Below are 57671 nucleotides of genomic sequence, written 5' to 3'. Positions count from 1 at the left end.
GGACTGCACCTGCGTTATTACCATTGCAATTACAGGATTTACCGCTTGAAGAAGAAGTCGGTTTATTAGATGCTGCAAGTATGGCAATGACGTTGCTTTATGAAGCTTTAGTAACACCACTTTATGGATTCAAGATATTAGCTTTTATGCTGAGTACCATTTTATGGATTCTTGACCTGTTTATCTACCCTCTATTTTTAGCAGAACGTTTCTTTCTTTTAGGCATTATGCAAGCATTTTTCCCATTGGTTATAAGTTTAGCTGTATTTGAAAAATTCCGCTCTCTTGCCTACACATTTTTCAAACTCTATGCAGCAGTTTATATGTTAGTGCCAGCATTTTTTCTGGTCAATGTATTTGTCAATGCTATCTATACTGAAATAAACACCAACTTCTGGACCAACTTGTTTGGTACCGATTTTGGCCAGGGCTTTTTTGCACCTGTGGTACAATTAGGTTCGGTTGGCTTTATCGTATTCCTGAAGTTCAAGTTATATAAACGCGCTACATCTTTCACTCTTAGATTGTTTACCAGCTAATTCAACCCACAATGAAAACACCTTATAAAAACATATACAACGTTCTAAAATTGAATCGATTTATCGTTTTGGCAGTAGTCGTTTGTGCATTGCTATCTAGTACTTTTTCGGTTTGGATGGCATTTAATACAAATAAAAATGCGATGAATAGTGCTTTTGCCATTAATACAGATGGCAGTATCATTCCGCTGAAACTCGTTAACCAAAAAGAAAATTTTAAGGTTGAAGCTTTGGCACATTTAGAACTGTTTCACAACTACTTCTATAATATCGATGCAAGCAATTATGAAAAAAATCTTAAAAAGGCACTTTGGCTTGGTAATAGTTCAGTCGATAACTTATATCGTCAGAAAAAAGCTGATGGTGTCTATAATCGATTATTGCAATATTCCTTAGTACAAAAAGTACTGAGCATCGAGTCGCAGATAACAGAAAATAATGGCACGTATGGTTTTACTTCAACCACCATTTTTGAAATCAACAGAGGTTCAATAATCGACACATATGAATTGGTTTCCACCGGAAACCTAATTATGGTTGACCGAAACTTTCCCAATAATCCACACGGACTTTTAATTACAAATTATTTCGAAAACACTCTAAAAAAATTAAGCGATGAAAGTAGAAAAGAATAAAATCGTATTTATAGCAGTATTAGCTATTGTTTTCATATTCCTGATTTCCTATTCCGTGGTGGTAATGGGCGATGATGACAATGAGAATGGAAACCTAGAACAGACCTTGATACCAGATTTGGAAGAAAATCAAAAAGAGTATGATTCTAAGTTAGATGCTCTTAATGATTTAAAAGAAGTACGCGAAACCAATGCACCCAGCATCTATGATGAAAAATTAATTGATTCTATGGGTTATTACGATCCAGAACTTCCAGAACGTGAAAGAAAACGTATTGTAGATAGTATTTATGATGTAGGCAAAATTCAATATTCTGATAAAAAATATCAAAACTTCGGACAGAAGAAAGTCGAAAAGAAGCAACCTATAGAAATTGATTCTTCAGAAATACTTAGAGAACTTAAAATTCAAGCTAAAGAATTAGGCCTTGAGCATCAACTGTTTTTTGCAGCTGCACCAAAACCCAATGAGCTTTCAATTATCGGCAATACAGACGCAACCATTTACGTGGTTGTTGATGGCGACCAAATTGTAAAGGCTAATACTAGACTGAGAATGCGACTTACTAAAGCTGCAACAATAAATGGTAAACAAATGCCCAAGAACACCTTTTTATTCGGGTTCATAAGCTTTCAGCCTAATCGTGCTTTAATTGAAATTGAAAATATCAATCATCATCCCACAAAACTCAAGGCTTTCGACTTACAAGATGGTAGTGAAGGCATATATGTTGAAAACAACTTTAGAGCTGAAGCAACGAATGAAGTTCTAGACGATGTTATTGGCGATATCAATATCCCAACTGTTCCACAAGTAGGTGGTATTACTAAGGTACTAAGACGCAGTAATCGAAATGTAAAGGTTACCGTATTAAACAATTATAAACTTATTCTAAAACCAAAATTATGACCCATAATGGGTATTTAAAAACGCTCTCTTATGAAAAAGTATATCAACATTTTGACTCTAATTATTGTTTCCGCTTCTTTGAATGCGCAAACAACAAGTACTCTTGATACAATTTATGCAAATGACACTAAAAACGTAGCGCTCTTTTTTCCTGAGCCTATTCGTCAAGGCATAACTGGTTCAGAAAACTTTGTATTTACTTACAATCGAGAAAAAGAACAATATTTTGGTTTATTGCAAGCTAAACAAGGAAAAGAAAGTAATCTACTGGTAATCAACAGAAATGGCGCAATTTTTTCGTATATTGTAAGGTATAAAGCGCAGCTTTCAAAGCTCAATTATTTTATCCCGATGACAAGTAGTATTGGGAATGAAAAACCAAAAGTTAAAGACTCAATTCAAACTGAAACTTTTGAAAAAAAGATTGATAACAGTACGTATTATTATCAAAAATTCTGCTCTTATCTTCTCGATAGAAGACAATATCTAGGAAGATATACAAGGCGAAATAGCGGTGTTATCATGAGGCTTGAAAATATTGTTTTTGATAAAGAAGAACTCTACTTCGTTATTCAAATTAGGAATAATTCTACTTTGGATTATGATTTGAATTTCCTTAACCTTTCCGTTGAAACACGACAAAAAGGAAAAAAGAAATCTTTACAACGTTTGTACATAGAGCCTATTTTTAAACATCATCTGCCTTCTAAAATTGTGGTAAATGAAACGGTAAGGTTTATATATGTTATGCCTAAATTTTCGTTATCTAATGACAGAAGAGTAGTTTTAGAATTAAATGAGAAAGATGGCGAACGAAATATTGAAATGAAAGTATCACATAAATATATCAATAACCCAAATTAATAATATCATGAAAAAAATAACCGTTTACTCACTTGTAGCCTTATTTATTTCCTGTGCTGGAACAACTAATTCAGATCCTGCATCGGTAGCAGAAATCGTTGCAGAAAGCTTTTATCAAGGTAAAGAAGCCACGCTTAAAATGCATACAACACCAGAAGGTTTTTCCACATTTTCCAATCTTCAAAAAATGTTTGCTAAACCTAAAGGTTCAGAATCTAATTTTAAACTTATCGATGAAGTTACAGAAGGCGATGTTGCTTGGATAAAATACTCGACCTCTTATGACAAAACACCAGGCATTTTTAAATTGGTAAAGCAAGATGGTGTTTGGAAAGTTACGGTTAGAGATCCTAAGGAAAAAGCTCCTTTTTAGTATTTTAACTACTTCGTGACAATTTGTATTTATTTATAGCACTAAGATCTATTCTATTTACCACATCAGTCAGGTAATCTAATTTTTCAAATATTTTCTTAATAGCCATTCGGTGTTCAGAACCAATTGTAAATTCGCCTGTAAAAAACTGAAGAAACTTCTCATCCACTATGCCGTTTCGATGGGCGTATAAATGTCTAATCTGTAAGATTTTTTCAATTTTATCTTGCTCATCTTTATTCAAAACCTGCAAATCACTAATTTGTTTGGTGTCTTTTATGAAGCCTCTTACACTCCCTTTTTGAAGTTTACTTATTTTCTGTTTTGCCCAAAATTTCACAAAGTCCTGTAAGTCAGAACAATTAAGCACTTCTTCAATTGTAACAGTTTGTTGAGACTTCAAGGTTTCAGGATAGGCTAGAAAAATTTCATATAATAAATCTGAAAGATAGGTCTCAAAGTTATCTACAACTGAAGAAAACAAAATCCTGCTAAGAATTTTACCTTCTTGATTGGTTGTTGGGTTTTCAGGATTTTCAGGATATAAAATATCTCCTAAATCATCCACAATCTTTAAAATACTTTGATAGTGCTCTATAAAACTGATTTTAGCATATGTAGCATCGCTCTTGAGCTCTTCTAAATGAGAATTGATGAGCTTTATTTTTTCGTAACCACCCACATTAAAACTAACAGTAATAGGGTCTTCAAGGTTTGTTCTACTTCCTTTCCGGATGTAAACTTTGCCCTCAACTGAAATAATCGAATCAGATTTATCAACTTTTATAGCATATAATTTTTTGTCTTCGATGTTTACATATTGATATTCAATATTTGGTTTAGGGGTTAATAAATCTAAAGCTTTATGAGTAATTGTGTTGGCGTGAAAATCCTCGCTTAAACCATTAATCTTTGAATCATCCGTAACACCCAAAATTAGATACCCACCTTCTGTATTAGCAAAAGAACATAATATTTGCGCTACATTTCTAGAAGGCGGTAATACTGCCTTGTATTCTAAGGTCTGGCTCTCCGGTTGACCAACTATTTTTTTTATCTCTTCTTTCCAATCCATAATTAAACTGGGATTTTATTAATACCTGTTGTTTTAAGAATGGTACCCAAAGTTAAATGTCTTGGAATGTCCTTACCATTATCAATCCACAGCTCTGCATTTGCATAATCGAGGGTGTCTTTCTCTGAAGAATAAAAAACTATTACCTGTCCATTATCTGAGGGTCTCATTACAATATGAACATCAACGCCATTCTTTTTAATACCGCCTAAAACCGTTGTTGCCAATTCATCAATGTCTGTACAATCATAATCTGGGTGGCTTTTCAAATGCTCAATGATATTTTGTTTTGATCGTTCTATCAATTGTTGGGCATATAAAAACATATTGGCATTTGGTCTAGAGGTATGATTAAATAAAGCTGCTAGATCCTTATCCTTAAGCGCTTCTTCCAGTTCGTCCATAGAAGTTACACCTAATCCAGCTAAATCTTCTTGAGTAATTTCTGCCTTTGGATGGCTAGTATTAGAACTTTCTAAAACTATTTTTAGTTCTTCTAGGCTATTTACATTATAATCTCTTAAAAGAGTTGATAGTTGTTCTGCTTGATTGAATGTTTGCAATAAATTAGGGTCATCTTCCAAAGCCTTAGCTACTTTGGACAATTGCTCTAAATTCGTTTTGCTCCGCATTACTTTATAAAGACTCTCTTTATCTGAGATTGTATTCATAAAAAGTTGCGCCTTTTTTCGATACAATTCTGGCATAATTTCTTTAGCCTCTTTGTGATTTGTTTCGAACCATCCCGACAATAAGCTAATAGCTGAAATCACATTTTCATCTTTTAGTGATGGATTTTTCAGATAATCAGAAATCTCACTTGCTATATCTTTCTTTTCTTTAACTTGATAACTACCAAAACCGACTTTCGGATGCAAAAGTAGATTTTCCCAATCACTACCTAAAAGTTTTAAAATAGAAATCAACTCATCATCTTCAATCTTATCAATAAATACGTTCATTTTTAGTTTAAAAACCCCTTTCCTATTGGGTAGTATTTTTCTATTTTGAAAGTAAATGATATTGGTTTCTACCTCTAGCAAAAATTTGCATACTTCATTATACCATACAAAAGTTTCAGTTTCATCCCTGTCAAGGGTTTCGCTCAGTTTTTGAATGCTCTCTTGCTTTTCGATATCCTTTGCTAGTTCCTCATAGTCAATTTTATTCCAATCAGACCAATATATTTCAACCCAATCTTGTAAATGACTTTCTTTACAAACAGCTTCATCATATAAATCGTAGGTGTATTTCCACAAGTTTTTCTGTACTTCTTTAGAATAACTTCTTGATGGAAACCATACATCTTTAGGAAGCTTTTTTTCTTTAGAATTACTTTCGAGTTCTATGATTGGTTTTTGTAACAAAAATGTTCTTAAAGGGTCCTGAATATTTTCTGAATACCAATATTCATCAAAATATTTTTCGTTGGTTTCGGGCATTTTAGAATTTACCATATTAAATAGATGGTTGAAATTCTGAGATGATACCTTATCCATTAATGTTTTATAAAGGTCTAAAGCTTCCTTTAATAATGACTTGTTTTCCATTACCTCTGGATCTTCACTTCCTTTAAGCCAAATTCCATCTCTTTCTATTTGGGGATTGAAGTAAAAACTATTTACAATGACAGGAAAATGAAAGGACTCTGTACCTATTAGTGGAAAGTCACAAAATAATTTGGGAACATTCTTGTGGCTTTTTATGATGAAAACATCTTCCTTTTTTTCAACTTCTGCAGCAATAGTTACCTTCTCATTTGAGATATTTAAAATATAGATTTGAGAAATTGCTCCGTTACAATCCTTTTCTATTGTAAAAACAGATTCATCAATATTTGATTCCTGATTACTAAACGATAAGGTTTCATTTTCAACATTATCGATAATCTCAACTTTTTCAATATTTGGAATGAATGTTAGCACAAATGGAATCAGCAACATAAATTCTTCCGTTCCAGCTCGCGCAATTTTCTTTTGCTCTGGTGTATTTAAGTGATATTTGAATGATGTATTATAGCAATTCAGTTCGTAATTATCTTGAATTTGAGTAGTTGAATTGTGGAACTCTTGCCAAGCATTTTCAATTTTAGGAACTAATTGGGATATTGAACTTCCTTCCCTGTCGAGAGGAAACTGAAAACGATACAGTTCAAGGTCATTGGTTTCAACAATTCCTTCTATATCTATTACTTTAGATAATAAATGAGTGGTTAAAAATCCTGTACCAAAACGACCAGTTCTCGTAGTTTCCTCGCCTTCCTCAACTTCTTTAGACGATATTTGATTGATTAGCCCTCTAATATCTTTCTCAGTAAAATGAATACCATTATGTCTGAAGACAACTTGATTTTCATCAAGTTCTATTTGAACTGATATTTTTCTGTCTGGATAATCGGCAATGCTGTCTTTGGCATTTTGCAAGAGTTCCCAAGCCCATCTACCCTGATTATTCTCTACTGTTTTGTCTAGATTGTGTAGTCTCTTTTTTATTTTGTCGGCAATAGAACGATTACCGTCTTCTTTTCTGCCTTCTTCAATTGATTGTATCATTCCTTAAGTATATCTGCTTATAAATTTTATTTAGAGTTACTATATGATTGGGTCTGTATTAAAAGCATTAGACATTAATTCTATTTCCGATTTTTTTATACCGATTCTATTTGCAACTGTTTTCCAATCTTTGACAACTGTAATTACTTCTGATAATATTGTGTTCATTTCAGTTTCACTTAAACGAAAATATTGACCAACACTTTTAGCCAAATCAAAGTTTAAAGCATTATCATCCATATCGATATTTAGTGATAAACCATCTTTTTCTATGGATGGGTTCAAATCATAGGCAGGCGATAATATCCAACCCTTATCCGTTAAAATAAATCCGTGATTTCGCAAATGGTCATCAGTATTAGAAATTGCTATGTTAAATACGATACGACGCCATAGCTGATGCAAATTAGCCACTACATCTGCACCATAATTTTCTATAAATTCTACGACTTCGAGATAACTAGGTGCAGACTCTTTTATGATATCTTCAGTATTTCCGGTCATCGTCATAGCGGATGCAAAGTGAATGCGTTTTCCATTGTCCCTATCAAACCGTCTTGTTAAGAATGTGTGATACTGACCGCTAATCTTCTCTATTTTAGAATCTGCCATTTCTATACCCGCGGCAGTAGCTAAATGATAGGCTAAAAACTCCCAAGCAGCTTTGTCAACTGTATCTGTTTTTGACGGAAACTTGGCTATCCAAAGATTCTTTTTGGCATCAAAAATATTTGCCTTGGGTCTCGCACCGCCTAATGATGAACCAGGTGCAATCAATACCGCAATCCATTTTCTTATAGCTTCACTTTGGTCATCACTCTCCAATTGTTTAGCGGCTTCCTGTAAATCGCCCAATGACGACCAAGGTGGTGTTGGGGTTTGTGCATCATTATCCAAGAAAGGGCCGTCCAAGTCAGTTTTAAAACGCAAAGCACCCATTCTGCTTTCATCATAAACCCCAAGCAAATAATCTATTTCATAGAGTGTACTTGCCTTTTCATTATTTGCACGAGCATCTTGAGCTGCTCTACGCTTCATTAAAGTCTTACCCCAAGTGTCTGGCATACTATCTAAAAAGATTCCAAAATTCTCTTTGTTGGTTGAATATTGCGGACCAGAATAAAAATCGATGTCCGGGTCTAACAATCGTTGTGCATCCGTTTTTAACCAATCTTTATCATACTCAAAACTGAATGCTTTTTTTCCCTTGGCAAAATGTGCCGATAACATCCCTATTAGTTTTGGTTCTTTGAGACCTACCCAATCAGCAAAAACATATATGTCAAATTTTCCTTTTGCCATCTTTCTTATAATAAATCAAGGTCTTGAAGTTTTCTGCCAAATTCATCATCTACTGCCAGCTTTTTAAAATCATCTTCCAAGTTGAGCACTCTGAAAACATTAAAATAAGAACCTATGGCAACCGCTGGGTCGCCTTTTTCTATTCTGTATAATGTAGTTCGATTAATACCCGCGCGTTCGGAAACCTGCTCAGCCGTGAGCTTTCTTCGCTTTCGTGCTAGCTTTATATTCTCGCCCAAATGCTCAAATACTTTCTGATATTTTGGTAACAGAACTGTTTTCTTAGAATTCATTTTGTTGCATATTTACCACAAATTTAATATTTTTGTTGATAATATGCAACATATTATGTAATTTCAGGTTTATGCTGAATATTTTTAATCAAGACCACGACTTAGCTATACCGATGGGAATACCACATGTATTTCGATTCCGTCCACCAAACGAAAACACCATAAGCGAGCTTAAAGAACATTATATTTGGTTTTCAGATAGGGACTCGCTTAATGATGACTTAGATTCCAATCCAGAATTTGTACAACTTTCTACTGACCCTAAAGAACAAAAACTACTTTATAATACAATTGCAGAGCATATTCTTGACCCAAAAACTAAAGCTTATTTTGATAAGCATATGAATACAGAAAGACTTCAAGAATTTGCTTCAACTAAAATAAAACCTTTTGTATCAAGCTTTGGTATTGCTTGCTTTACAATGTACCCCATGAACGAGAAGTTATGGGACATCTATTCAGAAAACAACAAAGGTGTTTGTCTTCATTTTGATAGCAGTAATGACCCAAAATTCTTCCATAACATTCTTCCGATGTTTTATGTCTCTGAAATCAAGGAAAGAGAATATAGTGCCATTTCCCAACCTAATCATATCATTGACTTGTTTTATAAAAAAACGAAAAAATGGTCTTATGAAAAAGAACTTAGACTTCTAAAAGACAAAACAGGTAGAATTAGCTTTAAGCCTTCTTCTTTACGAAATGTACTTATAGGTTATGATGCGGAAAAAGGCTTTATTGAAGCTGTACTATATACTGTCAAAGACAACTACAAAAATGTGAAAGTTTTTCAAATAGTTAAGCCAGTTAGCATAGGGAAATTATCATATAAGCCGTTGTACATTCCTTAATACAAAGTCGTATTAACAGACTAACATTACACCACCTATTGCACCACCTATTGCACCACCTTTAATAGTTGTTCTAAAAATCTAACTTCTTATTAAAGATTTTTATTGCATCATCTATTACATCATTTACCGCATCATTTGAATATCGACTTTGCCTCTTTATAAACTCTATCAAAATTAGCTTGTAAATCAGCATCAGAATAGTTCTGCTGCTTTGTTGGTAGTCGCTTTTCAATTTTAGGCAATTTAAATTGTACTTTTCTGTCCTTTCCATCTGCGAACGTAATAAATTCGCCTTCTTTCAGTCTGAAAAACACATCAGCTCTAATTTTTGCAACCTCACGCTCTCCTGTTGTAATTCGTGTGTCAAAATTAAGATTATGACCTCTGTTTACGCTTGTGGTTTCTTTCTTTACAATTTCAAAAAAGCGTTCGTAATATTTAGCTGTGTCTGGATCGTTTACCTTTCCGAAGAATTGATATGATAAATTACTTAAAATTGCTTTACTCGCCTTATCTCCATACATCATATCATTCTGTATTTTGTCTTGCATTACATAAATCGTGGCAATATCATAACTACGCAATGTGGCTGGAATTCTGTGCATATTTAATAATCTGATTGTTGGTGCTTCTTCCATCAACAAAAATGAAGCATTTGAATTTCGCACGCTCATTTGCTTTGTAATGGTGTGAATAATAGTCGCAATGATTGGCGAATAAGCTGTTTCGTATTTTGGATTATTGACTACTGAAATCGCTAAAGGTTTGTCCTGGCTATTTATGTCGAGCGGAACATCATCTGCGGATAAAGCCATAAAAATACGTTGCGTACTTATTTTTTTGAGCGCATTGGCCAAAGTGCTTTTTACACCAGCCGTTTGTCTGTCTGAATCCTTACCACTAATAAAAGCGTCAGCCATCGCTCTCGATGTTGTATTCTTACTTAAAAATGCAATTAGACTTGAAGTGTTGAGATATTGGTAAACAGCTATTAAGTGAGGTAATGTACAATATTGTGGATGCGAGGTTCTTAACTTCCAAATCAATCCACTAATTAAGCCTTCAGCTGCATCATTAAAAAATTTTGTTGTTCCTATACTTCCGGATTCTCTTTGTTCTAATAGGTTTTCTATAAGCACTCTAGCGACCTCATTTACGCTTTCTTCATTGGTCATATATCTTGGTGCTATTGGATTCACTCGGTCATGAATGTTATCGAATGAAATTACTTTAAAATCAATCTCATTTTTTTCAAATAAAGGAAATGCCATTTCTGTGATTTCAAAGTTTTTATAATCGTGAATTACACCAGAAAATTTATGTTTGCTGAAATGCTGAAGGAAATTAAAAACCACGCTTTCAGTTTTTCCACTTCCTGCAGAACCAATAATTGAAGCGCCTCGTTTGATGTTATTAATTTTGAAACTCCCTCGTTTTACTTTGAAATGAACTTGGTGCTTATCATTAGAATCCAAAATGTCATTCTCCTTGTGAAGAAACACATATAATACTGTATTGATAAGCAAAAGCGGACAACCGATATAAAGAATCTGGATAACCCAATGCATTAAATACGGACTCAATTTAAAAAGCAACCCTAAACAAATAACAATCAAAATCAGGTTTACAAAAAAGGCGTATCTCGTCATTTTGAAAAGACTTGAAAACACCAAGCTCATTCCAAACAGTAATCCAATAGTAAACGTGATTCCTTGTATTTCCATATTATATACCTATTGAACCCGATTTAATTGCTATGTCCACACCACGTTTTAAATACTTTATGGTTTTAAGTGCTAACTGCACTTGATTGGTTGGAATACTCGCCATAGGGACTCCAGATTTTGCAAGCATTTTAAATGCTACTGCTTTCTCACTTGCTGGCAATCCTAATAATGTTGTGAAGTACAGTTTTGGATTTTTAATGAACTCTTTTTTCGATTTATAGGATTCTGCATAGTTGCGTTTGTAACCAAAAGTTTTATCAAAAGTGCTTTCGGCTTTTGTGAAAAACGCATCTCTATCAAAACCACGTTTTACAATTTTACCATGCATCTCAACTTCCGAACCTTTGTATTTAGATCCTGGTGATAGACTAACAGAATTTGAGGCATCTTTTCGACTCACGATAATATGAATATGACTTTGATTACCTGCTTTTTTCATGCCTTGAACAATCCGTTTACCATTTTGTCGATGTGGTGCGTCGGCTTCGAGTTTGCTAATTTGGGATTTCATTTTCTTTATATTCCCATCTAATTGACCTTGTTCAATTTTCCGAATATCAGTTTTTAGCTGAAGTATTTTAGTGGCAAAAGGTTGGTTTTCTTTAACCTGTTTATCTGTGCCTTTGAATGTTCTTTGATGCTCAATTTTTGCAAAATATTTTATGTCGTCAACAGTTATTGGTTTACCATTAATTTCTCGATTAAAGGACGTTGCATAATCGTTCATTATGACTCTAGTATATTTCTTTAAATCTTCAGAATTATTCTGTAATTTTCTTAATTCATATTTACTTGGACTAACTGTAATGGAATAAAATTTTGGTTCTTTCTTTTTGAGTTTTGCAGCATTGCCATCAATTTCTTTTACCACATCTTTGGCTTCAATTTCATCGCCATATTGATTGAAAAAATGTTCCACATCTTCTTGCTCCAAACCTTGATTTTCTTTCTCCAGATACTCAGCAAAATCCGCAGAACTTTGTGAATAATCTCCTCCTAATTTTTGAGCTGTGATTGTGATATACATAATATTATAATTGATTACTTGAATCATTTTTTTCTACAATTAACACTTCCTTCTCTTTGACCTCTTTTTCTAAAATCAACTTTTCTTGCTTTGGTTCAAACTCCATAAATAAAGATCGCAACATTGCAGTTGTGGGTTTATCATGGTTCTTTTCTATGTCCTTTATAATGGCAATTACAGCATTGATTCGCTTCTTAATTTTACTCTCCAATGTTTGCATATTTGGCCCTAAAGTTTCATTTGGTGAAATGCCATTGTCCTCAAAAAAGTCCAGCATCAGAAGCAAAGTCATCGATTGTGATTTAGATAATTTTTTACAAAACACTCGAAAACGCTCTGCTACTGAAGTTTTAATCCCGAGCTTCTCAAATCGCTCTTTTTCATATCCTTTATCCATTTTTCTGAAAAAATTTGTTGTTTTGATTGGGCTGCGAGGATTTTTTCTGAAAAAACCATGTTACACATTCAAATATCAAAACAATCAATCGCCGAAAGGTGTTGATTTTACTAGGGTTTTGAAAAACTGAAAATCGAAACATCGCGCTAGCGTGTTACCCTCTTGCTATTCCTTTTCGTCCAGCTCGCTGGACAAAAAAAATACCATTACATCCAAAAATGTAATGGCTTTTTCTGTAATACAAATTGAAATTAGATTTTTTAAGAGTGTTATTATTGAAGTTTAAAAGTATCTTTAACAAACCGCTCTTTTTGTTGCAGAATATAAAATATGGGCATAAAAAAAGACCTCTGAAATTTTCAAAGGTCTTACAATTTTTAAGAGCGTTTATATATTAAACACGTATGTGTAACTATACAAATTCCTTATTGCTTCTTCGTCTAGCATCTTGTCCAAATTTTGATTATTAGCAGATGCATATTCGATAATGTCCTTTCCATATTTATGCTTAACATCTTCTTTAGAATTGTTAAGCAAACGCTCTTGCGCTTCTTCACTCAAATCGGTAAAATTTATATAAATCATAGCTTTTCGTTTTATAAAATTCCGTTATCTGAAAAACTATAATAATCTCCATCAGGTGCAAAAATCAAATGGTCGAGAAGCTTAATATCAAATAATTTTGCAGCATTCTTAATCTTCTTCGTTAGGCTTTTATCAGCTTCACTAGGCATCAATTTTCCACTTGGATGATTGTGCGTTAAAATGATTGCTACCGATAGCGATTTTAAAATGACCGCAAATAAAATTCTTAAATCTACCAACGTTCCGACAATTCCACCTTGTGAAATTTGATATACGCCTTTTACCTTATTGCTATTATTTAGAAGTACAATTTTAAATACTTCGTGTAGTGCAATAGTATCTTTATCCCAATCCTCAAACAACAATTCGGCTGCATCTTGAGAACTGTTTATTTTTTGCCACATAGATGATTTTAAACCGCCTTTGTAGCTAATTTTTATTTCATTAACTTTGTTCTTCATTGTTTCTATTATTAGTTATAGTGAGAATGAAAAAGAGGGCGCATCTTTCCACAGGAACGCCCTCTTTTAATTTCAATTATTCAGTAGCGTTATCCTCGCCTTTAATTCCCAAAAGCAGAATTTCATCAATTACCACTTCGGTAACATATCTTTTTTCTCCCTCTTTGGTTTCATAAGAGCGTGAGGTCAATTTTCCCTCTAATGCTACTTCTTTTCCTTTGCCTACATATTTCTCAACGATTTCGGCAATCTTTCCCCATGCTACAATATTGTGCCATTGGGTGTTTGTCACTTTTTCTCCCTTAGAATCTTTATAAGATTCATTGGTTGCAATTGAAAATTTTGCAACTTTCTTTCCGCTTTCAAGATTTGTGATTTCTGGCTCGTTTCCTACGTTGCCAATTAACTGTACTTTGTTTCTTAGAGTACTCATAATAAAAAATTTAAAGATTAATATTGACCTATCTAAACTATTCAGAAAGGCTTTGTTATTGATTTACTTATTATATCCAGAGCGTTTTCCTTTTTTTGTTTTTTTAACTTTTCTTCTACTTCCTTTTTATTGATTTTGTAAGATTTCATAAGATTCATTTTAGATTTACTTCCCATAGAGCCGACGCTGTTACCTTCTTTTTGTTGCTTAGTGCTGTCCAATATTCAGCTTTGTATAGACATATAAAAAGTGCGAGGTACGAGCCTGGTTATGCTGTCGTTCAAAGCTGAATGTTGTTATTTTGCTGTCAAAAAAAGGTATGACGGTGTTGGATTACGGAAGTGAACCTAAATTCTTTGTGAAATACAAAATCATAGGAAGTGGAACAAAATGCAAATAATTTTTTCCTATTTAGCGGACTTAATTCGCACTTTTTACTTGAAAATGAAGTGTGCCTTTCCAGAGCAACGGAAAGGGTTAACGGAATGAAAAGTCAAAAGTGTGGATTATGTCCAAGACTTATTATAATGAAGCTCTTTTTCTGGAATGAAGTTTTTACGGAATGAAAGGAAATGTGCTGAATGACTTAGGTAAATAAAATGTTGTCAAATATTACTGTACTTTCTAGGTAAGAGTAATCTTTATTTTTAAATTAGGTGATTCACTTAAATTCAATTAAAATCGAGTCCGAAATATTAGACATAAATCAATTGTATGACCATCTTGTTCTTACTAAAGAAGAAGGTATGGTAATCTATATCTTAGATTCAAGGATTAAAGCAGGTAAAGTTTCTAAATACTTTACTTATCGTGATATTGAGAAGTGCATTAATGAAAGTGCTAAAATAGAAGTTGGCTCTATACCACAAACAGAAAAAATTGTTAGAAACTTACTTCATTTTTATATTGAAAGACCACCAAATGAAGAGTTGAAATTTGCGCTTACCAACTATGCGAAAAAATTTATCGATTTAATCCATAAAAAACTTCATAGTCCACTTAAACATTTTCCACTTAAGAAAACGTTTCAGAAATATGCAGATTTTAAATCTTCGGAAATTGAAACTATAGCTGATTTTGAATTATGGTACGATTTACAATTTCACAATAATAGTAAACAAACCATTATTGACCACCTTGAAGCTTTAAAGGATGTTGTCAATTCATCCATAAGCCGACTTAATGATTTATTGAAAAATGAATCAGAAGACCTTTTGACCATTACAAAAGAATTTACATTAATCTTTGATGAAATTGGTCTAAAGTCCGAGGAAATAAAATATACTCTTCGTTTAGGAAACACTCTAAATATTGAAATTGAAAAAGTCGTTGATTTTTTCTATAAAGAAATAGATGAGTTTAAGCATCCTGAAAATAGTACTGAACGAGAAAAATTTGAAAAACTAAACGATGACTACAAAAAGGCTTTGCATATAAAAACAGAAGTAACTGATTTTTTCTATGATGTAGATTATCGATTAAAGCAATTGATGGATAAGTCATTATATGCTAATAACCAATTAACAAATCTTCAAAATAGCTTTAGAAACCAATCAAGGATAAGAATAAATTTAAAGAAATTATTGAAATTCACATTAGAGCAAGCTTCGTATTCCAATAAACACATTATCACTTTACCTAAATCCTTTCCAATAAAATCAATACCTATTGAGAGATTTAAATTTATAGAAGTACCTTATTACCACACGTATGGAATTCAGAGAAACGAAATACTACCAGCTCATTACGACAATGAATATGCAAGGTCTGAAAGAGAAAAGGTAGAAAAAGACCTTTTTAGGCAAGAGAGTGCTGCAAAATTACTTAGAGAGTATAAAAGTATTCTCGAAGAGAAAAAAGAACTGAATTTCACAGAGCATTTCTATAAAATTCTAGAACGTGAAAATGATAGTGAAATAGCTTTAAGCGTTGGTTTTGACCTTTTCCAATTTGCAAACAGCAATCCCAGATATCAAATAGAAATTACAAAGGATTTGCCAGAGGCATATTCCGAACAAAAAATATTAGTATGGAACATGAAAATAAACCAAATTCTTTAGAACATCCTTTTAAGTTTTTAGAAAATAATGATGTTAAAGAAAAATTTGCAAACCTTAACATAGAACTTTTAAGTGGCAGACACATTCAAAAGGACTCAAATTATTACCTCTACCAGTTACTAAAAAAATATTTTGAAGAACTAAAGTTCTACTATGCCAACTTCTATGGTTTAGAGTTAGAAAGAGACTATAAAGATGACATCACATTTTATTTTCTTGATTTTACAGAAGATTCAAAGGGTGCTTTAAGCTCAACGAGAAGACATAAAGAATTATCCAGCTTACAGACCGTAATGGGCATAATGCTATTAAATATGTATTATGACAGGTACTTTGAAAATATTAAGGAAATAACATTTCCAGATATTAAAAAGGAAATTTTATCTGGTGAAAACAGTAAGCATTTCAAAAAATTATGGTTTAAAGAAATAAGAGATGAATATTCGCCCAACGAATGGAAGCGTGTGATTACCAATATTAAAAATACTATACGAGATTTTGAAAAATTAGGATGGGTAGAATCTATGGCTAAAGACGAGGGTGAAGACATCCACTTTAAGCTAAAAGAACCTATTTATCGTTTTCAAAAATTATATGAAAAAGAAATAACCCACATTGATGAATTTATAGAGAACTACTTATTACAGACAAATGATTAAATACCCACGAATATATTCTTTTTCTACAGTTGGAATCATAATGCATTTTAACCAAGATTATTTATTACACCCTATTAGGACAGATTTCACAGGAAAGAACGGAATAGGGAAATCACTTATTGCCGACCTTTTTCAAATTCTTTTTATCTCAGATAAGCAAAAAATAGCGTTTGGTACTGAAAGCTTCAAGAACAATACGCGATTACTTCACACACTTCCTTATAAAACTTCAGACGCTTATATTTTTATTAATATTGAAGTAGAAAAAGATAGCTTTATCACTTTAGGCGTTAACATACCCAATAAAAAAAGCAGACCACTCAAATCATTTTGGATTCTTAATAAAGCTCATGGTATAAATGATAATAATGAATTAAGTGATTTAAGCATTGCTAAAAACAACATACCATTTTTTAAGGATTTTATTCATGATAATAGTATCCCACCAATAGAGAAACTTGCCATTAAACTAAGGGATGAAAAACAAATATATCTTAGAAGCTTTTCAGATAAGAATCAAAAAAATGAACTTTACACTTTCCTATTTGAAAATAGAGTATTACCAATCGACCTTTCTATAGAATCTAATCTTGACGCTTTTGCGAAAGTCATACAGTCGTTCTCAAAAGCAAAAACGTTAGACACAGATAGTGACGATAGCTTAAAGAGCTTTCTTTTTGAAGATAAAACAGACAACCTTAAATCTGAATATGAAAAACATAAAGCAGACTTAGAAAAACTCATTAATGATTACAAAGACCTTGAAGAATTAATTGCAGATATAGAAAATAAACAAGAACGTCTTACCAATTTAAGTTCTTTAAACAGCCTCTACCTCAATTCATTTAAGGAACACCTTTTAGTAGAATTCACGCATACTGAAAATGAAATTTTAAAAAAGAATCAATCATTAAAAGATATAAACACACAACTATTAGAAGAAAATAAACTAATTAAATCATTACAAACTGATAACCCAAAAGTTAAAAAAGCAGCTCTAAAAGCTAAAAAAGAACATGATAATCTTGATAAAACCATAAAGCACTTAAAAGAATACAGCGACATTTTCGCTAAAATAGAAGCATTAGAATCTAAGGTGAATGAATTAGAATGTATTAAGTTACCTGCAATTGAAAATGAAGCAAAAATCTCTATTAAGAATATCGAAACTTTTGAAATTTCGGAAATAAAACGTAGAATATCTCATTTTACAACTGTTTTTGAAGATTATGGTTCTCTTGAAAGCATCGAGCAAACCATTGAATCCCAAAAAGAGACACTTGATAATCGAAAGAGTTCACTCAAATCAAATAAAGCGGACATTCGCGAATTACTTAACCTTCTCTCTAAAAATAAGAAAAACTCTCTGTTTGCTCAACTTTTATCGCAACAGAAAACATTAACTAAAAGTCAAGAAGCAATTCTATTTGCAATCTTAAAAGGTGTTCATTGGAAGAAACCAAATGAAATAATCGCTGGCATTAGGTATGTTGAAAGTTTAGCATTTATGGATGAAAAATTTATTGAAAATGATTCTGAAAATGATGGTTATTGGTTTAGTATGGGTGGCATAAAAGAGTTTATATCTTCAACAAAAGATAAACAATTATTCAAAGATAAAGACAAACTTGGGAAAGCACTTTCTAATCAAACAACAAAACTGAACAACCAAATTAGTCTAATCGATAAAGAACTTTCACACATTGAATCCTTTTTTAGAGGTGAAAAATTTGAACAAAAATCAATACATATTGACCAAAAGTTAGACCAAAGAATTAATGACTTTTCTAAACTAAAAGATTTAAAACTTTCTTTAGGTTTAATTCAAAATCTTGAAGTTAAAAAACAGAGCTTAAATACTCAAATTTTTAATGAGAACAAGCTATTAAAAAAAGTAGAGCTAAAAATCAATATTCCCATTGAAAAAAAGAACCTTGCTAATCAGCTAGAAAAACTTAAAGAAGAGTTAGAATCTATCGACATAAAAGAGCGAAACCTATCTTCTCAATATAGTTCTGATAAAAGTAAATTGGAAGAAAAACTACGATTTTTACCATCACTCAAAAACCAACCTTTGGATTTGGGAAAATCGCTTACAGATTTAGAAAATCAACGTAAAAAAATTGAAACAGATTTTTACAAATATTTCCCAGATTTAGACATCAAGAATATAGATAAATCGAGGTACACAGGTATTGAAAGAAATCCTTTATATACTGAGTTTCAATCCAACAAAACTAATTATATAGGTGATTATAAAGGAATTATAAGCTCATTTGAACAAATTAAAAACGACCCAGAAATTAACGAACAAATTACACAAGTAACATATAACTTTGAAATACTTGAGCGTGTCCTTTTAGGTCCAAAAATAAAACACTCAGCTAATATTTCAGAAGAGCTTAAACAACTTAACAGTAGTAGATATAGAATGTTTGGTGCTATCCATGAAACGATGTTAAATATTTTTAAGCAAACCAAAGGAAAGTTTGATGAATATCATGAAACTATAAAAGCGTTAAATAAATTTTTTAAAGGAAAGAAAATTAGTGGTAAATATTATTTTCAATTGGAATTTAACAAACCGTCAGACTTTGATATTAACTGGATTAATGATTTACAGGCCACATCCCAACAGGTGCATAGTGCAGGTGAACTTCCCTTAGGTGAATCTGTCGAGAGTTTTGTAGAGAATTTTTTCATGAAAACCACCAGTTTTAATCAAAAAATAAAATTTTCTAATTTGCTTGACCCGAAGACGTATTTTGAGTTAAGGACAAAATTTACTGATGAGTTTGATAATGAAAAATCTGGTGGTAGTACTGGCGAAAGTTATGCAGCGATTGTACTGCTAGGTATAGGTAGATTGTCCGTAGTTTTAAATGCTGATTTACCAGGACTTCGATTCCTTATTTTAGAAGAGGTTTCAAATTTAGATAATTTGAATTTTAGCACTTTCCCAAATATTGCTGAAGAATTCGGTTATCAGATTCTTACAATGACACCACGACCATTTGGCTCAGATACCGAACAAGGTTGGTATTTGCATCATTTAATAGAAGGTGCTGGCGATAAAAATATTAACTATCCTATTCCTAATAGTTATTTTAAAACCAATGAAGGCAGGGAAGATTTAGAAACGTATCTAAAAGCACAATCAAATTAAGAATGAATTGGACTGTATTAAAATCTCTACATCAGCTTTTTTTAGACCGAAAAACTAAAGTTAAGCATTCTCTAAAAGAAGATTCATCCTTTCAACTATTGGTATCTAATAAAGAAATTATAGAAGTAGGTAAAAACTATTTGCCTGGGCTTCTTTTTGATTCGTATTATAAAAAACATCATTTAAACCAGTTTCCTATTTATTTTGATTTTTTAGAAACCCATAATCTTTTAAAGAAACGATTTGAAGAAGAGGATATAAAGACTCTAATTGAATTACAATCAAAGAAGCAAAGTGGTAATCTAATACCTAGTAGAGAACAATTAATTGAAGCACAAGAAACCGTTAGAGGGTTCTCAACAATGTTTTTTAAAAATGACAAGTACTTAGATAAAAAAGACTCATTAATAAAAGCCATTAATCAAATACTTGATATTACACTTGTAGAGAACAAAGACCAACAGTATCTATACATACTTCAATGTGAAAAACCAGAATTAATTGTTCTTTGCGAAAATTTAGACTTTTTAAGAAAAGACAAAATGCCTCGTGAGAATAATTATGAACTTTGGTACGCAGGTGGAAAAAATGTTCCCAAATTAAAATACGCAGATACGAGAGGACTTCCCATTTTTTATTCAGCGGATTGGGATGCAGATGGTTTAGAAATTTATGAGTTAGCCAAAGAAAAAATTCCGGAACTTCAACTTTTATTCCCAACGGCCATATCAAAAAGTATTGTTGATACTGAACATAGTAGTCATTGGAAAAATCAAGATAAACCAGAAGCACTTTCAAATTTAAGTTCTCATTTGTATTCAGAGAAGTACAAAGCAAAGATTAAAAAACTTATAGAGACGAATCATTGGATTATTGAGGAATCTAACGACTTAAAAAAAATGATTCAAAACAGTTTCTCTTGAATATCTAAAATACCATCGTCTTTTGACACTTTATTCTTTTTCAAAATTCCCTTAAGCGCTTTTCTTCGCTTATCATAAATCCATAATCTCAGATTTTTTAAGAGTCCTTTTTCATAATCTGACAGTTCTTTTGGTGCTATTTCAATCATAGCTTCCAATTGGTCTTTACTTTTGGTCTGCATTGCATATTGAAGTCCCAGCCATGTGTAAATGTTTACCCATTCTGTTTGCATTGGTGCTTCATAAGTTCTTGGCATCATATAGGCTAAAGTCTCTGTTAATGATGCCATTTTATCTCCTGTCATTGAGCAAATTATTCTTGATAATTTTATTCTACCAAGAATGTCTTTTGGAATGGTATCTTGCCATGCGGATTTAAAAACAATGATTGGACTCGCAAGGCAATCCATAAAATCGAAGACAAAATCACTCTTATCCTTTTTAGTTGGTTTCACTACTTTTTCCTTTGCTGATATCGGCTTACATTCAAAACCGAAATCGAACTGAACTACTTTTAAATTTTCCATGATGTGAGATTTTAGGTTAAACAATTAGTTAATAATACCTGGTAATTTTCAGGATGCTTTTCCCTGTAATAAGCCAAATGACTTTCTCCACTATCGACATCGTAATTTTCACTACTTACTCGATAATGTTCTTCTGCTTCTTGTAATGAGATGCTGGGTTTTTCAGATACTTGTTTCATAATTCTAAGATTTTTTGATTAAACAATATTTGAGCAGTACCTAAACGGAAGCTAAAATCACAGCTCAAAAGGAAACGGAATAAATAAGCGTTGGATGATGCGTAGGCTTTATGCTGTAGTCTTTTGATGGGTGTATTTTACGAGTTTACCTTTGCGCTGATATTGATTGAATAGGTTCTACTTTCCCTTTTTTATGAAGAACTATATAAAAAAATAAGAGCCAGCACGAATGCTGACCCTTACTTCCAACAACAAAAGCTAATCGTTTAATTCCTGAATTTTCTTTTCAAGTTTCTCTATGCGCTCTTTCAAACGTGCTTCACGCTTGTTTCTCTCTTCTGCATATTCCTTTTCAATATTGGCAATTTTAGTTTTATAATACCCTTGCATCGCATTGTAGAATGAAATGTTCGTTAAGTTATTAACGTGATTGCTTTCGCCAAAATGTACTTGCTTGGTAAGGATATACCGAATCAACTTATAAAAGGTTTCCTTTTTGAAATTCTTTTTGAAGTTCTCGACAGTTTCCACATCAGTCTTTTTAGATGTGTTACCCAATAATTTTGAAAAGTGTTTTTGCCGACCTACATAATCCACATTGTTTTCATATAGGGTTAATGAGAAAGCTACCATTTCATCTACCGAAAGTGATTTCTTCTTTTCGATATAATCGGTTTGACGAATCATCTGAACTATGTCTTCAAATTGCTTGTTGTGCTCAATATGTCGCTTTCTGATTTCTCTTTCGTTGATTTTAACGATTTGCTCTTCAGGCGAACACTCTGCCATTTTTCTATTGGCCAACGGTTCCGAGTATGTAGAATTTTCGATTTTTGAAACTTCTACTAGCTTCACAAAAATTACTTTATGTACATACGTTTTTGGATGAAACATAATACCGTTTACAAATCCATTTTCTTTTGCGGAATTATACACTTCCAATTCTCCCTTGTAATTCTGATTTGCTTCTTCAAGTTCGGCTTTTAGCTCATCTTCAGAATAGTCGTAATGTTGATATTCCGTCTTAATTGCTTCAATTGTAGGTTTAATTGGCTTTTCGATTATTTCAATATCATCCAGAAGGTAGACTTTCAATCCCTTTTTTTCCAGTTGCGATATAACGAGCTGGTTATTCTCGTCATCTGCCCAGTATTTGCGAATTTCAGGAATCAACAACACATTCTCTTTCTTCGATTTTTCAATCAAGTTCAAAAACGACTTGCTTTTCTTCGTTTCATAACAGGCTGATTTTGTACACACCATTTTACCATCGCCAAACAGATTACCTTGATTTGCTGCGTTGAACGGACATGTTGTACATGCTCCTACTTTAGTAATCAACTTTTCATCGACTACATCGAAAGGTGCATTCTCTAAATCGTAGGTCTGGTTTTTAATCATCTGATTAATTTGATGGGCATTAAAATCCTGGCCCATTGTTTCCAACATCATTTGCTGTTCCTCTGGCTCGAAAAGTGCAACACCTACACCTAACGAAATCGTCATTTCGCCATTTCGAACAAACACTTTAAAACCTTCAATTAGACCTGCTAATTTTAAACGTTGTCTTACAAAGTTTTCTGTTCTACCCAAGCGTTTTGAAATCTCCGTTAGCGAATATTTTTCGCTTAGGAACGCAACCGCCTCAGCTTCTTCGGTAGGTTCAACATCCTGTCTTTGCAGGTTTTCGATAATTTGAATTTCCAGAACATCATTATTATCATATTCTCTTACGATACTCGGAATTGTCTTCTTTTTAGCCAATTTACTTGCACGATACCTACGCTCTCCCATTACAATGACGTAATCTCTTCCAGATTTTCGGACTGTGATAGGTTGTAGAACACCATGTTCTTCGATGCTTTCAGACAGCTGCTTAAGAGCTTCCTCGTTAAAGGTTTTTCTTGGTTGCATCGGGTCTGGGATAATCCTTCCGATAGGTAGTTCTTGAACTTGAAGTCCAATGACGCTTTGAGTCAATTTTTTCTTGACCTCATTTTTAACGGTAGCTGATGCCTTTCCGTTTTTACTTTCAGTACTCGCTTTTGTTGTCATAATACTTAAATTTTAGATTAAACAATATTTTTGCAGAACCCAAACGGAAGACAAAATTTCTGCTCAAAAGGAAACGGAATAAATGAGTTGTGGGCGAAGCGTTGGCTTTATGCCGTAGTCTTTTGATGATAATATTTTACGAGTTTATCTTTGTACCAATATTGATATAGATATCTCTCCCCCTTTTTTAAGCGGACGTTATTTCAAAGTTTTATATTAGGAATATATTTTTCCTACTCCCGAAGTTTCGGGATTATGCAGGATGAAGCGAAGTGGAAATCTAAAACTTTGGAATTGTGTCCAATATCACTTTTAGTGAAGCTCTTTTCTTGGAATGTAGAGCAACGAAATGTAGGGAAATGTGTTGAATGGCTTGTTAACTTTTAAATTAAGTACCTAACTCGGCATCATCTTTTTTTAATGCTTCACATGTATTATCTAGCAAAGTTTCTAACTCCTCCCATAAAAACTTACGTAGAGTTGGAATTTCATTTTCATTTAAATGCTTTTGAATAGCTAGATGCAATTGGTACAAACATCCATAATCATTAGGATAGAACATCTTAACATTAGTATGCTTATACCTTTCTTTAATTTCGTTTCTAAATAATGTTAAAAACTGATTTGTATTTTTATTTAAAGCTTGAAATAAGACCTGACCGTCTAAATAAGCTATGAAATCTTTGTTGAATTTTTTATCTTTAAAAAGCTCGTTTAGTTTTTCGTATTCCTCCTTTGCAAGTACTTCAATAAGTTGATTACTTTCCTCTTTCACTAACTCTTTATCAAGTGCTGTATGAAGTTCTATTATCTTATCCCTTATAGGCTGTACAATTGGATTGCTTACTTCAAAGTGAATCATATTATCGTAAAACCTACGGTCTATTTCATTTTTTTTTGAAGCAATTTGAATACCTGTGAATAGCTTTTCTTCTATTTCATCATTAGTATAGTGTATTAAACCTTTTTCTGCAAAGAAATGATAGAAGCCGGATAATTGCTCATAAGAATACATACTGTAAGCACCTTCTTCTAAATACTTTAATACGTCTGTGGTATAGGTTGCAAACTCATCGTCTGTAAATTTCCTAAAATTGTAACTCATAAGATTGCTAAAAGCATCTTGTTCCTTTGTCGGTTGTTCTGGTTTTCTTTTTTCTAATTCTTCAGAAAGCTTCTCCGTATTCAAATAACCAGATAAGACGTAAGTATAAACACTCTCGTAAAAATGATACTCTTCTAATCTGTTACTTACATATTTTAGATAAAATATTTCGGCATAAGTTTTTTCCTTTTCAGGCTCTTCCTTCTTACCTAAAATATTGCCTCTTAATCTATCCGATTGTACTTCTTGATACCAGAAATATGTTGTATTACCAAGTGCTTTATAATTTTGAGATTCATTAGATTTTAAAAAACCTCGTTTAAATTCGATAGAAAGGATAGCTGTTAAAAACAGTAATTCCTTTTTTAGCTCATCTTCAATTTCACTAGTGTGCTTGAATACATTTTTAAGACTATCTAAAAAAAATGAAATAATCCTTATGTTATCTTCTTTCTGCTCATCAAATATTCGGAATATGTAGTTTTCGTTCTTTTTCAAAAACGATAAAAAAGCTTTATCGTTTTCATACTTATTAAAAAGTTGTGGAATTACACTTTTAAGTTCTGGCTTATAATTTAAGACTCGTCCTATGACTTTTTCTTTAATGCTGTAGTAATTCGTTTTTTGATTTTCATCTGTTTCAAAAATCTTGTCCTCATCAGCTAGAATTAAACATTTAAGATTTTTGTGTTCTACAAAACCATTTATAAAACCTAGCAATTCTTTCATTGGTATTCTACAGCGTTCTAAATCATCGAAACAGATAAATTTCTTTGAGAAATCAAAATTATCTACACCAATACCTTGAAACAAATCAGATGGGTCAACCTTTATAAAAGCTTTACTAGCCGATTTTATAAGATTACCACTAATTGTTGCTAATGCTTTTAATGTTTTGTTTTGTGCTTTATCAAAATACGGAATAAGCTTAAAGAAAAGTTGTTTTTGTAACGCATCTATGGTTTTTATTCCATTAAGAGATATGTAGATGGTATTAAGATTCTTTTTTTGAATTAATGGTAATAATGTGTCTTTCCAGAAAAATGTTTTTCCTGTTCCCCAACCACCATTTAGAAGTAAGGCATATTGGGTGTTTTGCGTTTCTATATACTCTACAACTATTGAAGCTATATTTTCGGAATTCATTTAAAAAAGATATTAGCTCTACAAGTTAAACAATAGTATAAGATTAATTTATAAAAATTAATCTTATACTATTTATAGCTTTAATTCTTTTAATCAACCCATTTCATGCGCTGTAATCTAACCGCATTCAATATTGCTAATAATGCAACACCAACATCTGCAAAGACAGCTTCCCACATTGTAGCCAGTCCGCCTGCTCCTAAAATCAATACAATTACTTTTACACCGAATGCTAATATGATATTTTGCCATACAATCTTTCGAGTGGAACGACTAATTTTAATGGCTTTTACCACTTTTGAAGGTTGGTCGGTTTGAATAATAACATCTGCTGTTTCAATTGCGACATCACTTCCTAAACCACCCATTGCAATACCAACATCACTTGCAGCTAAAACTGGTGCGTCATTAATGCCATCGCCTATAAAAGCAATCTTATTATTAGGGTTTTGTTTTAAAATTTCAACTTCATTTAGCTTATCTTCTGGTAACAAACCGCCTTTAGCGATTTCGATATTTAACTCGGAAGCTACTTTTTGAGTAATGGAATCCTTATCGCCAGAGAGCATCATTATATTTTTGACACCTACTTTATGTAATGCTGTAATCGTTTCTTTTGCATCCTCTTTTAATTCATCTGCAATAACAACATAACCTGCAAATTCGCCGTCAATAGCAACCAAAACAATCGATTCTACAATAGTTTCTGTTTCTTCTAAAACATTAATATTATTGACTGTCATTAGGGCTTTATTACCAACCAAAACAGTCTTGCCATTTACAATACCTTTTAGACCTTTACCTGCGATTTCAGATACTTCGGAAGCTCCATAATCTGTACCTTCATCTTTATATTCTAAAATGGCTTTTGCGATTGGATGTGTGGATTGTTCTTCCATCGCCATCAGGTATTTCATAAACTCTTTCTCATCCCAATTGATAGCTTCAATCTTTTTAATTTTAAAGACGCCTTTCGTAACCGTCCCTGTCTTATCCATTACCAATGTATTTATCTTGGTCATGGCATCTAAAAATGAAGCGCCTTTAAACAAAATTCCGTTTTTTGAAGCTGCTCCCAATCCCCCGAAATAACCCAACGGAATGGATATAACCAAAGCACAAGGACAAGAAATTACCAAGAAAATTAAGGCTCTGTATAACCAATCTCTAAACACATAATCATCTACAAAAAAGTATGGTAAAAATGTAACTGCAATAGCTAGAAACACAACTATTGGCGTATAAATTCGAGCAAATTGTCTAATGAATAATTCTGTTTTCGATTTACGAGCTGTTGCATTCTGCACCATATCGAGGATACGTGCAATGGAACTATCCTTAAATTCTTTGGTGGTTTCTATTTCAATAACTCCATCCATATTAATACTTCCTGCAAATACTTTTTCGCCTTTTGCAATCGTATCAGGTTTGCTTTCGCCTGTCAATGCCGCTGTATTAAATGAGCCTTTTTCGGAAAGCAGAATACCATCTAAAGGGATTTTTTCTCCAACACGGACTTGAACTTTTTCTCCAATTTCAACCGTTTCTGGGCTTACAGAAATGTAATCATTATTGCGATATACCAAAGCTTCATTAGGACGAACATCGAGCAAAGCTTTAATATTACCCTTTGCTTTATTTACTGCTGCACTCTGAAATAATTCTCCAACCGCATAGAATAACATTACTGCTACTCCTTCAGGGTATTCGCCAATCACGAATGCACCTATGGTTGCTATAGACATTAAGAAAAACTCTGTAAAAACATCTCCTTTTTTAATGCTTTTCCACCCTTCCTTTATAACAGGAAAACCTACGGGAATATATGCCATAACATACCAAAGTATGCGAATCCATCCTTTAAAATATGGGAACATATCGAAATAGTCGATTGCAATACCAATCATTAACATTACAAAACTGAAAATTGCCGGCAAATAAATATTAAACTTCCCTATGTTCTCTGAACTACTATGATTGTGACCATCGTTTTGATTGTGATCTATTTCAGAATTTGGTTTTATATCTCGTAAATTGACTTTCTTTTTTTTCATTTGGTTTCCTTACTTATTGAAATTATTTTGTTAGCAGCAGCAGTTTTTTCCTTTTTGAATTGGCGGACATGGAACCGTTCCAAAAGAACAATACACACAACAATCTCCTTCATTCGGTTTCAAAACCGTTTTACATTTCTCGCATTCGTAGAAAAACTGACAAGCGTTTGTTGGCATCTCTTCAACCTTTTTATGTTTGCAATTTGGACAAGTAATTTCTGATTTTAATATGACTTCCATTAATTCTGTTTTTTGTTAATTACTTTATAACCTGTTGCGTTAATTGCAATTTCAACTTCAGTTTCATTGGTTTTAGTTCTGTCGAACTCAACAACTGCATTTCCATTTTCGTAGGACGCTTTTGAGCTTAGAATTCCATTAAGTTTATTTACTTCGTGATTTACATGCTCTTCACAACTCGTACAAGTCATTCCGCTAATTTGAAATTTAGTTGTTTTAATGTCCGATTTGTCAACTACGACTATTTGCTTCTCTGTATTTGAGTAAAAAAATTTTGAATAAAATGGAAAAGCCAACATCACAATTGCAAAAACAGTTACTATTCCTAAAAACGCTTTTGACTGTATAAATTTCGAGTTTTCTTCAGTATCACATTCGCAGTCAATTTTCTTTTGAGGTCTTAGTTTTTGATACCAAGCAAAACCAAGAATTAAAATTGTTAACCCTATTAGATAAGGTCTAAAAGGTTCTATCCAAGAAAACATTGAAGCAATCCCGCTTGTACCTGCAATCATTGCTAAAAAAGGTGTTATACAACACAATGAAGCTGCGATTGCTGAAATTAAACTCGTCCCTATTAATTTACTTTTCATCATTATTGTACTTAATTAAAACAAAGATGAGTTAAAATACAATGCAACGGAAGTGCATTTATAATCCACTACATTTATCACAAACACCTTTTACAACCAAGTTTATGTCTTCGGAAATAAAGCCATTTGGCACTTTTATTTGTGGAATTTTATGCTCGGTAAGACAAACCGTTTCGTTGCAGTTATTACAATGAAAATGTAAGTGTAAATCGGTTTCAATATCACAGTTACAGCCTTTTTCACAAAGCGCATATTTAGTAATGCCTGTGCCATCATCTATTTGATGTACAATCGTACTTTCTTCAAATGTTTTTACTGTTCTATACAATGTAGTTCTATCTGCTTTATCAAAAGCATTTTCGATATCACTTAATGTTACTGCTACTTGTTTCTCAGCAAGAAATTTATAAATTAATAAACGCATTGCCGTAACACGTATATTTTTTGACTCTAATAATTGTTCTATGGTTTGCATAATTAATGTTCGTGTTCTGCTTCTCCTTTTTTCATTTCAGCAATTAAATAATACGCATTATTATAAGCGAATTTTGTGGCTTTATCTTGTTCTTCAGCAAATTTAACCGCTATCCAATTACCATCTTTTTCTCCTAAAAGCACTTCAACTGGCTTAAAACTCCAATCGTCATTTTCTTTTTCTACTGAAAAGACATAAAATCTATCGCCTTCTTTTATAATTGCGCTTTCTGGCAATGCATGAGTTTCTGCGTTCTCAACTTGAATTTTACCTTTAATATACATTCCTGGAATTAGATTCCCTTTTTTGTTTTCAATTTCAGCATGGACGTGTAGTGCTTTAGGATTATCTTCAAAAGTTTTGCTTACCGAATAGATTTCTGCTGTAAGATCTTCGTCTGTATTAGATTGTAAATTGAAAATCACTTTTTGACCTTTCTTTACTTTATAAACGTCTTTTTCGAACACCATTAAATCTGCATGAACGTGATGCGTGTTTACGATTTCAAAAAGTTCGGTTTGCGGTTCTACATATTGTCCTGTTTTTACTTCAACTTTTTGGACAAAGCCTTCTATTGGACTACGTAATGATATACTTTGAGCAATGGTTCCATTTCGTACTGATGACGTGTTTATGTTTAATAGTCTCAATTGAGCTTCCAATCCATTTACCATAGCTTTAGAGGCATCATATTCTGCTTCGGCTTTTTGAAAACTTGCACCAGAGCCAACTCCTGCATCATATAATTTTTGCTGACGTTCATAGTTCTTCTTTAAAAAATTACTGTTGCTAAAAGCATTTAAATAATCGGTCTGCATTTTTATAATATTAGGATGAGATAAATATGCAACCACTTGACCTTTATTAACTTTATCGCCTTCAATAACTTTTATTGATACCACATTTGCACCAACTACAGAAGTTATTGCTGCTTCGTTTTGTGGTGGTACTTCTAATGTGCCATTGGCTTCTACATAACCGCTCATATTACGCAATGCTAGGGTGTCTGTTTTCATTTTTAAGGCATCAAACTGTTGTTGTGATAGCATCACTTCTTCTTCATCACTATGAGCTTCTTCGGCTTCTGGCTTTACATCTTCATTGTGAGCATGACCATCGCCTTCTTTATGGCTTTCTTTATTTCCACAAGCAACTACTAAAAGTGAAACTGTTAGTAATGTTAAGATTATATATCGTGTGTTTTTCATTTTCTTATTTATTAAAATATTGTAGTTGAAATGTGCTTTCTAAATAATTTATTAATGCTTCTTGAGCTTGTAATTCAGATTGAATAGCTTCTTTTATGAGTTGTGTAAACCCTGTATAATCTATCTCTCCTTCTTTATAGGCAAATAAAGCCCCCAATTTTTGTTCTTTCACAAGTGGTAACACCTCATTTTTATAGAAAAACCAAGACGTTTTCCATTTTTGATAATTCTCTTTTGATTGTACAAACTTGGATTGTACTTCTTGTTTTTTGAACTGAATGTTCGTATCAGCAATTTCCTTATCGATTTTTGCGGTTTTAACCTTTGCTTTATTTGTACCAGACAAAAAAGGAATGGAAACACCTGCTTGATAGGTATAAAACCCTGAATTACCATTTAAGTTTTGTAAACCACCTTGAAGATTTAACTTGGGTAAATTATCTGCTTTGGCAGCTTTATATGTGGCTTCTGCTTCTGTTACCTGTAATTGTGCTATACCATATAAGGGATGTTCTTCTAAGTTAAAAGTATCAACATCAATTTCACTAGTGATTTCAAAATCATTGGGAACGGTATAGAATGTATCAGAAACCAACCATAGGTTTAACTGTTGTAATGCAATACTATATTCACTTTTTGATTGCATAAATTTATTTTGAATCTGTAAAGCTTGATTTTTAGCTGCTGAATATTCTAACCTTGAAATAGCTTCTACTTCATAATTTAATGCTACTGCTTTTTCAAAATTGGTATAAATTGAATCTAACTCTCTGTATAAATTATAATTCCTTTTACTCTGCAAGGCATTTGCCCAGGCTTTTTTCACTTCCAATTCTAAATCTAATTCTGAAAGTTGAAACGCTTTTTGAGCTAGTTGAATGCGTTGTTCTTGCAATCGTTTTTTTGCAGAAATACCAAACACATCAATGTTGCTTTGACCAATTCCTATAGTTGTATAAATACCATTTCCGTTATTAATTTCCTCGCCTCCAGTAAAAATTTGAGTCGTTCCAAAATCATAAGCTGTACTTTTTAACTGTTCTTGTTTTCTAATTTCTAATTGCTTTTGTTTTAAAAGTGGAAAATTTTCTTTTGATAATTTAACCGCTTCATTCATTGAAATAGTTGGCAATGTATCGTTAACTACTTGTGCGTTTCCTGTTATTGGCAACAAAAGCATTAAAGCTACCATAGCAGTAACTGTAATTATTTTTTTGTCTGCTCTAAACTTGAATGATTTGTTTTCTACCCAATGATATAATATAGGTAAAACGAACAATGTTAATAATGTAGACGTTAATAAACCACCAATTACAACCGTTGCTAAAGGCCGTTGTACTTCTGCACCAGCTGATGCAGAAATTGCCATAGGTAAAAACCCTAAAACATCTGTAAAAGCGGTTAGCATAATTGGTCTAATTCTTCGTTTTGTTCCCTCTATAATTCTATCTTTAAGATTGGTAACACCTTCATCTTTCAACTCATTCAAACCACTAATCATTACTAATCCATTTAAAACCGCAACACCAAATAAAACAATAAAACCAACTCCTGCTGAAATACTAAATGGCATATCTCGTAACCACAATGCTACGACACCACCAATGGTTGCCATAGGTATTGCGATATAAATCATTAAGGTTTGTGGCAAGGATTTTAAAGCAAAATATATGAGCACAAAAATGAGTAATAACGCAATTGGCACAACGGTTTGCAATCGGTTACTTGCACGTTCTAAATTTTCAAATGCTCCACCATACCTAATAAAATAACCAGATGGCAGTTCTAATTGTGCATCCAATTTAGTTTTAATTTCGCCCACTAAAGATTTCACATCACGTCCTCTTACATTAATACCAACATAGGTTCTTCTGTTTGTATTATCTCTACTTATTTGCATTGGACCTGCTTTGTAGCTTATATCTGCGACTTCCCGAAGTGGAATTTGAGTACCAGACGGTAAGTTGATGTACAAATTTTGAACATCTGAAATATCCTTTCGATTTTGGGAATTTAATCTTACTACTAAATCGAATCGTTTTTCGCCTTCAAAAATAATTCCTGCTGTACCACCTGCAAAAGCCGATTGCACAATTTGATTTAAAGTGTTTATTTGCAGTCCGTATTGGGCTAATTTATTTCTATTGTAAGTAATAGTCATTTGTGGCAACCCTGTTGTGGCTTCGGCTTTCATATCTCCAATACCTTCAGTTCCTGCAATGATTTTGGATATTTCTTCTGCTTTTTGAGACAGGACATTTATATCTTCTCCATAAAGTTTTATGGCAATGTCTTCTCTAACACCTTCCAGCAATTCATTAAAACGCATTTCGATAGGTTGTGTAAATTCATAGTTAACACCAGGAACCATTTCTACCGCTTCTTTCATCTTCTCTATTAATTCATCTTTTGTAGTGGCTGTTGTCCATTCGCTTTTTGGTTTTAAAATCACAAAAACATCGGCTAAATCCATTGGCATTGGGTCTGTTGGGATTTCTGCAACACCAATTCGACTTACAATTTTTTCGACTTCTGGAAACTTTGCTTTTACAATTTGTTCAATTTTTGTGGTCGTTTCAATCGTTTCTGTAAGCGAGCTTCCAGGTTTTAAAATGGCGTGAAATGCAATATCGCCTTCATCGAGTTGTGGGATGAACTCGCCTCCCATTCGACTAAACATAAAAACTGTTAGTCCGAATAGCACGACTGCAATGCCTATAATCCATTTTCCTTTTTGTATCGCTTTAACTAATAAAGGTTGGTATTTTTCTTCTACCCAATGCACAAATTTATCGCCATAAGATTTTTTGTCTGACTTTGGTACTCTTAAAACCAAGGCAGACATCATTGGCACATACGTCAAACAAAGTACCATTGCACCAATCATTGCAAAAATGAAAGTCAATGCCATCGGTTTGAACATTTTTCCTTCAATCCCTTCTAATGCCAAAATAGGCAGGAAGACAATTAGAATAATTAGCTGGCCAAAAAAGGCTGCATTCATCATTTTTTTTGAAGCATTAGAAGCCACTTTATCTCTTTCTTTTGCAGTAAGTTTCTTCTTTTTTAGCACTTGTGATGCAATAAGAAAAACGGTACTTTCTACTATAATTACTGCACCATCGACAATAATACCGAAATCTATTGCTCCTAAACTCATTAGGTTAGCCCAAACATCAAATACATTCATTAGTATAAATGCAAACAATAACGATAATGGAATAGTGGATGCGACTATTAAACCACCTCGCCAATTTCCTAATAAAAAGATAAGTACAAATATTACTATTAATGCGCCTTCAATAAGGTTTGTTGCTACAGTAGATGTAGTTTCTGCGATTAACTTACTTCGATCTAATAAAGGTTCGATAATCACACCTTCTGGTAATGACTTTTCTATTAGAGCCATGCGCTCTTTTACATTCTCGATAACATCGTTTGAATTTGCGCCTTTAAGCATCATTACCAAACCGCCTACAACTTCGCCTTCGCCATCTTGTGTTAATGCGCCATAACGAATAGCTGAACCAAATTGTACTTTGGCAATATCGCCAATAGTTATAGGAATATTATTGACGTTTCTTACTGTGATTTTTTTAATATCATCCAAACTGCGCACTAAACCTTCGCCACGTATAAAATTGGCTTGATGGTTCTTTTCGATATATGCACCACCTGTATTTTGATTGTTGTTTTCTAGAGCCTCAAAGACATCGGTAATTGTTAATCCGATTGCTCGCAACTCATTTGGATCAACAGCGACTTCATATTGCTTAATTTTTCCGCCAATAGCATTAACTTCAACAACACCTTCTACCATTGCCATTTGACGTTGTACAATCCAATCTTGCATGGTGCGCAAATCAGTAACTGAATATTTCTCTTTGTATTCTGGTTTGACTTTAAGTGTGTATTGATATATTTCTCCTAGACCAGATGAAATAGGACCCATTGAAGGTTCTCCAAATCCCTCGGGAATTTGTTCTTTGATGTCGTTGAGTTTTTCAGCGACTAATTGACGTGGCAGATACGTTCCCATATCATCGTCAAAAACAATGGTAACAACTGATAAGCCAAAACGAGAAATTGAACGAATTTCTTGGACATTAGGTAGATTGCTCATTGCTACCTCTACTGGATAGGTTATGATTTGCTCAATATCCTCTGTTCCTAAATTTGGTGCTTGCGTAATGACTTGTACTTGGTTGTTGGTAATATCTGGTACCGCATCTATAGGTACTTGAGTCATACTCCAAATACCAGCTCCAACAATGGTAAGCGTTAGCAAACCAATAATGAATTTGTTATTGATTGAAAAATCAATGATTTTATTAATCATAGAATTATAGTTATAATGAATTTATAAATAAAGAATAGTTACCAAAGAGTATCGATGGTAGCATAGATTTATAATACACCTGCGTAGCAGGTGTTCATTACACTTGTGGTGGTTGTAAAACGGAATTCGTGAAGTCTTTTTCTGAACCGCTTAGGTATAAAACATCTTTTGTGGAAATAAAAGATAATTCTAATTTTAAATCCGGTATATCAAAATGCACAGCACTTACATGGCAGCATTGACAAATACAAAAAGGCGAACATAAATCTGAATCTTGATGTTGATGGTCATTGTCCATTCCTTGTGAAATTTCTGTTTGAACCTCATTATCAAGCGTAACATTATCTTCGCAGGGTGCTAAATTAAGCGCGAAAATATAAATTGATAATATAAAAGCTAAAAATTTCATCGTAGCAAAGATATAAATTATTTAATGCAATGGTATTGCAAATAACGTTAGTATGATTTTTTTATAATAGAAGAGCCTTAAATAACAAGGCTCTTCTATATTTATTATTAATGGTCATGGTCTGAATGATCCTCTTCCTTTATCTCCTTATTGATTCATCATCATTTCGTGGTCGTATTGACAACATCCTGGTAGGTTACTGTAAGCATCTTCATCTCCTGAAACTTTTTCTGTATCGTAACCTGATGCTGCTATTGCTTTGTGAATTGCCATTGCATCTGTTTTAGCATCATCAAAAGACACATCTATTTTCTTTTTATCGACATCCCATGTTGCATTAGCAACACCTTCAACTTTGTTAGCAGCTTTTTCGATAGTTTTTTTACACATTCCGCAATTACCTCTAACACCAAAAGATATGTCTACCATAGCCATGTCTTTAGATACTTCCGTTTTTGTTTCTGTTGTTTCTTGCTTGGTTTCGTTTTTACAACTCGTTAAACCTATAGCCATAATTACAGCTACACTTAAAATTACTTTTTTCATTGTTAAAAAATTTAATTGTTATTATTTGATTTTTATTATTCTATGACTTGTTTTACTTCTCCACAGGTTAGCATTGCACCACCAAAATATGGATTGATTACTTTTTCTTCCCTGCTCAACCAGTACGCTCCAATGTTATCGTCTACCATCGGACAAAACTCAACAAAGACTTTTTCATTGATACCAAATGTCTGAATCGTGCTAATTAAATGTGATGAAAGATGCTTAAAATGATTTCGTTGTGATTCAATATTTGATGCATTTGAAATTGATGTGGCAGATGCTTTTATTTCTTTTTCTAATGACATCCAATGACCATGAGCCTCTTTATCTTTTAATAGCTTCATATCAACTTTAGATAAATTACCCAGTAGTCTTTTCGATTCAGTTATTACATTATTAGATTCATCTTTAAGTAAAGCATCTTTTAATTTGATATAATCATTAAAAACGACTTTCAATTGATTCTGAAAACCCTTGGACACTTTTACCCTCTCATTCATATTAGAATGATTCGCGTTATTTGCTGAAGGATTATTTTCCATTCCAAGATGTCCTTCATGACCAGTCATAACTTTTCCACCTTCTTTATTCATCATTGATTTTTTACCTTGTAATTGCGCTGCTCCATCTACGGTAAATGTTCCATTTGTTACTATCTCATCGTCAATTTTCAAACCATCTAACACTTCATAATTGTCGCCAATTTGATTACCTAACGTAATAATGCGCATTTCAAAAACAGGTTGATTTGGGTCTGTTTTTATATAGACAACTGAACGTTCTCCAGTCCATAAAACGGCTGTGGATGGAATGGTTAATACTTGTTCTTTACTTGAAGTCATCCCTATAACTTTTCCTTCAACAAACATTCCTGGCTTAAAAACATCCAGTTTATTATTAAGTACCGCTCGTAATTTTACAGTTCTTGTTCTGGTATCTAAAACAGGGTCTATAAAATCTACTTTAGCTTCAAATTCTTTATTAGCATAAGCATTGGTAGTGACTAAAATCTTTTGTTCTTTTTTAAATAAATCGATTTGATTTTCATACACATCAAAATTTGCCCAAACTGTACTTAGATTTGCTATTTTGAGCAAAGGTTGGCCTTGTTTGATATAATCGCCTTGTTCTACTAATTTTTCAGAAACTGTTCCTGAAACCGTTGCATAGACAGAAAAGTTTTCTTTAACCTTACCAGAAGTTTCAATTTGATTAATTTGATTTTCAGAGAGCTTCCACAATTTTAATTTGTTGCGCACAGCTTTGTATAATGCAGGTTGTGATTCTTTTAATGAAGCTGCTGTAATAAGTTCTTGTTGAGCTGCATATAATTCGGGCGAATAGATAGTTGCCAATAACTGTCCTTTTCTAACTTCCTCGCCTGTAAAACTCACATTTAGACGTTCTATTCTTCCTGAAAAATAACTGACTTGAACGGCATTAGCTTCTTCATTCTCTACAATTTTTCCAGATAATTTAACTGTATTATCTTCTACTTTACCATTGCCAACTATAGAGGTTTGAATATTTGCCAATGCCATAGCGTTTTCTGTAAGCTTGAATTGGTCTGCTAATAATCCTTCACTTCCATTTGCAGCAGGAATTAAATCCATACCGCAAATTGGGCAATCTCCAGCTTCTGGTTGCATAATCTGTGGATGCATAGAACACGTCCACATTTGATTGGTTTCTGTTACTGCATCATGATTGTGTTCTGTTTCTGTATTTGACGAACCACCAAAAAGGAACCATCCTAATAGAAGTCCCACAGCTAATATTCCTATGTAAATTATATATTTTTTCATTTTCTATATTTTAATATTTCTTAATCTTAATGCATTCACTATTACTGACACCGAACTAAAACTCATGGCTAACGCTGCAATCATAGGCGAGAGTAAAATTCCGAAAAACGGAAACAAAACACCTGCTGCAATAGGCACTCCTAATGTGTTATAGATGAGAGCGAAAAACAGATTTTGTTTAATGTTCTTCATTACGGCATCACTCAAATGTCGCGCCTTAACAATACCGTGTAAATCTCCTTTTACCAAGGTTATCATGGCACTTTCTATGGCGACATCTGTTCCCGTTCCCATAGCAACACCTACATCACTTTTAGCAAGTGCTGGTGCATCATTAATACCATCGCCTGCCATAGCAACGACTTTTCCTTTTTCTTGTAGTTTCTCTACTTCTTTGAGTTTATCCTCAGGCAACATACTTGCTTTAAAATCTGTAAGATTTAATTCTGATGCTACTGCTTGCGCTGTGTCGTGATTATCGCCTGTTAACATGATGACTTCAATACCTTTATCTTGAAGTTCCTTAATAGCTTTGGCGCTAGTCCCCTTAATTTTATCTCCTATAACTACATAACCAGTAACCGTTTCATCTATGGATAAGTATGAAACCGTTTTACCTTGTTTTTGATAAGTTTTAGCTTCTTCCTCCATTTGTGAGGTTATCTCTGCATTAGCATAATCCATCATCTTAGGATTTCCCAATGCTATTTTTTTATTATCAATAGTAGCTTCTACACCTTTACCTGTAACTGCGCTAAATGCATCTGATTTTAAAATTTCAGAATTTTGTACTTTTCCATATTTAACCGTAGCTTCCGCTAATGGATGTTCGCTGTTATTGTTCAACGAAACAATATATTTCAGAATGTCATTTTCGCTAAAATCAGCATCAAAAGAACCTACTGTTTCAACGGTTGGTTTTCCTTCTGTAATTGTTCCTGTCTTATCTATAATTAGCGACGTAACCTTATCCATTTTTTCAAGTGCTTCGGCATTTTTAATCAATACACCATTTTGAGCACCTTTACCAACACCAACCATTACAGACATAGGTGTTGCCAATCCCAATGCACAAGGACAAGCTATTATCAAAACAGCAATAGCATTCACAAAGGCATAAACATAAACTGGTTCTGGTCCCCAAATTGCCCAAACCGCAAAAGTTAGTAATGAGATAATGACCACAACAGGCACAAAATAACCTGATACTTTATCGGCTAAATTTTGAATTGGCGCACGACTTCTACTGGCATTATTAACCATGTGGATGATTTGAGAGAGTAGTGTATCGCTCCCCACTTTTTCAGCTTGCATTAAAAAAGATTGGTTGCCGTTTATTGTTCCGCTACTTACTTTATCATTTACTGTTTTATTAACAGGAATTGGCTCTCCTGTAATCATAGATTCGTCAATGGTTGTATCTCCTTCTGTTATCGAGCCATCCACAGGAATCTTATCGCCTGGTTTTACTTTTAGAATATCATTTAATTCAATAGCATCGATGGTTACTTCAACATCTTCGCCATCTACTATTTTTATAGCTTTATTGGGTGCTAACTTTAATAATTCTTTTACTGCTGAATTGGTTTTACTATGCGCACGAGCTTCTAAAAGTTGACCTAAAAGCACCAATGTTAGAATGACGGTTGCTGCTTCAAAATAGACATGTACTGCTCCAGATTCTGTTTTAAACTGACTTGGAAAAATATCTGGAAAAAACATACCAAAAACACTAAATAACCAAGCGACGCCTGCACCTATTCCTATGAGTGTAAACATATTAAGATTCCATGTTTTTATGCTTTTATAGGCACGCTCAAAAAACATCCACGTCGCATAAAACACAACTGGAATTGATAGGACAAACTGAATCCAATTCCAATATTTTTGTTCCATTATATCGTATAATGGATTGTTGGAAAACATTTCACTCATTACGATTAAGAATATTGGCAATGTGAACACTACAGCAATCTTAAACTTCTTTAATAATTTTTTATAGGTTTTCTCTTCTGCTGAACTATCTGCTTCCATTGGTACTAAATCCATTCCGCATTTAGGACAAGAACCTGCTTCATCTTTAATTATTTCTGGATGCATGGGGCACGTCCATTGTTCTGATGAAGATGTGGACAAATTTTGTTCTTCAACTAAATCCATTCCGCAGACAGGACAATCGCCTGGTTTATCATAGTTTTTATCGCCTTCGCAATGCATAGGACAATAAAAAGTACCTGTTCCTGCTTTTGGTGGCTGTTTTTCCTTTTCTACTTTGTTATGGTGGTGTTCTCCTAATTTATGAATACTATAATTTCCGCTATCCTTCTCTAAAGCTTCTTGAAGCCTTTCTATGGGAATATGAGATTCCATTTCGATTGTTGCTTCTGCTTTTTCTAAATCAACTGAAGCCTTTGAAACACCTTCCACTTTTGAAAGTTTTTCTTCTACGTGACTGCTACAACCGTTGCAAGTCATTCCATGTATGTGATATGTATGTTTCATTATTGCTGTGTTAAATAATTAATAATTGTAGTTTGCACATAGTAGATTTTAACAGACTCAATTTGATTTATTTGAAACTTCAGTTGCAATTCTTGTATGTCCAAAACGTCATTAAAATCAATCGTTCCTGTTTCGTAATTTTTAATAAGAATCTCTTCAGCGTCTTTAGCTTGCTTTAAGTTCTTCGTTTGGGTTGCATAACTTATTCTTGCTGAAATCTTATCGTTTACTGCTTTATCTAATAGTATTTCTAATGCATTTGTGCGCTCTTGTTTTTGTACTAAAATCCCTTGCTGTTGCAACTCATTTTGTTTGGTTTGGGATTTGTACTTATTATTAAATATGGGAATTGATACTGATACCATTGGCATAATGATATCTTTTCCATTGTCCCTAAAATCCATGTTAGGACGTTTATCAACATTGATATAATCTAAACCGAAACCAATCATTGGACTACTTTCTTTTTGATTCAATAATTCAGATTGCTCTACCGACTGATAGAGTTTATCGAATTTTAGTAATTCAGGATGTAGAGATAAATTTCCAGAATTGATTTCAAAATCTTCTGAAGGAATTATTAACTCATTAATAACAGAAACTTGTACATCCTTATCACGATTTAAAAGCTTATTAAAAGTAGTTTGTTCTGCTAAAAATTGTTGACTTAAAACATCTAATAACTGTTGCATTTCATTTTGACGCATTTGCAATCGTAAAACATCTACAGCTGAAGCTTTGCCAACTTCAACCGATGTTAATGCTAACGTTTCGTAGGTTTTAAGTAGTTTAATATTCTCGTTTAAAACGTCTTGTTTTGCTTTATTAGCGTAGAGATTATAATAGGATTGCGATACAGAAGCCATCAGTTTTCTTTTGGCAATAACAATGTCCTCGTATTTAGCATCTGCCAAAGCACTCACATAGTTTTCTCTTGTGGTAATATTACCAAACCAAGGCAACATTTGTTTTGCTGATACTTTGAAGCGTTGCGCTCCTGTTCGGGTTTCTGGCTCGCTTACAAAGTAACCCACACCAAATTCGGTATTAGGCAATGTATTTACTTCATTCACTTTTTCGGAAGCAATACTATACTGTAATTCAAACTTTTGAATTTCAGGATTTTTATTTAATGCTTCATTAATAAGCGTTTCTAATTCTTGTGCATTAGAAACACTAAAAGTTAATAAACCTATGAGTGTATAAATTATTCTTTTCATTTGTTTGCTCTTTTCAATTTAAACTCTTCTCTCCAGCTGTATAATACCGGTACAATAAAATAAGAGGTAATATCTATAACCATTCCGCCAAATATTGGAATTGCCATAGGTATCATAATATCACTTCCTTTTCCTGTGGATGTCAATACTGGTAACAGCGCCAAAATGGTAGTTACAGTAGTCATTAAACACGGACGAATACGTTTTTCGGCTGCTTGTAAAGCGGAAGCTCTAATACTCTTTTTATCAGAAGGTTTTTCACGCTCAAAAGTTTGCGTGAGGTATGTTGCCATAACGACACCATCATCTGTAGCAATACCAAATAATGCTATAAAACCTACCCAAACCGCAACACTTAAATTAATAGTTTTCATATTGAAAAGGTCTCGCATATTCTCTCCAAACAAACTAAAATTGAAAAACCAATCTTGACCGTACAACCATATCATTATAAAACCCCCTGCAAAAGCAACTGTTATTCCTGTAAAAACCATGAGTGACGTAGTAACAGATTTGAATTGGAAATATAGAATCAAGAAAATAATAGCAAGTGCTAATGGAACGACAACAGAAAGCGTTTTTTCTGCTCGTAACTGATTTTCATAAGTGCCTGTAAATTTATAGCTGATGCCCTTTGGAACAGTTAATTCTCCTGAATCTATTTTCTGTTGAAATAAAGCTTGCGCATTTTCAACAACATCAACTTCTGCAAACCCATCTAATTTATCAAACAACACGTAGCCAACTAAAAAGGTGTCTTCACTTTTAATTACCTGTGGACCTTGCTCATACCGAATCGTCGCTAATTCACTTAATGGAATAGGACTTCCTTTTTCAACAGGAATATAGATGCCTTTTATATCTTCTGGATTACCTCGTAGCTCTCTAGGGTATCGCACTCTAACAGCATAGCGTTCTCTTCCTTCTACAGTTTGAGTAATAGCCATACCGCCAATTGCTACTTTCAGCACACTTTGTACATCTTCTATAGATACACCATAACGTGCTATTTTTTCTCTATCAATATCAATAAGTAGATAAGGTTTCCCTACAATTCTATCTGCAAAAACAGCTTGCTCTTTTACACCTTCTGCTTGTTTAAGAATGGTTTCTAGCTGCAATCCAAACGCTTCAATTTGTTTTAAATCTTGTCCTTTTACTTTTATTCCCATTGGTGCACGCATTCCTGTTTGAAGCATTACCAATCTGGTTTCTATCGGTTGTAATTTTGGTGCAGAAGTAACTCCTGGTAATTTAGTAACTCTAACTATTTCATTCCAAATATCATCAGGACTATTAATTTCTGGTCGCCAATTACGATAGAATTCGCCATCATTATCTTCGATAAGTTGAGCATGTATAACTTTTGTAAAAACAACATTTTCGGAATTATTAGGATTGGCGATAAATGTTCCATCTTTCAACTCAAAAGCACCATCGTCATTTACTTTGTAACGTTGTCTTTTTCCTTTTGAGTTACGCATGTATTCAGACTTATACTGAATCATGTTTTCGTACATAGATAAAGGCGCAGGATCTAATGCAGATTCTGTTCTACCAGACTTTCCTACTACGGTTTCAATTTCTGGAATGGTGGCTACAGCCATATCTAATTGCTGAAGCACACGTTTATTTTCGGCAACACCTGAGTGTGGTAATGAGGTTGGCATTAATAGAAAAGAGCCTTCGTTTAAAGATGGCATAAATTCTTTTCCTGTATTGTTCATAATCCATCCTCCAGAAACAAGCACAGTTGCTGGAATAATTAAAAACAAAAGTTTGTTTGCTAAAGCCCAGTTTAAAATCTGTCCATAATAACTTCTAAAAATTGAAAATATTCCTAAAATTCCGAAGCAAATAATAGCTACAAAAATAAGATTGACTAAAATACTTCTGTCAAAGCCTAGTGGTCTCCAATATTCGGCAAGTAAAAAAATAATGGCAGTACACGAAATAATAATATTTACAAGATTGCTGTTTTTCTTATTTAGTTTACCCAAGACTCCAAGTAAACTAGTAATACCAAAAGCAATTAAAATAATCCCTAACCAATATCCAGTAACCATAATTGCTATTCCAGCAATTATTAAAGCACCATTTATGATGTATTTAAATGACTTTTTAAATGATGTTTTTCTGAATAAATAAGCTGCTAATGGTGGGATTAGAAATAAGGCAATAACCAAAGATGCTGATAACGCCATCGTTTTGGTAAATGCTAATGGTCTAAACAATTTTCCTTCTGCACCAATCATTGTAAATACAGGAACGAAGCTGATAATTGTAGTTAATACCGCAGTTAAAATCGCTCCAGAAACTTCGGCAGTCGCATTATAAACTACTTCATTCGTAGTTAACTCTGTACCATCTTCTCGTAATCGTAATTTGTCATCATCGAGATGGCGAATCATATTTTCTGCGAGAATGACGCCTACATCTACCATAGTTCCAATTGCAATAGCAATACCAGAAAGTGCTACAATATTGGCATCTACGTTAAACAGTTTCATGGTAACAAATACCATTAATACGGCGACAGGCAACAATCCAGAAATTAAAATAGAAGCTCTTAAATTGAAAACCATAACAATAATAACCAAAATGGTAATTAATATTTCTAGTGTCAACGCTTCATTAAGCGTGTCTAATGTTTCTTCAATAAGCTCGGTACGATCATAGAAAGGAACAACTGTTAATTGAGATGTTCGTCCATCTGCCAATACCTTTGAAGGTAATCCACCTTTCAGCTCCTCAATTTGCGCCTTTACATTATTAATGACTTCCATTGGATTTGCACCATATCGTGCCACTACAACACCACCAACGACTTCCGCACCTTCTTTATCCAATAAACCTCTTCGTGTTGCTGGACCTAATGATACTTTACCAATGTCTTTAATCTTAATTGAAGTAAAATCCTCTGAAGTAACTACAGCATTTTCAATATCTTCAACAGATTTCACATAACCCAAACCACGTACTAAATATTCAGCTTGATTAATTTCTATAGTCTGCGCACCAATATCTTGATTACTACTTTTAACCGCTTTTACAATCTGGTTTAAACTAATGTTATATTGACGCATCAGCTCTGGATTGACATCCACCTGATACTCCTGTACATAACCACCAATGGAAGCGACTTCAGAAACACCGCTTGCAGTAGATAAAGCATATTTCACATAGTAATCTTGAATGCTACGCAGTTCGTGTAAATCCCAACCACCAGTAACATTTCCATTTTCATCTCTACCTTCAAGAGTGTACCAAAATATTTGTCCCAAACCTGTGGCATCTGGTCCCAATGCAGGATTAACACCTTCTGGTAATAATCCACTTGGTAATGAATTGAGTTTTTCTAGAATACGACTGCGACTCCAATAGAATTCTATATCTTCTTCAAAAATGATATAGATACTTGAAAACCCAAACATAGAAGAACTACGAATGGTTTTTACTCCTGGAATACCGAGTAAAGAAGTCGTTAATGGATAAGTGATTTGGTCTTCTATATCTTGTGGCGAACGACCATCCCACTTTGTGAATACAATTTGTTGGTTTTCTCCAATATCTGGAATGGCGTCAACCGCTACAGGGTTGCTTGGCAAAAATCCTGTATCCCAATTAAAAGGTGCGTTTACAGTTCCCCATCCTACAAAAAGGACGAGTAACAGAACTGCTACGAGTTTATTTTCTATTAAAAATTTGATGCTTTTATTTAGCATTGGCTTTGATTATTAAACAGTTAGACATTGGCGTTAGAAAAACACCGAATACAGCAAATTATCCTTATGACATAAAGTCATAGGATAAATCAGTCTATTGTTTAAAAATCAAATTAAATACGTCTCGTCAATTTTGTAGAGTTGCCTTATGACGAGTGGCGGTTTGTATTCTTCAAAAGAAGATACATTGTTATCTAAACCTTCAAAAAGGTTAATATAAGTATAAACAAATGAAGCGATGAATACTTGTTGTTCAAAAGAAATTTTGTCAACTTGTAATTGTAGTTCGTCTTGACCATCAACTACCAATTGTTCATCATTACAACAATTCTTTTTTGTAATAGAACAACCTTCAGTTGAAGGATTATCCATTTCCATTCCGCATCCTTCAGCTTTATGGAACATAGCAGTTTCTACCAAAGTATCTCCACAATAATGCATACTGAGCGTAAATGACATTGTAGAGAGTAACACTACAAAAGCCATTGCCAAAGACATTGCTTTATGGAATACTTGTTTCATATTGAGTACAAAGGTATAAAATTTTAACAACTCCTAAATTTTGTTTAACAGAAGTTTAGATATAAAACTGCAAAAAACAAATAATCAATTTACCACTTACCCATTTTTGATAGCACCTTTTTGTACTTCAACATTTGGATATCGTCTTTACAATATGGATGTTCTAAAAGTTCTTTAAGTTTACCTATAAACTCTTTTGAAACAAACCCTTTTTTCTTTAAAACATCAAATAAAACGAGGGCTTGCTCTGCCCTATATTTAGCTTTTTTCAAAAACTCTTCTCCATTTTCTGGGTTTTCATAATGGTTTTGAATATCAAAATGTTTATCAATATCTCCTTTGTATGCTACTAATAAGTTTTCAGCATTCTGTTGTGTAACTCCATTTGTTGTAAATACATAGTCTCTGTCTTGAGTAAGTCTATTAATTCTCGTTTGTCCATCTGCGTAATCATTAGGATGAATCTCTAAATAATGTGAACGATCCAAGGGTAAAGTAATAACTGCTTTGGGATCATATAAACCTTGAAATTTATTAGTTTCAAAATGCCTAATTGAAACTGGATTATCGCAAGTAATTATTGGCGCATTTGAATCTTCTATTTTAATTACATTTATTGTACAATCGTATTTGTATTTAACAAAGTTTCCCCATTGTTCAAGATGGTTAACTAAGAAGGCAGTTCTTGAACGTTCATCGTACTGTTTTTTAACCTCCTCTATTTCATCAATATGAAATTCCATTTTCTCTCCAAATAAATTCATTTTTATCAAACCATGTTCATTTGCTGTATGAGCTGCCCTATCAAAGATTTGTTTATTCATACCTTTTTGAAGATTTAAAATTCTTGGTGTACGAAAATATAATGATAGACATACATATAGTATTTGAATTTTTTGCTCTTGACTAACTGTCAATACCTTTTCATCAACAAGTAATTTATATATTTTTGGAAACTCGCTATCAACATTTTCAGCATAATGTTTTTCTAAGGCGTATTTTACTTCATCTGATTCGGCAGGAATTGTATAAATGTTTTTTTCAAAACAAATATCTTTTGTGCTTATTTGCTCTAAAAGCATATCATTGTCCATTTTATAAACATCGACAAAATGATTTCTTTTTCTTCCTTCAACTGCAAAGTTCTTTAAATATGAACGTGGTATATAATGTTGCTTTATTGGATTTGACATTATTCTATTCTTTTGTTGAGACTTCTTGTTTCATTAAAACTCGCCACGTTAAAGGAAAAGGCTGGCTTTTGTAGTGCCTACTTGCAACGTGAGCAACAATATCGAAACTATGCTTAAAAATTTTAAAGTCCTTTTCTGGTCCGAAGAGTTCCATTTCTGATACCATTTCTTTTTTGTACTCTTCTACATTCTCGTATATTGTTACAGAATGTTTTAGTGTTCCTTCGCCACGACTATAATCCTGAACACATATTTTATTTTCCATTTCTTCAAGTGGAAACCATATTTGCAAGTTCAAATCTGGAAAAAGTTCAGTAGGGATCTTGCGGACAAACTGATATAGGTCTTCATCCTTTAAAACTAAAGTGTATTCTGCCAATATAAGAACTATCATTGAAGACTGAATTTCACATTCTTCATCTCCATTATGAATATCCACCAGCTTATCATAACTTTTTCTAAACAATGGGAAAAACTTATTTATTTTATATCTGTTATTAAAACCTAAAGTCATTTCAGAAATCCATTTTTTGGCTGGGTTAAAGTTTCTTGTAAAATTCATTAAGTTAAGTGCTAAAGCTATTTCAATACTATGCACATCGTATTCTGGATATTTTGAAGGTGGATTGTTTTTTATAAACAAACATAATCCGTTACTAATTGAAAGAGCGCTTTGGTAATATGTTTGAGCATGCTCTTCATTACCTTCTCTATAATGGATTCTAAACTCTTGTATTTCCGTTAACCCTATTGTTGCTATAATTCCTATTTCTTCCCAAACATTAAGACTGTACTCTAGACTATTTCTGCTGTATTTATATATACTGTGCTCTGTTTTGTAATGTTTAGCAACTTTGTTAAAATAATAGACACCTATATTTCTTTTTAAAGAATGGATTTTGTAAAATTCCTGTCTTACAAAATTTTTCTCCAAATGATTACCTTCTTGCATAAAGTGCCAGCTTAGTAACAAACATCGTTCACTTGCATAAATTGAAGGTTTCAAATTATTATTGTCTTGAGACCATTTATATATAATGTTAAGGCATAATCGTACCAGTCTTAACTTTTTTAATATTTGTCTTTTTTGTTTGGGTTGCTTGTCTAAAATTTTTTGAATCAGCGTATAGAAATGTGATAAATCATAATCTGGTAAATCTAAAAATGCCAAAGACTTTCTTAATAATGATTGATATTCTTGTGGAAATAGTTTTTCACTAACAAGATAGTCGTCAAGCATTGCAGTTATTTCGCCTGTACCCCAAAAATCATATTCAACAGCATCTGTAGTATTCTGGTCGATATATTGTGTCCAATCAACTAAAACATTTTGATTTATAACACCATTAGTACAAACTATTATTTTTTTAGGAAGTTTTTTTAAACGATTTGTAAGTGATGTTGGAATAAACGTGTCTTTAATTTGGTTTAGAGTTGAGCGTATGGCGTTGACATCTCCATCCCAAGTGGTTCTTGTTAGATTACCTTGTTTTACAGCGAACAAAAACACCTTCTTAATACCATCTTCTGGATCAATACCTACAGCTGAAATATCTACACCAAATTGACGACCTTTCATTGGCTTTGAGATAGTTGTAAATTTCATTCCAACTAGCAGATCAGTCAGCAACACATCAAGTTCTTTATCTTCTTTTAAAAGATTAATATATTCACTCAGTAAAAATCTCATTGCCTTCTTTTAAAATTTTGCCATAGTAACCGTTCTGTTGCTTGACCTATGGGGTCTATAAATTCGCCTCTTGGCATTTCGCCACTATGCGAAATAAGTGCTGGTGTCATCTTTTCGGTGTATTTGCCTTGGTATTTTGAAAATGTAGACTTTCCCGTTCTGTAATTGATATTCGTAATCATACTTAAAAATGATGAACTTTCTGACTCACTCTCTTTATAGGATTTATTAAATTTTCTATTCTGTATTTTATTATAATATATCATTCTTCTCTCTGAAGGCGCAAACTCTTTTAGGTTTTCTAGATCTGAATACGCCTTGTATTTATCTTCCCCTTCATCAACAATATCTTTTATTATTTTTTTAAGTTTTCTATTGGCAGTCTTCTTTTTTAAATTTAAAAACTCAATAGTTGAATAATAATTAAAAATTAAGTGGTTAATAAATAAATCAGCTAAGAAAATTACAACCTCTTTATTGTCTACTTTTTGTTCGAGTATGGAATATATCAAAGATAAAGAGGTGTCTTTATCATAAACATAGGCAAGTATTTTGTACGTGATATATTCAATATCGTAATCTGAAAAGTCCTTTATTAGAACTTCTGAAACCGTCAATCCTGATAAATCTCTCATATATCTAGCACTATTCATTTCAAAAATGGCAATATGAAAATTTGGATTGTCTTTATTTAACCAATTTGTATATAGCTTTTGGAAATCTGAATAAAAATCATCGCAAAGTGTATTCAGCAAATGGCTGAAATATTCTATTTTTCTAGCATTTTTTGGACTTATCCCTACCCAATCTGTAATAAAACCAACTACCAAATCTAAATTGGTTTTAGCCACATTTTCCAATCGATAAGCCAATTGATTATACGCTCCTGCATGTTCTATATCAATGTGAAGCAACAATGGAAGATATTTTTTAAAGAGGTGTATTTCGTTACCTAAATCTATATTGTAATCCAAAAAGTAAATGAGCTCTAATTGAATTTCAATAGTCTTAATACTTGATAGCTTATCTATAATTTTATCTGTATTTTTTAATTCATTTCTTTTATTTCTAATGGTAAAGAAAACTGATGGCCATAACTCCTTAAGAGTCTTATTATTAATAATACTATTGAATTGTTTCTTAATCCAGCTCACAAATGTTTTTGGTGTTGTTTTCGCTATCAAATCAATTTTGACGATAGATTTTATTCCTATTTCATTTAAGCTTATGTTATCATCTTCGATTAGGCGTTTAATTTCATCTATTGAAAACTTTTGGTCTGAATGATATAATCCGGATAGAATATCCATTAATGTAAAATACGAATCAGGATTTTTCGTTTCAAGTGTTTTTAAATAAATTTCTTTACCAAAAGAAGCATCCTCTTTTGCTTCGCGAGTAATGGCTATTTGAAGATTTCTTACAGGATAGTTACTTTTTAAGTTTTTAAGCAATTCTGGTAGTGCCTTAACATAAAGGTCTATATCAACATTTTTAATATTGTCACAAAAGGTTCTATAATCTTGCCATCGATTGGAAGGCTCTTTATTGTCTAATAAGTCTTGTAGAAATTGCAAATGAAAAGGGTTATAATTTTTGACTAAAGTTAAAAAAGAATTGATACCGTTCTGAAAAAGAGTAACAAAGTTTTTTTCCATTCTACCAAAAGAAATCAAACTATATCAAATACTATTAAATGGACAAAAAGAAACAAAATGTTGTACCTATGTTGTACCCAAACATTTTTCCGAGCTTATTTTAAATAAAAAAAGCCGAAGATTTCTCTTCGACTTTTGTACAGGCGGCGAGACTCGAACTCGCACACCTCGCGGCATTAGATCCTAAGTCTAACGTGTCTACCAATTCCACCACGCCTGCATTTTATTTTTTTTAACACTAATAATTAGGTTAAATCCTAAGTCTAGCGTGTCTACCAATTCCACCACACCTGCAACTTTCCAATAAATATTGGGATGCAAATATAAACAATAGTTTCAATATTCAAATAACTTTAATTAGGAAAAAATAGCGCTCATTTTCGTATTTTTGAATGAATTTCAAAAAACTTCATTTCATGCAACATATCCAATCTTATATAGAAGAACATAAAGATCGTTTTTTAAACGAATTAATTGAACTTTTAAAAATACCTTCTGTAAGTGCTGATCCTGCGTTTAAAGAACATGTATTCAAAACAGCAGATATAATCAAACAAAGCTTATTAAAAGCAGGTTGTGATCATGTTGAAGTTTGTGAAACAGAAGGCTTTCCTATAGTATATGGCGAAAAAATAATAGACACAGAATTGCCTACTGTTTTAGTTTATGGGCATTACGATGTGCAACCAGCAGATCCATTAGAATTATGGCATTCGCCTCCATATGAACCTGTAATTAAAAAAACAGATATTCATCCTGAAGGTGCTATTTTTGCTCGAGGAGCTTGTGATGACAAAGGACAAATGTATATGCATGTTAAAGCTATGGAGTTTATGACATCTACTAACCAATTGCCATGTAATGTTAAATTTATGATTGAAGGCGAAGAAGAAGTTGGTAGTGTCAATCTATCAAAATTTGTAAAAACCAATCAGGAAAAATTAAAAAATGATGTTATTCTAATTTCTGATACAGGAATGATTGCCAAAGATGTCCCTTCGATAACTACTGGATTACGAGGATTAAGCTATGTTGAAGTTGAAGTAACAGGACCTAATAGAGATTTACATTCTGGATTGTATGGTGGTGCTGTCGCTAATCCTATAAATATTATTACTAAAATGATAGCTTCATTACATGATGAAAATAATCGGATCACAATTTCTGGCTTTTATGATAAGGTAGAAGAACTTTCTAAAAAAGAAAGGGCTGAAATGGCAAAAGCGCCTTTTTCTCTGGAAAATTATAAAAAAGCTTTAGATATCGATGCTGTTTATGGTGAAGAAGGCTATACAACTAACGAACGTAATTCTATTCGACCAACACTAGATGTTAATGGTATTTGGGGAGGTTACACTGGTGAAGGTGCAAAAACTGTAATTGCAAGTCAAGCCTTTGCTAAAATTTCGATGCGATTAGTACCACATCAAGATTGGGAAGAGATTACACAATTATTTAAAACTCACTTTGAAAGCATTGCTCCAAAAGGTGTTAGAGTGAAAGTAACACCACATCATGGCGGACAAGGTTATGTTACACCTATTGACAGTATAGGGTATAAGGCTGCTTCTAAAGCTTATCACGATACTTTTGGCAAAACCCCAATACCTCAACGAAGTGGAGGGAGTATTCCTATTGTATCGCTTTTTGAGCAGGAATTAAAAAGTAAAACTATCTTGATGGGATTTGGGTTGAATAGTGATGCCATACATTCACCTAATGAACATTTTGGCGTGTGGAATTATATTAAAGGTATAGAAACTATTCCACTATTTTACAAGTATTTCACTGAGTTAAAGCATTAGAAAGATTCTATTCTTTAACAATTTTATAAGTTCCTGTTTTTTCAGAATTAGTAACTCTTAAGAAATAAACCCCTTTCGTCAATGCTTTAACATTTATAGAAGCTGATGTAATTGAAGGTTTTTTTCGTAATACTATTTTTCCAGTAACGTCAAATACTTCAAAAGTGACAGAGGTGTCGTTAACATTATTTAACTCAACATTAATATGAGAGGTTGCCGGGTTTGGAAATATTTTTATTTCAGTAGCTGAAAATGCTTCTAAAGCTAACGTATCAAAAATAATACAATCACTTATCTCCGTACACAAACCCGATGTGACTTGTACAGCATAGTTACCATTTACGTTAGGCACGAACGACTGATTTGTTTCACCAGAAATAGGCATCCCTGTGTTACAGTCGATCCATTGATAGGATGCCGAAGTTTGATCTGCCGTTAACATGGTTGTCGTTTGTGTAACATTATTATCAACATTTACTAATCCGCCAGCTGTAGCCATATATGCTGTGACCAGTTTTGTTAACTCATGAAAATAAGGTAAATCTATCGAACTAAACCGATCAGCTGACGTATGATAAAATGGTGTTTGGTCATTGGTTTCCCAAGACTCACCAAGTAGAACTGCACTATAATTAAAACTCCAAAAACTAGAATGGTCACTTGAGGCAGTACCAGGATTTACGGTAACCACACTTAAATCAAATGAGTACGTATTAAGTACAGTTATAATATCATTCATCATGTCAACAGAATTCGCAAAATTTTGAACATCAATATCAAATTCATTGTCACCTGACGTTCCAGGGGCATCACCATCATAACCTATCATGTCTAAGTTTAACACGCCTAGTATATTATCGCCATTGTTAAAAGCTTCATTTGCATAAAAAAATGACCCATTAAGTCCAATTTCTTCTTCATCCCATAACGCATAAACAATCGTATTATCCAAACATTGGGTTGATAAAATTCTTGCAGCTTCTAAAACAGCTGCTGTACCTGTAGCATTATCATCAGCGCAGTAATCTGCTACAGTGTCATAATGTGCACAAATAAGATAAATGTTGTTTGGATTGGTTTTACCTAGCTGTGTTGCAATGATATTCCTTCCGTTAGAATCAAATTGCTGATCCGTTATTATAATGTTATCTAATGCTTCAAACTTTTGAACAAGATAATCAGCTGCAATATCATTATTAGCTTGCTGTCTATTTAAGATAGTAACTGTATTGCCATCTACAACAGTAGATTGTTCCCCAGAAAACTCTCTAACGGTCAACGTTAGCTCACTTAGGTCGACTTCGTCAATAATATCTTGAATCGATTGTCCGTATGAATATAATGAACATAATAAAAAGCAGATAATAGTAGTTTTAAACATCTTCATCGTGGGCACTTTTTCTAGTAATTTTTATCAAATATAGTGGATTTTAACAAAATAGATTACGATGAGATTTGCAAATTAAAAATTTTGTTCTACATTTGTAGAGTTAATTCTAAAAATGTAGAATAATGCAATTATCAAAAACTGAAGAACAACTCATGCAATATTTATGGCGATTAGATAAAGCCTTTATGAAAGACCTGCTTGATGCTTATCCAGACCCTAAACCAGCAAACACTACTGTAGCTACGTTATTAAAACGAATGACAGACAAAGGCTTTATCTCTTACAAACTTTATGGTAAATCACGGGAGTACTACCCATTAGTAAAGAAAAAAGACTATTTCTCAAAGCATGTAAACTCACTTATTAAAACATTCTTCAATGATAGTGCAAGTCAATTCGCTTCTTTTTTTACAAAAGAGACCGATATGTCTAAGGAAGAATTAGAAGATTTGAAAGCGCTAATAGACCATGAAATCAAAAAGAAATAACTATGCTTATTTATCTATTAAAATCTAGTGCTTGCTTGGCAATCTTTATGATATTCTATAAGCTGTTTTTAGAAAAAACCAGCATTCATAATTTCAAAAGATTATATTTACTAAGTGTTATATTCTTGGCTTTTATCATTCCAACAATAACATTTATAAAATACGTAGATCCTGTAAAAATTAATTTTGATAATACAATCCCCGTAACAAATAGTTTTACAGATCATACTACACTTCAAGAATTATCAAAAAAAAATTATACTAGATTAATCTTATGGTCAATCTACATCTTTGTATCAGCTATTTTTCTTTTTAAGTTTTGCCGAAATTTATTTCAGATTGTATATAGAATAAAGAACAACCCAAAACAAAGATCAAGAAATTTTATAAATGTGCTAGTGGCAAACTTAACGGTTCCACACACATTTTTTAGCTATATATTTTTGAATAGATCTGGGTTTGAAAACAACGAAATTCCAAAAGAGGTTTTACTACACGAACAAACTCATGCCAAAGAGAAACATAGTGTTGATATCATTATTATTGAGCTTATACAAATAGTTTTTTGGTTTAACCCTCTTATTTATTTACTTAAAAAAGAGATCAAACTCAATCACGAATTTTTAGCCGATAATTCTGTTTTAAACAATGATATTGAAATGTCAACATACCAAAACATTATACTGAGTTTCTCATCAAAGAATTTAGATCAACAATTGGCAAATGCTATTAATTATTCATCAATTAAAAAACGATTTACAATTATGAAAACATCAACATCAAAAACATCAAAATGGATTAGGAGTCTTCTAATCTTACCATTAATAGCTATACTATTATATAGCTTTACTGAGCGCAAACAAGTCGTAAAAGAAATGGGTGCTGCTAAACACAAAACAACTAATTCTGAAGGTGTATCTAACGATTTAATACATGTTTACCAAGAGTTCATTTCAGAATTCAATAGAACAAACAAATTAAATTATCCAGAGTATGAAAGAATGATATCAATATATAATTCAATGTCAGACAAACAAAAGGCTATAGTTGAACCGTATCCAAAGGTCCCAATTTTAGATTTATCAAACACTAAAGCTAAAGCACCTTCTGAATCGCAATTCGAGTCTTGGAAAAATGAAAAAGAATTTGCAATCTGGTTAGATGGCGAACCCATCCAAAATGAAAAATTGAAGTCATTATCAGCAAATGGCATTTCACATTATGTTGGAAGTTTTGTTCATAAAAATGCGCGTAGTGAAGAATTTCCTCAAACATATCAATTAAGTCTGTATACCAAAGAAGGGTTTGAAAATACTTTTCAAAAATCGAAAGTAAATGAATACAGAACATTGTCTCGAGTATATTCAGAATCTATTCAAAACTATTTGCGAGGAGATCAAAAAGACAATTCAGAGTTGAAATTACTCAAAGAACGAATGGATCGTATCTATAATTCATTTTCTGAAAAAGAGCTAAAACAAGGTAATATCTTGCCAGCACCACCTTTGCCTGCAAAACAAGATCCTAAAGTAGTTAAAATTAAAGAAGCGCCTGCGCCTCCTAAACAAGAACCAAAAGCGGTTAAAATTAAAGAAATTCCTGCGCCTCCTAAAGCACCACAACCAACTAGAATAGAGGTTGTGGAAGTACCAAACCCACCAAAAACACCTCAACTAAAAGAAGTAAAATTGACACCTCCTGAACCTAAGTCTCCTTTGAATTTTATAACAGATATGACCAAGAAGAATGCGAAGTTTTATTATAAACTAAAAGAAATTTCATCTGACAAAGCTATTCAGCTAATCAAAAAAAATGATAAACTTCATATCAATGCTCAAAAAACAGATACAAAACAACCTATTATCTATATGTCTAACAGGCCTATTCATGTAGGTACGAAAGGTGATCCTATTGAAGTTATTGAAATAAAGGAAGTTAAAAAGAAAAACTAGATTAAGATTACTAATTATTATTGGCTATACTTGACCTTTCAGTAAAATCTGTAACTGAAGGGTCTTTCTATTAAAAAATGTAACAAAACAAGATTTTTTGCGTTCTAATAGTTTATCAATCAAAATCTAATCATCATGTTAAAAAGGTTTTTTATTATTTGCTCAGGCTCTGATACAGATATTTTAGAGCATTGTTCTATAGGCGAACAAAATAAGTTTGCAGGTATAGGTGCTACTGTTTTTTTTACTGCAGTCATGGCTTTTATAGCATGTAGTTATGCACTTTACACTGTTTTTGATAACATATATACTGCTTTAGGATTTGGGTTTGTTTGGGGATTATTAATTTTCAACCTTGATCGATTTATTGTTTCTACGATTAAAAAAAGGAACAATATTATTGATGAGATCATTCAAGCATCACCAAGATTGATATTAGCAGTTATTATAGCAATTGTTATTTCTAAACCATTAGAACTCAAAATTTTCGAAAAAGAAATCAATCAGGTTCTCTTAGAACAAAAAAATGAATTAACACTAGCAAATAAAACACAAATCGCCCAACAATTCACGCCAAATGTAGAAGCGCTTGAAAATGAAATTAAAGCACTTCAATCACAAATAATCACTAAGGAAGCAGAAGTCAATGCACTTTATGATACTTATATTTCTGAAGCAGAAGGAACGGCTGGAACAAAACTATTAGGAAAAGGTCCTGTTTATAAGGAAAAAAGAGAGAAGCACGATGCTACTTTATCTGAACTGCAACAACTCAAAGCAAATAATAGAACAAAAATTGCAACTAAAGAAAATCAAATTGCACAACTAAAAACAGATTATGCTACGCAAGTAAAGACCTCACAACCAATCATTGACGGGTTTGATGGTTTAATGGCTCGAGTGAATGCATTAGGAGAATTACCTTGGTTACCATCGTTATTTATCTTGTTACTATTTCTTGCAGTAGAAACATCTCCTATATTTGCTAAACTTTTATCTCCAAAGGGCGAATACGATTTAAAACTTGAAGACGCTGAAACCGCTGTTAAGACATGGGTAGAGCAAAAAGTAAATGAGAGAAAGGTTCTTTTGAAAACAGATCAAACACTAAACAATAAGATTTACAATGATATTGCTGAAGAAGATGAGCTCTACAATTACAAGCGTAAAAAAGCTAGAGAATTAATGCAATTACAGGCAGACGCTTTTTTTAATCATCAAAAAAATGCACTTTGATTAAGCTGCAGTCTCTTGTTCTTGAGCTTTAAAATGATCGTAAAGTTCTTTACACCCCAAACCAATGATTGATAAACGCTTTTGTCTTACAATAGATTCATTGTGAAGTTGAGCAATAGCATTAACACCATATCTATCTATACTACTTAGGTCTTCGATACTAATAGTAATTGTGCTTGATGTATCAAAAATATTTCTGAATTTACTCTTAAATAGGTGAATATTTCGTCTATCTAAAGCGCCTTTAACTTTGAAAAAGTTATTTGTGTGTGTAATTTCTAGGTTCATAATAACATGATTTAAGGTTGATCTAACTGTAAATTTTAGTGCTATTAATCATTTTATTATGATATAAATATCTAAAATTATTTACAGCTCATGCTATATTTTCGACTAAATGTATAATTGGTTAGATTTCGATTATAAATGGCTTGTTTTATTCGATAAAAAACACATAAACAGTAATTTACATTACTTTATTTAGCTTTTATATTGTTAATATATCGATCGATTCTATCTTCTAAAAGCGCAAGCGTTACTGTTCCTTGGCTTAAAATCACGTCATGGAACTCTCTAATATCAAATCTAGCACCCAGCTCTTTTTCAGCTTGTTGTCTTAGCGCCCTAATTTTCAATTCACCTATTTTATAAGAAAGTGCCTGTCCTGGCCATGAAATATATCTATCAGTTTCTGTATTAATTTCGTGCAAAGATAACGCCGTATTTGAAGCCATGTAGTTTATAACTTGATCTCGTGTCCATCCTTTTGCA

At 32.8% G+C, this 57671-nt stretch carries 47 protein-coding genes and 1 tRNA gene (2 of these 48 running past the window's edge); 14 read left to right on the top strand and 34 right to left on the bottom strand.

What is annotated here, in order from left to right; genetic code table 11:
- The 5 genes in view from Q0876_RS07405 to Q0876_RS07385 are tightly spaced (at most 30 nt apart) and all read left to right on the top strand, a layout consistent with a single transcriptional unit that may run on beyond the window.
- Positions 1-539 carry the 3' portion of a hypothetical protein gene (locus Q0876_RS07405; protein ID WP_299225666.1) on the top strand. The gene continues 304 nt to the left of window position 1, outside the view, so only the last 539 of its 843 coding nucleotides appear in the window; its start codon lies off the left edge, out of view; its stop codon occupies positions 537-539.
- Between the two features lie 11 nt (positions 540-550).
- On the top strand, positions 551-1174 hold the full coding sequence (locus Q0876_RS07400; protein ID WP_299225664.1) for a conjugal transfer protein TraK: 624 nt from the start codon (positions 551-553) through the stop codon (positions 1172-1174).
- Entirely contained in the window at positions 1155-2084 is a 930-nt protein-coding gene (traM, locus tag Q0876_RS07395) for a conjugative transposon protein TraM (RefSeq protein ID WP_299225662.1), read from the top strand. Before Q0876_RS07400 ends, traM begins: the two co-directional genes overlap by 20 nt.
- A 30-nt stretch (positions 2085-2114) precedes the next feature.
- Positions 2115-2948 (top strand): DUF4138 domain-containing protein, encoded by an 834-nt coding sequence (locus tag Q0876_RS07390; RefSeq protein ID WP_299225660.1) that lies wholly within the window; start codon positions 2115-2117, stop codon positions 2946-2948.
- Positions 2949-2955: 7 nt separating this feature from the next.
- Complete coding sequence (locus Q0876_RS07385; RefSeq protein WP_299225658.1) at positions 2956-3321, top strand: hypothetical protein; 366 nt, start codon at positions 2956-2958, stop codon at positions 3319-3321.
- 4 nt (positions 3322-3325) lie between these two features.
- Here Q0876_RS07385 and Q0876_RS07380 read toward each other — a convergent pair whose 3' ends face one another.
- The 4 genes from Q0876_RS07380 to Q0876_RS07365 are packed head-to-tail and all read right to left on the bottom strand — an operon-like array spanning position 3326 to position 8543.
- Complete coding sequence (locus Q0876_RS07380) at positions 3326-4396, bottom strand: helix-turn-helix domain-containing protein (protein WP_299225656.1); 1071 nt, start codon at positions 4394-4396, stop codon at positions 3326-3328.
- Positions 4397-4398: 2 nt separating this feature from the next.
- The gene (locus Q0876_RS07375; RefSeq protein WP_299225654.1) at positions 4399-6948 is read right to left on the bottom strand and encodes a hypothetical protein; all 2550 of its coding nucleotides are present in this window, start codon (positions 6946-6948) and stop codon (positions 4399-4401) included.
- Between the two features lie 39 nt (positions 6949-6987).
- Positions 6988-8250: a type II toxin-antitoxin system HipA family toxin gene (locus Q0876_RS07370; RefSeq protein WP_299225653.1), complete on the bottom strand. Its 1263-nt coding sequence runs from the start codon at positions 8248-8250 to the stop codon at positions 6988-6990.
- Between the two features lie 5 nt (positions 8251-8255).
- A complete protein-coding gene (locus Q0876_RS07365) occupies positions 8256-8543 on the bottom strand; it encodes a helix-turn-helix domain-containing protein (protein ID WP_044631745.1) in 288 nt (95 codons plus the stop codon).
- Between the two features lie 71 nt (positions 8544-8614).
- On the opposite strand from Q0876_RS07365, the gene Q0876_RS07360 reads away from it, so the two are divergent.
- Positions 8615-9394, top strand: a complete 780-nt coding sequence (locus tag Q0876_RS07360; protein WP_299225649.1) for a DUF2971 domain-containing protein — start codon at positions 8615-8617, stop codon at positions 9392-9394.
- A 134-nt stretch (positions 9395-9528) separates the two neighbouring features.
- On the opposite strand, the gene Q0876_RS07355 is transcribed toward Q0876_RS07360, so the two are convergent.
- From Q0876_RS07355 to Q0876_RS07330, 6 genes are all read right to left on the bottom strand, one after another.
- Complete coding sequence (locus Q0876_RS07355) at positions 9529-11121, bottom strand: type IV secretory system conjugative DNA transfer family protein (protein ID WP_299225647.1); 1593 nt, start codon at positions 11119-11121, stop codon at positions 9529-9531.
- Position 11122: 1 nt separating this feature from the next.
- Positions 11123-12151 carry a MobB family relaxase gene (gene mobB, locus Q0876_RS07350; RefSeq protein ID WP_299225829.1) on the bottom strand — a complete coding sequence of 343 codons (1029 nt, stop codon included), beginning with the start codon at positions 12149-12151 and terminating at the stop codon, positions 11123-11125.
- A gap of 4 nt (positions 12152-12155) precedes the next feature.
- Positions 12156-12548, bottom strand: coding sequence for a BfmA/BtgA family mobilization protein (locus tag Q0876_RS07345; RefSeq protein ID WP_203255960.1), 393 nt, complete (start codon positions 12546-12548; stop codon positions 12156-12158).
- A 387-nt stretch (positions 12549-12935) separates the two neighbouring features.
- Positions 12936-13133, bottom strand: coding sequence for a hypothetical protein (locus Q0876_RS07340; protein ID WP_069831866.1), 198 nt, complete (start codon positions 13131-13133; stop codon positions 12936-12938).
- 11 nt (positions 13134-13144) lie between these two features.
- The gene (locus tag Q0876_RS07335; protein WP_203255961.1) at positions 13145-13594 is read right to left on the bottom strand and encodes a RadC family protein; all 450 of its coding nucleotides are present in this window, start codon (positions 13592-13594) and stop codon (positions 13145-13147) included.
- A 76-nt stretch (positions 13595-13670) separates the two neighbouring features.
- Complete coding sequence (locus Q0876_RS07330; protein ID WP_069831868.1) at positions 13671-14027, bottom strand: single-stranded DNA-binding protein; 357 nt, start codon at positions 14025-14027, stop codon at positions 13671-13673.
- Between the two features lie 656 nt (positions 14028-14683).
- Between Q0876_RS07330 and Q0876_RS07325 the strand changes: the two genes are divergently transcribed.
- Genes Q0876_RS07325 through Q0876_RS07310 form a run of 4 tightly spaced genes read left to right on the top strand, consistent with a single transcriptional unit; the run spans position 14684 to position 20835 of the window.
- Positions 14684-16087 (top strand): hypothetical protein, encoded by a 1404-nt coding sequence (locus Q0876_RS07325; RefSeq protein ID WP_299225643.1) that lies wholly within the window; start codon positions 14684-14686, stop codon positions 16085-16087.
- Positions 16057-16746, top strand: coding sequence for a chromosome partition protein MukE (locus Q0876_RS07320; RefSeq protein ID WP_069831871.1), 690 nt, complete (start codon positions 16057-16059; stop codon positions 16744-16746). Before Q0876_RS07325 ends, Q0876_RS07320 begins: the two co-directional genes overlap by 31 nt.
- Positions 16739-19912 (top strand): hypothetical protein, encoded by a 3174-nt coding sequence (locus tag Q0876_RS07315; protein ID WP_299225641.1) that lies wholly within the window; start codon positions 16739-16741, stop codon positions 19910-19912. Before Q0876_RS07320 ends, Q0876_RS07315 begins: the two co-directional genes overlap by 8 nt.
- Positions 19913-19914: 2 nt before the next feature.
- Positions 19915-20835 (top strand): hypothetical protein, encoded by a 921-nt coding sequence (locus tag Q0876_RS07310; protein WP_203255964.1) that lies wholly within the window; start codon positions 19915-19917, stop codon positions 20833-20835.
- Here Q0876_RS07310 and Q0876_RS07305 read toward each other — a convergent pair.
- The 21 genes from Q0876_RS07305 to Q0876_RS07205 form a co-directional block, all read right to left on the bottom strand.
- Positions 20817-21362, bottom strand: a complete 546-nt coding sequence (locus tag Q0876_RS07305; RefSeq protein ID WP_299225635.1) for a hypothetical protein — start codon at positions 21360-21362, stop codon at positions 20817-20819. The two genes, Q0876_RS07310 and Q0876_RS07305, sit on opposite strands and share 19 nt — an antisense overlap.
- 11 nt (positions 21363-21373) lie before the next feature.
- Complete coding sequence (locus tag Q0876_RS07300; protein WP_165605868.1) at positions 21374-21541, bottom strand: hypothetical protein; 168 nt, start codon at positions 21539-21541, stop codon at positions 21374-21376.
- 258 nt (positions 21542-21799) lie between these two features.
- Entirely contained in the window at positions 21800-23596 is a 1797-nt protein-coding gene (locus Q0876_RS07295; protein ID WP_299225629.1) for a ParB/RepB/Spo0J family partition protein, read from the bottom strand.
- Between the two features lie 388 nt (positions 23597-23984).
- Positions 23985-25847, bottom strand: a complete 1863-nt coding sequence (locus Q0876_RS07290; RefSeq protein ID WP_299225628.1) for a P-loop NTPase fold protein — start codon at positions 25845-25847, stop codon at positions 23985-23987.
- An 89-nt stretch (positions 25848-25936) separates the two neighbouring features.
- Complete coding sequence (locus Q0876_RS07285) at positions 25937-27901, bottom strand: heavy metal translocating P-type ATPase (RefSeq protein WP_299225626.1); 1965 nt, start codon at positions 27899-27901, stop codon at positions 25937-25939.
- A gap of 30 nt (positions 27902-27931) precedes the next feature.
- The gene (locus tag Q0876_RS07280) at positions 27932-28141 is read right to left on the bottom strand and encodes a GDCCVxC domain-containing (seleno)protein (protein WP_083253427.1); all 210 of its coding nucleotides are present in this window, start codon (positions 28139-28141) and stop codon (positions 27932-27934) included.
- The gene (gene merTP / locus Q0876_RS07275) at positions 28141-28734 is read right to left on the bottom strand and encodes a mercuric transport protein MerTP (protein ID WP_069832103.1); all 594 of its coding nucleotides are present in this window, start codon (positions 28732-28734) and stop codon (positions 28141-28143) included. Before merTP ends, Q0876_RS07280 begins: the two co-directional genes overlap by 1 nt.
- Before the next feature lie 58 nt (positions 28735-28792).
- Positions 28793-29209, bottom strand: a complete 417-nt coding sequence (locus Q0876_RS07270) for a Fur family transcriptional regulator (RefSeq protein WP_069831878.1) — start codon at positions 29207-29209, stop codon at positions 28793-28795.
- A 2-nt stretch (positions 29210-29211) separates the two neighbouring features.
- Positions 29212-30417, bottom strand: a complete 1206-nt coding sequence (locus Q0876_RS07265) for an efflux RND transporter periplasmic adaptor subunit (RefSeq protein WP_069831879.1) — start codon at positions 30415-30417, stop codon at positions 29212-29214.
- A gap of 4 nt (positions 30418-30421) precedes the next feature.
- Positions 30422-34756 carry a CusA/CzcA family heavy metal efflux RND transporter gene (locus Q0876_RS07260; protein ID WP_299225619.1) on the bottom strand — a complete coding sequence of 1445 codons (4335 nt, stop codon included), beginning with the start codon at positions 34754-34756 and terminating at the stop codon, positions 30422-30424.
- A 97-nt stretch (positions 34757-34853) separates the two neighbouring features.
- A complete protein-coding gene (locus Q0876_RS07255) occupies positions 34854-35165 on the bottom strand; it encodes a DUF6660 family protein (protein ID WP_069831881.1) in 312 nt (103 codons plus the stop codon).
- Between the two features lie 147 nt (positions 35166-35312).
- Positions 35313-35711 carry a heavy-metal-associated domain-containing protein gene (locus Q0876_RS07250; RefSeq protein ID WP_203255968.1) on the bottom strand — a complete coding sequence of 133 codons (399 nt, stop codon included), beginning with the start codon at positions 35709-35711 and terminating at the stop codon, positions 35313-35315.
- Between the two features lie 35 nt (positions 35712-35746).
- A complete protein-coding gene (locus Q0876_RS07245) occupies positions 35747-37519 on the bottom strand; it encodes an efflux RND transporter periplasmic adaptor subunit (protein WP_299225615.1) in 1773 nt (590 codons plus the stop codon).
- A gap of 3 nt (positions 37520-37522) precedes the next feature.
- Positions 37523-40021: a heavy metal translocating P-type ATPase gene (locus Q0876_RS07240; protein ID WP_299225613.1), complete on the bottom strand. Its 2499-nt coding sequence runs from the start codon at positions 40019-40021 to the stop codon at positions 37523-37525.
- Positions 40021-41241 (bottom strand): TolC family protein, encoded by a 1221-nt coding sequence (locus tag Q0876_RS07235; protein ID WP_299225611.1) that lies wholly within the window; start codon positions 41239-41241, stop codon positions 40021-40023. Before Q0876_RS07235 ends, Q0876_RS07240 begins: the two co-directional genes overlap by 1 nt.
- Complete coding sequence (locus Q0876_RS07230) at positions 41238-44966, bottom strand: efflux RND transporter permease subunit (RefSeq protein WP_299225609.1); 3729 nt, start codon at positions 44964-44966, stop codon at positions 41238-41240. The genes Q0876_RS07235 and Q0876_RS07230 overlap by 4 nt, the downstream gene beginning before the upstream one ends.
- Before the next feature lie 108 nt (positions 44967-45074).
- The gene (locus tag Q0876_RS07225) at positions 45075-45488 is read right to left on the bottom strand and encodes a hypothetical protein (RefSeq protein ID WP_203255973.1); all 414 of its coding nucleotides are present in this window, start codon (positions 45486-45488) and stop codon (positions 45075-45077) included.
- 89 nt (positions 45489-45577) lie between these two features.
- On the bottom strand, positions 45578-46681 hold the full coding sequence (locus Q0876_RS07220; RefSeq protein WP_203255974.1) for a DUF4238 domain-containing protein: 1104 nt from the start codon (positions 46679-46681) through the stop codon (positions 45578-45580).
- Between the two features lie 4 nt (positions 46682-46685).
- Positions 46686-48371, bottom strand: coding sequence for a hypothetical protein (locus Q0876_RS07215; protein WP_203255975.1), 1686 nt, complete (start codon positions 48369-48371; stop codon positions 46686-46688).
- Positions 48368-49948: a hypothetical protein gene (locus tag Q0876_RS07210; protein WP_299225603.1), complete on the bottom strand. Its 1581-nt coding sequence runs from the start codon at positions 49946-49948 to the stop codon at positions 48368-48370. Before Q0876_RS07210 ends, Q0876_RS07215 begins: the two co-directional genes overlap by 4 nt.
- A gap of 219 nt (positions 49949-50167) precedes the next feature.
- A tRNA-Leu gene (locus Q0876_RS07205) sits at positions 50168-50249 on the bottom strand.
- A 196-nt stretch (positions 50250-50445) separates the two neighbouring features.
- Here Q0876_RS07205 and Q0876_RS07200 point away from each other — a divergent pair.
- Positions 50446-51834 carry a dipeptidase gene (locus Q0876_RS07200; protein WP_299225600.1) on the top strand — a complete coding sequence of 463 codons (1389 nt, stop codon included), beginning with the start codon at positions 50446-50448 and terminating at the stop codon, positions 51832-51834.
- Positions 51835-51841: 7 nt separating this feature from the next.
- Here Q0876_RS07200 and Q0876_RS07195 read toward each other — a convergent pair whose 3' ends face one another.
- Positions 51842-53221 carry a M28 family peptidase gene (locus Q0876_RS07195; protein WP_299225598.1) on the bottom strand — a complete coding sequence of 460 codons (1380 nt, stop codon included), beginning with the start codon at positions 53219-53221 and terminating at the stop codon, positions 51842-51844.
- A 125-nt stretch (positions 53222-53346) separates the two neighbouring features.
- Between Q0876_RS07195 and Q0876_RS07190 the strand changes: the two genes are divergently transcribed.
- The 3 genes from Q0876_RS07190 to Q0876_RS07180 all read left to right on the top strand — a co-directional run bounded on the left by Q0876_RS07190 (position 53347) and on the right by Q0876_RS07180 (position 56900).
- Positions 53347-53712 carry a BlaI/MecI/CopY family transcriptional regulator gene (locus Q0876_RS07190; protein ID WP_299225597.1) on the top strand — a complete coding sequence of 122 codons (366 nt, stop codon included), beginning with the start codon at positions 53347-53349 and terminating at the stop codon, positions 53710-53712.
- A 125-nt stretch (positions 53713-53837) separates the two neighbouring features.
- Positions 53838-55664 (top strand): M56 family metallopeptidase, encoded by a 1827-nt coding sequence (locus Q0876_RS07185; RefSeq protein ID WP_299225595.1) that lies wholly within the window; start codon positions 53838-53840, stop codon positions 55662-55664.
- 135 nt (positions 55665-55799) lie between these two features.
- The gene (locus tag Q0876_RS07180; protein WP_299225593.1) at positions 55800-56900 is read left to right on the top strand and encodes a DUF4407 domain-containing protein; all 1101 of its coding nucleotides are present in this window, start codon (positions 55800-55802) and stop codon (positions 56898-56900) included.
- Here Q0876_RS07180 and Q0876_RS07175 read toward each other — a convergent pair whose 3' ends face one another.
- On the bottom strand, positions 56901-57188 hold the full coding sequence (locus Q0876_RS07175) for an STAS domain-containing protein (RefSeq protein ID WP_299225590.1): 288 nt from the start codon (positions 57186-57188) through the stop codon (positions 56901-56903).
- Positions 57189-57376: 188 nt separating this feature from the next.
- On the bottom strand, positions 57377-57671 hold the 3' end of the coding sequence (locus tag Q0876_RS07170) for a DUF885 family protein (protein ID WP_299225588.1). Its footprint extends 1442 nt past the window's final position; only the last 295 of its 1737 coding nucleotides appear in the window; its start codon lies off the right edge, out of view; its stop codon occupies positions 57377-57379.

Source organism: uncultured Psychroserpens sp., assembly GCF_947503375.1.
Taxonomy (GTDB): Bacteria; Bacteroidota; Bacteroidia; order Flavobacteriales; family Flavobacteriaceae; genus Psychroserpens.
Note: the sequence above shows the minus strand (reverse complement) of the source record. Positions and strands in the feature narration are given on the sequence as shown.

Excerpts from the sequence above, each read along its gene's own strand:
- Q0876_RS07400 (WP_299225664.1), top strand. The coding sequence starts at position 551 with ATGAAAACACCTTATAAAAACATATACAACGTTCTAAAATTGAATCGA.
- traM (WP_299225662.1), top strand. The coding sequence starts at position 1,155 with ATGAAAGTAGAAAAGAATAAAATCGTATTTATAGCAGTATTAGCTATT.
- Q0876_RS07390 (WP_299225660.1), top strand. The coding sequence starts at position 2,115 with ATGAAAAAGTATATCAACATTTTGACTCTAATTATTGTTTCCGCTTCT.
- Q0876_RS07385 (WP_299225658.1), top strand. The coding sequence starts at position 2,956 with ATGAAAAAAATAACCGTTTACTCACTTGTAGCCTTATTTATTTCCTGT.
- Q0876_RS07380 (WP_299225656.1), bottom strand. The coding sequence starts at position 4,396 with ATGGATTGGAAAGAAGAGATAAAAAAAATAGTTGGTCAACCGGAGAGC.
- Q0876_RS07375 (WP_299225654.1), bottom strand. The coding sequence starts at position 6,948 with ATGATACAATCAATTGAAGAAGGCAGAAAAGAAGACGGTAATCGTTCT.
- Q0876_RS07370 (WP_299225653.1), bottom strand. The coding sequence starts at position 8,250 with ATGGCAAAAGGAAAATTTGACATATATGTTTTTGCTGATTGGGTAGGT.
- Q0876_RS07365 (WP_044631745.1), bottom strand. The coding sequence starts at position 8,543 with ATGAATTCTAAGAAAACAGTTCTGTTACCAAAATATCAGAAAGTATTT.
- Q0876_RS07360 (WP_299225649.1), top strand. The coding sequence starts at position 8,615 with ATGCTGAATATTTTTAATCAAGACCACGACTTAGCTATACCGATGGGA.
- Q0876_RS07355 (WP_299225647.1), bottom strand. The coding sequence starts at position 11,121 with ATGGAAATACAAGGAATCACGTTTACTATTGGATTACTGTTTGGAATG.
- mobB (WP_299225829.1), bottom strand. The coding sequence starts at position 12,151 with ATGTATATCACAATCACAGCTCAAAAATTAGGAGGAGATTATTCACAA.
- Q0876_RS07345 (WP_203255960.1), bottom strand. The coding sequence starts at position 12,548 with ATGGATAAAGGATATGAAAAAGAGCGATTTGAGAAGCTCGGGATTAAA.
- Q0876_RS07340 (WP_069831866.1), bottom strand. The coding sequence starts at position 13,133 with ATGATTTATATAAATTTTACCGATTTGAGTGAAGAAGCGCAAGAGCGT.
- Q0876_RS07335 (WP_203255961.1), bottom strand. The coding sequence starts at position 13,594 with ATGAAGAACAAAGTTAATGAAATAAAAATTAGCTACAAAGGCGGTTTA.
- Q0876_RS07330 (WP_069831868.1), bottom strand. The coding sequence starts at position 14,027 with ATGAGTACTCTAAGAAACAAAGTACAGTTAATTGGCAACGTAGGAAAC.
- Q0876_RS07320 (WP_069831871.1), top strand. The coding sequence starts at position 16,057 with ATGGAACATGAAAATAAACCAAATTCTTTAGAACATCCTTTTAAGTTT.
- Q0876_RS07315 (WP_299225641.1), top strand. The coding sequence starts at position 16,739 with ATGATTAAATACCCACGAATATATTCTTTTTCTACAGTTGGAATCATA.
- Q0876_RS07310 (WP_203255964.1), top strand. The coding sequence starts at position 19,915 with ATGAATTGGACTGTATTAAAATCTCTACATCAGCTTTTTTTAGACCGA.
- Q0876_RS07305 (WP_299225635.1), bottom strand. The coding sequence starts at position 21,362 with ATGGAAAATTTAAAAGTAGTTCAGTTCGATTTCGGTTTTGAATGTAAG.
- Q0876_RS07300 (WP_165605868.1), bottom strand. The coding sequence starts at position 21,541 with ATGAAACAAGTATCTGAAAAACCCAGCATCTCATTACAAGAAGCAGAA.
- Q0876_RS07295 (WP_299225629.1), bottom strand. The coding sequence starts at position 23,596 with ATGACAACAAAAGCGAGTACTGAAAGTAAAAACGGAAAGGCATCAGCT.
- Q0876_RS07290 (WP_299225628.1), bottom strand. The coding sequence starts at position 25,847 with ATGAATTCCGAAAATATAGCTTCAATAGTTGTAGAGTATATAGAAACG.
- Q0876_RS07285 (WP_299225626.1), bottom strand. The coding sequence starts at position 27,901 with ATGAAAAAAAAGAAAGTCAATTTACGAGATATAAAACCAAATTCTGAA.
- Q0876_RS07280 (WP_083253427.1), bottom strand. The coding sequence starts at position 28,141 with ATGGAAGTCATATTAAAATCAGAAATTACTTGTCCAAATTGCAAACAT.
- merTP (WP_069832103.1), bottom strand. The coding sequence starts at position 28,734 with ATGAAAAGTAAATTAATAGGGACGAGTTTAATTTCAGCAATCGCAGCT.
- Q0876_RS07270 (WP_069831878.1), bottom strand. The coding sequence starts at position 29,209 with ATGCAAACCATAGAACAATTATTAGAGTCAAAAAATATACGTGTTACG.
- Q0876_RS07265 (WP_069831879.1), bottom strand. The coding sequence starts at position 30,417 with ATGAAAAACACACGATATATAATCTTAACATTACTAACAGTTTCACTT.
- Q0876_RS07260 (WP_299225619.1), bottom strand. The coding sequence starts at position 34,756 with ATGATTAATAAAATCATTGATTTTTCAATCAATAACAAATTCATTATT.
- Q0876_RS07255 (WP_069831881.1), bottom strand. The coding sequence starts at position 35,165 with ATGAAATTTTTAGCTTTTATATTATCAATTTATATTTTCGCGCTTAAT.
- Q0876_RS07250 (WP_203255968.1), bottom strand. The coding sequence starts at position 35,711 with ATGAAAAAAGTAATTTTAAGTGTAGCTGTAATTATGGCTATAGGTTTA.
- Q0876_RS07245 (WP_299225615.1), bottom strand. The coding sequence starts at position 37,519 with ATGAAAAAATATATAATTTACATAGGAATATTAGCTGTGGGACTTCTA.
- Q0876_RS07240 (WP_299225613.1), bottom strand. The coding sequence starts at position 40,021 with ATGAAACATACATATCACATACATGGAATGACTTGCAACGGTTGTAGC.
- Q0876_RS07235 (WP_299225611.1), bottom strand. The coding sequence starts at position 41,241 with ATGAAAAGAATAATTTATACACTCATAGGTTTATTAACTTTTAGTGTT.
- Q0876_RS07230 (WP_299225609.1), bottom strand. The coding sequence starts at position 44,966 with ATGCTAAATAAAAGCATCAAATTTTTAATAGAAAATAAACTCGTAGCA.
- Q0876_RS07225 (WP_203255973.1), bottom strand. The coding sequence starts at position 45,488 with ATGAAACAAGTATTCCATAAAGCAATGTCTTTGGCAATGGCTTTTGTA.
- Q0876_RS07220 (WP_203255974.1), bottom strand. The coding sequence starts at position 46,681 with ATGTCAAATCCAATAAAGCAACATTATATACCACGTTCATATTTAAAG.
- Q0876_RS07215 (WP_203255975.1), bottom strand. The coding sequence starts at position 48,371 with ATGAGATTTTTACTGAGTGAATATATTAATCTTTTAAAAGAAGATAAA.
- Q0876_RS07200 (WP_299225600.1), top strand. The coding sequence starts at position 50,446 with ATGCAACATATCCAATCTTATATAGAAGAACATAAAGATCGTTTTTTA.
- Q0876_RS07195 (WP_299225598.1), bottom strand. The coding sequence starts at position 53,221 with ATGAAGATGTTTAAAACTACTATTATCTGCTTTTTATTATGTTCATTA.
- Q0876_RS07190 (WP_299225597.1), top strand. The coding sequence starts at position 53,347 with ATGCAATTATCAAAAACTGAAGAACAACTCATGCAATATTTATGGCGA.
- Q0876_RS07180 (WP_299225593.1), top strand. The coding sequence starts at position 55,800 with ATGTTAAAAAGGTTTTTTATTATTTGCTCAGGCTCTGATACAGATATT.
- Q0876_RS07175 (WP_299225590.1), bottom strand. The coding sequence starts at position 57,188 with ATGAACCTAGAAATTACACACACAAATAACTTTTTCAAAGTTAAAGGC.